General features: G+C 69.7%; 49 protein-coding genes and 1 tRNA gene (2 of these 50 running past the window's edge). 21 read left to right on the top strand and 29 right to left on the bottom strand.

All coding sequences use genetic code 11. The features are described 5' to 3' along the window. Positions 1-2,160, top strand: the end of a protein-coding gene (locus K7854_RS04340; RefSeq protein ID WP_226025000.1) for an nSTAND1 domain-containing NTPase. It extends 2,373 nt beyond the left edge of the window; only the last 2,160 of its 4,533 coding nucleotides appear in the window; the start codon falls outside the window, past its left edge; its stop codon occupies positions 2,158-2,160. Positions 2,161-2,397: 237 nt separating this feature from the next. Here K7854_RS04340 and K7854_RS04335 read toward each other — a convergent pair. The 9 genes from K7854_RS04335 to dnaA form a co-directional block, all read right to left on the bottom strand. Further along, positions 2,398-2,474: transfer RNA gene (locus tag K7854_RS04335), tRNA-Ile, on the bottom strand. Between the two features lie 100 nt (positions 2,475-2,574). After that, positions 2,575-3,300 (bottom strand): DUF3566 domain-containing protein, encoded by a 726-nt coding sequence (locus K7854_RS04330; protein ID WP_226024999.1) that lies wholly within the window; start codon positions 3,298-3,300, stop codon positions 2,575-2,577. A gap of 18 nt (positions 3,301-3,318) precedes the next feature. Further along, positions 3,319-5,913 carry a DNA gyrase subunit A gene (gene gyrA, locus K7854_RS04325; protein ID WP_226024998.1) on the bottom strand — a complete coding sequence of 865 codons (2,595 nt, stop codon included), beginning with the start codon at positions 5,911-5,913 and terminating at the stop codon, positions 3,319-3,321. Between the two features lie 42 nt (positions 5,914-5,955). Continuing rightward, on the bottom strand, positions 5,956-8,016 hold the full coding sequence (gyrB, locus tag K7854_RS04320) for a DNA topoisomerase (ATP-hydrolyzing) subunit B (protein WP_226024997.1): 2,061 nt from the start codon (positions 8,014-8,016) through the stop codon (positions 5,956-5,958). 434 nt (positions 8,017-8,450) lie between these two features. Continuing rightward, positions 8,451-9,023, bottom strand: a complete 573-nt coding sequence (locus tag K7854_RS04315) for a DciA family protein (RefSeq protein ID WP_226024996.1) — start codon at positions 9,021-9,023, stop codon at positions 8,451-8,453. Then, a complete protein-coding gene (recF, locus tag K7854_RS04310; RefSeq protein ID WP_226024995.1) occupies positions 9,020-10,141 on the bottom strand; it encodes a DNA replication/repair protein RecF in 1,122 nt (373 codons plus the stop codon). Before recF ends, K7854_RS04315 begins: the two co-directional genes overlap by 4 nt. 32 nt (positions 10,142-10,173) lie before the next feature. Beyond that, on the bottom strand, positions 10,174-11,049 hold the full coding sequence (gnd, locus tag K7854_RS04305; protein WP_226024994.1) for a phosphogluconate dehydrogenase (NAD(+)-dependent, decarboxylating): 876 nt from the start codon (positions 11,047-11,049) through the stop codon (positions 10,174-10,176). A 219-nt stretch (positions 11,050-11,268) separates the two neighbouring features. Next, the gene (gene dnaN / locus K7854_RS04300; RefSeq protein WP_121748020.1) at positions 11,269-12,399 is read right to left on the bottom strand and encodes a DNA polymerase III subunit beta; all 1,131 of its coding nucleotides are present in this window, start codon (positions 12,397-12,399) and stop codon (positions 11,269-11,271) included. A gap of 923 nt (positions 12,400-13,322) precedes the next feature. Next, entirely contained in the window at positions 13,323-15,299 is a 1,977-nt protein-coding gene (gene dnaA / locus K7854_RS04295) for a chromosomal replication initiator protein DnaA (RefSeq protein ID WP_226024993.1), read from the bottom strand. Between the two features lie 377 nt (positions 15,300-15,676). Between dnaA and rpmH the strand changes: the two genes are divergently transcribed. The 9 genes from rpmH to K7854_RS04250 all read left to right on the top strand — a co-directional run bounded on the left by rpmH (position 15,677) and on the right by K7854_RS04250 (position 22,632). Continuing rightward, the gene (rpmH, locus tag K7854_RS04290) at positions 15,677-15,814 is read left to right on the top strand and encodes a 50S ribosomal protein L34 (protein WP_003975051.1); all 138 of its coding nucleotides are present in this window, start codon (positions 15,677-15,679) and stop codon (positions 15,812-15,814) included. Between the two features lie 21 nt (positions 15,815-15,835). Next, entirely contained in the window at positions 15,836-16,207 is a 372-nt protein-coding gene (rnpA, locus tag K7854_RS04285; RefSeq protein ID WP_226024992.1) for a ribonuclease P protein component, read from the top strand. After that, the gene (gene yidD / locus K7854_RS04280; protein ID WP_226024991.1) at positions 16,204-16,578 is read left to right on the top strand and encodes a membrane protein insertion efficiency factor YidD; all 375 of its coding nucleotides are present in this window, start codon (positions 16,204-16,206) and stop codon (positions 16,576-16,578) included. Before rnpA ends, yidD begins: the two co-directional genes overlap by 4 nt. Before the next feature lie 3 nt (positions 16,579-16,581). Next, positions 16,582-17,889 (top strand): membrane protein insertase YidC, encoded by a 1,308-nt coding sequence (yidC, locus tag K7854_RS04275; protein ID WP_226024990.1) that lies wholly within the window; start codon positions 16,582-16,584, stop codon positions 17,887-17,889. A 15-nt stretch (positions 17,890-17,904) separates the two neighbouring features. Then, a complete protein-coding gene (locus tag K7854_RS04270) occupies positions 17,905-18,417 on the top strand; it encodes a Jag family protein (RefSeq protein ID WP_226024989.1) in 513 nt (170 codons plus the stop codon). Between the two features lie 124 nt (positions 18,418-18,541). Then, the gene (rsmG, locus tag K7854_RS04265; protein ID WP_226024988.1) at positions 18,542-19,261 is read left to right on the top strand and encodes a 16S rRNA (guanine(527)-N(7))-methyltransferase RsmG; all 720 of its coding nucleotides are present in this window, start codon (positions 18,542-18,544) and stop codon (positions 19,259-19,261) included. Positions 19,262-19,540: 279 nt separating this feature from the next. Then, a complete protein-coding gene (locus K7854_RS04260) occupies positions 19,541-20,614 on the top strand; it encodes a ParA family protein (RefSeq protein ID WP_161379662.1) in 1,074 nt (357 codons plus the stop codon). Beyond that, on the top strand, positions 20,611-21,717 hold the full coding sequence (locus K7854_RS04255; RefSeq protein ID WP_226024987.1) for a ParB/RepB/Spo0J family partition protein: 1,107 nt from the start codon (positions 20,611-20,613) through the stop codon (positions 21,715-21,717). The genes K7854_RS04260 and K7854_RS04255 overlap by 4 nt, the downstream gene beginning before the upstream one ends. A 297-nt stretch (positions 21,718-22,014) precedes the next feature. Further along, positions 22,015-22,632: a GNAT family N-acetyltransferase gene (locus K7854_RS04250; protein WP_226024986.1), complete on the top strand. Its 618-nt coding sequence runs from the start codon at positions 22,015-22,017 to the stop codon at positions 22,630-22,632. Between the two features lie 91 nt (positions 22,633-22,723). On the opposite strand, the gene trxA is transcribed toward K7854_RS04250, so the two are convergent. The 7 genes from trxA to K7854_RS04215 all read right to left on the bottom strand — a co-directional run bounded on the left by trxA (position 22,724) and on the right by K7854_RS04215 (position 32,621). Next, a complete protein-coding gene (gene trxA, locus K7854_RS04245) occupies positions 22,724-23,056 on the bottom strand; it encodes a thioredoxin (protein WP_003975042.1) in 333 nt (110 codons plus the stop codon). Between the two features lie 39 nt (positions 23,057-23,095). Next, a complete protein-coding gene (trxB, locus tag K7854_RS04240; RefSeq protein ID WP_226024985.1) occupies positions 23,096-24,064 on the bottom strand; it encodes a thioredoxin-disulfide reductase in 969 nt (322 codons plus the stop codon). 158 nt (positions 24,065-24,222) lie between these two features. Then, the gene (locus tag K7854_RS04235; RefSeq protein ID WP_505016447.1) at positions 24,223-25,092 is read right to left on the bottom strand and encodes an anti-sigma factor family protein; all 870 of its coding nucleotides are present in this window, start codon (positions 25,090-25,092) and stop codon (positions 24,223-24,225) included. Then, complete coding sequence (gene sigM, locus K7854_RS04230; protein ID WP_226024984.1) at positions 25,089-25,814, bottom strand: RNA polymerase sigma factor SigM; 726 nt, start codon at positions 25,812-25,814, stop codon at positions 25,089-25,091. Before sigM ends, K7854_RS04235 begins: the two co-directional genes overlap by 4 nt. 30 nt (positions 25,815-25,844) lie before the next feature. Beyond that, entirely contained in the window at positions 25,845-27,563 is a 1,719-nt protein-coding gene (locus tag K7854_RS04225; RefSeq protein WP_226024983.1) for a protein kinase family protein, read from the bottom strand. Between the two features lie 139 nt (positions 27,564-27,702). Further along, complete coding sequence (gene murJ, locus K7854_RS04220) at positions 27,703-30,171, bottom strand: murein biosynthesis integral membrane protein MurJ (RefSeq protein WP_226024982.1); 2,469 nt, start codon at positions 30,169-30,171, stop codon at positions 27,703-27,705. 44 nt (positions 30,172-30,215) lie between these two features. Next, positions 30,216-32,621 (bottom strand): DUF6049 family protein, encoded by a 2,406-nt coding sequence (locus tag K7854_RS04215; protein ID WP_226024981.1) that lies wholly within the window; start codon positions 32,619-32,621, stop codon positions 30,216-30,218. A 227-nt stretch (positions 32,622-32,848) separates the two neighbouring features. On the opposite strand from K7854_RS04215, the gene K7854_RS04210 reads away from it, so the two are divergent. Beyond that, entirely contained in the window at positions 32,849-34,291 is a 1,443-nt protein-coding gene (locus tag K7854_RS04210; RefSeq protein WP_226024980.1) for a CCA tRNA nucleotidyltransferase, read from the top strand. A gap of 84 nt (positions 34,292-34,375) precedes the next feature. On the opposite strand, the gene K7854_RS04205 is transcribed toward K7854_RS04210, so the two are convergent. The 4 genes from K7854_RS04205 to K7854_RS04190 form a co-directional block, all read right to left on the bottom strand. Then, positions 34,376-34,894, bottom strand: coding sequence for an LppU/SCO3897 family protein (locus tag K7854_RS04205; protein WP_226024979.1), 519 nt, complete (start codon positions 34,892-34,894; stop codon positions 34,376-34,378). Positions 34,895-35,015: 121 nt separating this feature from the next. Next, positions 35,016-36,278: an MFS transporter gene (locus tag K7854_RS04200; protein ID WP_226024978.1), complete on the bottom strand. Its 1,263-nt coding sequence runs from the start codon at positions 36,276-36,278 to the stop codon at positions 35,016-35,018. A gap of 79 nt (positions 36,279-36,357) precedes the next feature. Further along, complete coding sequence (locus tag K7854_RS04195) at positions 36,358-37,440, bottom strand: inositol-3-phosphate synthase (protein WP_226024977.1); 1,083 nt, start codon at positions 37,438-37,440, stop codon at positions 36,358-36,360. A 44-nt stretch (positions 37,441-37,484) separates the two neighbouring features. Then, entirely contained in the window at positions 37,485-38,162 is a 678-nt protein-coding gene (locus K7854_RS04190; protein WP_019324689.1) for a PadR family transcriptional regulator, read from the bottom strand. Between the two features lie 664 nt (positions 38,163-38,826). Here K7854_RS04190 and K7854_RS04185 point away from each other — a divergent pair. Next, complete coding sequence (locus tag K7854_RS04185; protein WP_226024976.1) at positions 38,827-41,211, top strand: transglycosylase domain-containing protein; 2,385 nt, start codon at positions 38,827-38,829, stop codon at positions 41,209-41,211. Between the two features lie 124 nt (positions 41,212-41,335). Continuing rightward, positions 41,336-42,844, top strand: coding sequence for a glycosyltransferase family 87 protein (locus K7854_RS04180; RefSeq protein ID WP_226025083.1), 1,509 nt, complete (start codon positions 41,336-41,338; stop codon positions 42,842-42,844). Between the two features lie 79 nt (positions 42,845-42,923). Here K7854_RS04180 and K7854_RS04175 read toward each other — a convergent pair whose 3' ends face one another. The 3 genes from K7854_RS04175 to K7854_RS04165 form a co-directional block, all read right to left on the bottom strand. After that, the gene (locus K7854_RS04175; protein ID WP_003975028.1) at positions 42,924-43,955 is read right to left on the bottom strand and encodes an alanine racemase; all 1,032 of its coding nucleotides are present in this window, start codon (positions 43,953-43,955) and stop codon (positions 42,924-42,926) included. Between the two features lie 61 nt (positions 43,956-44,016). Then, a complete protein-coding gene (gene femX / locus K7854_RS04170; RefSeq protein WP_226024975.1) occupies positions 44,017-45,138 on the bottom strand; it encodes a peptidoglycan bridge formation glycyltransferase FemX in 1,122 nt (373 codons plus the stop codon). A gap of 138 nt (positions 45,139-45,276) precedes the next feature. Next, positions 45,277-45,582 carry a hypothetical protein gene (locus K7854_RS04165; protein WP_127891980.1) on the bottom strand — a complete coding sequence of 102 codons (306 nt, stop codon included), beginning with the start codon at positions 45,580-45,582 and terminating at the stop codon, positions 45,277-45,279. Positions 45,583-45,857: 275 nt separating this feature from the next. On the opposite strand from K7854_RS04165, the gene rpsF reads away from it, so the two are divergent. The 4 genes from rpsF to rplI all read left to right on the top strand — a co-directional run bounded on the left by rpsF (position 45,858) and on the right by rplI (position 47,566). Beyond that, positions 45,858-46,148, top strand: coding sequence for a 30S ribosomal protein S6 (rpsF, locus tag K7854_RS04160; protein ID WP_019324683.1), 291 nt, complete (start codon positions 45,858-45,860; stop codon positions 46,146-46,148). 79 nt (positions 46,149-46,227) lie between these two features. Further along, the gene (locus K7854_RS04155) at positions 46,228-46,818 is read left to right on the top strand and encodes a single-stranded DNA-binding protein (protein ID WP_226024974.1); all 591 of its coding nucleotides are present in this window, start codon (positions 46,228-46,230) and stop codon (positions 46,816-46,818) included. Between the two features lie 46 nt (positions 46,819-46,864). Continuing rightward, a complete protein-coding gene (rpsR, locus tag K7854_RS04150; RefSeq protein ID WP_003949403.1) occupies positions 46,865-47,101 on the top strand; it encodes a 30S ribosomal protein S18 in 237 nt (78 codons plus the stop codon). A gap of 18 nt (positions 47,102-47,119) precedes the next feature. Beyond that, positions 47,120-47,566 carry a 50S ribosomal protein L9 gene (gene rplI, locus K7854_RS04145; RefSeq protein WP_003975023.1) on the top strand — a complete coding sequence of 149 codons (447 nt, stop codon included), beginning with the start codon at positions 47,120-47,122 and terminating at the stop codon, positions 47,564-47,566. An 81-nt stretch (positions 47,567-47,647) separates the two neighbouring features. Here rplI and K7854_RS04140 read toward each other — a convergent pair whose 3' ends face one another. Further along, on the bottom strand, positions 47,648-48,985 hold the full coding sequence (locus K7854_RS04140; RefSeq protein ID WP_226024973.1) for an MATE family efflux transporter: 1,338 nt from the start codon (positions 48,983-48,985) through the stop codon (positions 47,648-47,650). 459 nt (positions 48,986-49,444) lie between these two features. On the opposite strand from K7854_RS04140, the gene dnaB reads away from it, so the two are divergent. Then, entirely contained in the window at positions 49,445-50,923 is a 1,479-nt protein-coding gene (gene dnaB / locus K7854_RS04135) for a replicative DNA helicase (protein ID WP_226024972.1), read from the top strand. A gap of 90 nt (positions 50,924-51,013) precedes the next feature. Beyond that, the gene (locus K7854_RS04130; RefSeq protein ID WP_226024971.1) at positions 51,014-52,399 is read left to right on the top strand and encodes a serine hydrolase domain-containing protein; all 1,386 of its coding nucleotides are present in this window, start codon (positions 51,014-51,016) and stop codon (positions 52,397-52,399) included. A 79-nt stretch (positions 52,400-52,478) separates the two neighbouring features. On the opposite strand, the gene K7854_RS04125 is transcribed toward K7854_RS04130, so the two are convergent. Together K7854_RS04125 and K7854_RS04120 are read right to left on the bottom strand one after the other, a co-directional pair. Further along, positions 52,479-52,931, bottom strand: a complete 453-nt coding sequence (locus tag K7854_RS04125) for a GNAT family N-acetyltransferase (protein ID WP_226024970.1) — start codon at positions 52,929-52,931, stop codon at positions 52,479-52,481. Between the two features lie 30 nt (positions 52,932-52,961). After that, the gene (locus K7854_RS04120; RefSeq protein ID WP_226024969.1) at positions 52,962-53,426 is read right to left on the bottom strand and encodes a MarR family winged helix-turn-helix transcriptional regulator; all 465 of its coding nucleotides are present in this window, start codon (positions 53,424-53,426) and stop codon (positions 52,962-52,964) included. Positions 53,427-53,577: 151 nt separating this feature from the next. Here K7854_RS04120 and K7854_RS04115 point away from each other — a divergent pair, with 151 nt between their 5' ends. Together K7854_RS04115 and K7854_RS04110 are read left to right on the top strand one after the other, a co-directional pair. Further along, positions 53,578-54,789, top strand: coding sequence for an MFS transporter (locus K7854_RS04115; protein WP_226024968.1), 1,212 nt, complete (start codon positions 53,578-53,580; stop codon positions 54,787-54,789). 116 nt (positions 54,790-54,905) lie between these two features. Continuing rightward, complete coding sequence (locus K7854_RS04110; RefSeq protein ID WP_159324918.1) at positions 54,906-55,325, top strand: GlcG/HbpS family heme-binding protein; 420 nt, start codon at positions 54,906-54,908, stop codon at positions 55,323-55,325. Positions 55,326-55,362: 37 nt separating this feature from the next. Here K7854_RS04110 and K7854_RS04105 read toward each other — a convergent pair whose 3' ends face one another. The 3 genes from K7854_RS04105 to K7854_RS04095 all read right to left on the bottom strand — a co-directional run. Further along, positions 55,363-56,229, bottom strand: a complete 867-nt coding sequence (locus K7854_RS04105) for a GNAT family N-acetyltransferase (protein ID WP_226024967.1) — start codon at positions 56,227-56,229, stop codon at positions 55,363-55,365. 78 nt (positions 56,230-56,307) lie between these two features. After that, complete coding sequence (locus K7854_RS04100; RefSeq protein WP_226024966.1) at positions 56,308-56,790, bottom strand: NUDIX domain-containing protein; 483 nt, start codon at positions 56,788-56,790, stop codon at positions 56,308-56,310. A gap of 69 nt (positions 56,791-56,859) precedes the next feature. Continuing rightward, positions 56,860-57,671, bottom strand: partial view of a LysR family transcriptional regulator gene (locus K7854_RS04095; protein ID WP_226024965.1) — the 3' portion only. Its footprint extends 94 nt past the window's final position; 812 of the gene's 906 nt are visible here — the last part of the coding sequence; its start codon lies beyond the right edge, outside the window; it ends in the stop codon at positions 56,860-56,862.

Raw genomic sequence — 57,671 nt, 5'->3', positions numbered from 1 at the left:
GTGCTCGCCTGGCAGCAGCGCAACGACGCCGTGTTCGAGCAGGTGGTCGCCGAAGCGGACCGGGTCGAGGACACGGACCCGTCCCTGTCGGCCCAGCTCGACCTGGCCGCACACCGCCTGCGCCCGGACGACGAGGACGTCAGGAACCGGCTGATCTCGATCGTGAACGCCCCCCTGGCCACCCCGCTCCTCGGGCACACGGGCGCCGTCTACCTCACCTCGTTCAGCCCCGACGGGCGGACCCTGGCGACGGCCAGCTACGACCGGACCGTCCGGCTCTGGGACGTATCGGACCCCGCGCGGCCCAAGCAGCTGGGAAAGCCCCTCACCGGACACCGCAGCTGGGTGAGCACCGCGGTGTTCAGCCCGGACGGCCGAACGCTGGCCAGTGCCTCGGACGACGGCACGATCCGGCTCTGGGACGTGCGGGACCCCGGCCGCCCACGCCCGCTCGGCGCCCCCCTGGCCGGTCACGGCGGCACCGTCTACCTGCTCGCCTTCAGCCCGGACGGCCACACCCTGGCCTCCGCCCACGACGACCACGCCGTACGCCTGTGGGACGTGGCCGACCCGGGCCGGCCCGAGGCGCTCGACACCCTGACCGGCCCCACCGCGGCGGTGCGCTCGGTGGCGTTCAGCCCCGACGGCCACACCCTCGCCGCCGGCGGCGACGACGACAAGGTCCACCTCTGGGACGTCACCGACCCGGCCGGGGCCAAGCCCGTCGGCACACCGCTGGCCGGCCACAGCGGTCTGGTGCACTCCGTGGCCTTCAGCCCCGACGGCCGCACTGTCGCCAGCGGCAGCGCGGACGACACCGTACGGCTGTGGGACGTGACCGATCCGGCCGGGGCCAAGCCCGTCGGCGCACCGCTCACCGGGCACAGCGGACCGGTGTGGGCGGTGGCGTTCAGCCCCGACGGCGCGATGCTCGCCGCGAGCAGCGCGGACAGTACGGCGACCCTGTGGAACGTCAGCGACCCGGCCTACCCCTCACAGGTCGGCGTGCCCCTCGCCGGCGGCAGCGGGGAGATGTACGCCCTCGGCTTCAGCCCCGACGGCGACACCCTCGCCACCGGCAGCGGCGACAGCAAGGTCCGGCTGTGGTCGCTGCCGACGTCGGACATGATCGGCCGTATCGGGGCCTTCCGCCCGGACGGGCAGGTACTGGCCACCGCGGCCCGCGACGGCCGCGTCCGGCTGTGGAACGTGGCCGACCCCGCCCGGCCCGCGTCGCTGAGCGCCCCCTTCCGGCCGGGGGAGGGGGACATCCGGTCCCTGGTGTTCTCCCCGGACGGCAGGACGCTCGCGGTGCTCGTGGGGGGCCGCGCGCTGCAACTGTGGGACGTCGCGGACCCGGCCCGGCCCAAGGCCCACGGACCGCCCGTGGCACTGCGCACCCGGTACGCGGGCCCCGACACGCTGGCGTTCAGCCCCGACGGCCGCACGCTGGCCACGGCCCACGACGACCGCACCATCCAACTGTGGAACGCCGCCGACCCGTCCCACCCCCGTCGGCTGGGCAAGCCGCTCTCCGGACACACGGGGTACGTCAACACCCTCGCGTTCAGCCCGGACGGCCGCACCCTCGCCAGCGGCGGCGCCGACGACGCCGTACGCCTCTGGGACGTCACCGACCCCGCGCACGCCACTCGTCTCGGGGCGCCCCGTACCGGGCACCTCGGCCCCGTCAACGTCCTCGCCTACAGCCCGGACGGCCGCACGCTGGCCAGCGGCAGCGACGACGGCACGGTCCGGCTCTGGGACACCGGCGGGCCGGGCGGGACGTCGGGGCCGGAGGCCACGCTCGCGGGGCACACCGACTCGGTGGTGTCGCTGACGTTCGGCCGGGACGGCACCACGCTGGCCAGCGGCGCCAACGACAACACGGTGCGGCTGTGGAGCGTCACCGACCCCGCCGAGGCCGCCCCCATCGGCCAGGCGATGAGTCCCAACGCCAAGACGGGCAGCTTCCTGTCCTTCAGCCCCGTCCGCCACATGCTCGGGGTCTCCAGCGGCACGGACACCGTCCGGCTGTGGAGCCTGGGCGTGGACGATGCCATCGACCGCATCTGCTCGGCCACCCGGGGTGTGCTGACCGAGGAGAAGTGGCACGAGTACCTGCCGCGCCTGGACTACGAGCCGCCGTGCGACCGGTGACACCACCAAGCACGTGATCCCTGTCACATCCCCGACTCCCGACCGACCAGTCGGCACCCACCGGACACCCGGCCTTGTTAGCCTTGGCCACAGCCCGACCGCTGGCGCATCCCCCGTCGCCAGCGGTCGGGTCTTTTGCTGCCAACCCCACAAACCCGCGGACACCACAGACCGCGGCACGACGGACGACCCGAACGCCGAAGACCCCCAACCGCTACCGGTTGAGGGTCTTCGTGCTGGTGGGGCTAACAGGATTTGAACCTGTGGCCTCATCCTTATCAGGGATGCGCTCTAACCAACTGAGCTATAGCCCCGCCGCGCTCTGCGGTGTATGTCCCGCGCGCTGACTCCTGAAGATTAGCGCACGAGGTGGGCAGTCCCAAAATCGGTTGTCGCGGGGCCTCGGGGCGAGGATCACTCGTCCTCGGCGAGCGTCAGCTCCACCCCGCCGACGAAGCCGGCGGACAGGTTGTAGATGAACGCGCCGAGGGTGGCCAGGGCCGTCGCGAGGACGACGTCGATCACCGCGATGACCGTCGTGAACAGCAGCACGTTGGGCAGCGACAGGAAGGACTGCAGGTCGAAGCCGTTGGACTCGTTGGAGCCGGTGGCCTCGGCGATGGTGCCGCCGACCGTCGAGAAGACGCCCATGGCGTCCATGACCATCCACAGCACGGCGGACGCGACGATGGTGCAGATGCCGAGCGCGATGGAGAGCAGGAAGCTGACCTTCATCACCGACCACGGGTCGGCCTTCGACACGCGCAGCCGCGCCTTGCGCACCCGGGGCGTGGTGCGGGCGCCGGTGCGCGGGCGGCGCACGGCGGACGCGTTGCCGCCCTGGGTCTGGTAGGCCTGCGGCGGGTGGTAGGGCCCGCCGGGCTGCTGGGGCTGCCGTTCCCCCGGCAGCGGCGAGGCAGCCTGCTGAGTCCGCTGGCCTCGGGTGTCCGTCACAGTTCCCCCCTGGGATCCATGCGTTGTGGACGAGCTCCCCGAGTGCGAGTCGGTCGCTCCGTCGTCGATCTTGCGCAGTTGAGTCGTGTGCGAATCCGTCGCACGCGCGGCGGAGCCACGGCCGCCGCCGCCCGTTTCCGTACCCGTGGGGGTACCGGCCGATCCGGCGCCCGTGGCTCCGCTCACGATGACTCTCTCCTCGTGCTACTCGGCCGAGGGCGCCTCGCCCTCGTCCGTGCCGGTGGTCGCGGCACCCTCGGCGGTCTCGTCGGCGGCCACATCGCCGTCGACCTCCTCCGCCTCGCGTCCCGCCTCGGCGTTGCGTGCGATGCCGACGACGGCATCGCGCTTGCCCAGATTGATCAGTTGAACGCCCATGGTGTCACGGCCGGTCTCCCTGACCCCGTTGACTCGCGTACGAATCACACCGCCCGAGAGTGTGATGGCGAGGATCTCGTCGTGCTCCTCGACCACCAGCGCGCCCACGAGCGACCCGCGGTCCTCGACGATCTTGGCGGCCTTGATGCCGAGACCGCCGCGACCCTGGACGCGGTACTCGTCGACGGAGGTCCGCTTCGCGTAACCGCCGTCGGTGGCAGTGAACACGAACGTACCGGCTCGAACAACATTCATCGAGAGCAGCTCGTCCCCTTCGCGGAAACTCATGCCCTTGACGCCCGAGGTGGCACGCCCCATCGGACGCAGCGTGTCGTCCGACGCGGTGAACCTGATCGACTGTGCCTTCTTGCTGATCAGCAGCAGATCGTCCTCGGCGGAGACGAGTTCGGCACCGATCAGTTCGTCGTCGCTTCCGTCCGCCTGCTCCCGCAGGTTGATGGCGATGACACCGCCCGAGCGCGGCGAGTCGTAGTCCTTCAGCGGCGTCTTCTTCACCAGGCCGGCCTTCGTGGCCAGGACCAGGTACGGCACCGCCTCGTAGTCGCGGATGGCGCGGATCTGGGCGATCGTCTCGTCCGGCTGGAAGGCCAGCAGGTTCGCCACGTGCTGGCCGCGCGCGTCCCGGCCGGCGTCGGGCAGCTCGTAGGCCTTGGCGCGGTAGACGCGGCCCTTGTTGGTGAAGAACAGCAGCCAGTGGTGCGTGGTGGACACGAAGAAGTGGTTGACGATGTCGTCTTCCTTGAGCTTCGTGCCGCGCACGCCCTTGCCGCCGCGCTTCTGCGCCCGGTAGTCGTCGGTCTTGGTGCGCTTGATGTAGCCGCCACGCGTGACCGTGACGACGATGTCCTCCTCGGCGATCAGGTCCTCGATGGACATGTCGCCCTCGTACGGGATCAGCTTGGTCTTGCGGTCGTCGCCGTACTTCTCGACGAGGGCCGTCAGCTCCTCGCTGACGATCCCGCGCTGGCGGACCGGCGAGGCGAGGATCTCGTTGTACTCGTTGATCTTCGCCTGGAGTTCGTCGTGCTCCCGGACGATCTTCTGCCGCTCCAGGGCCGCGAGGCGGCGCAGCTGCATCTCCAGGATGGCGTTGGCCTGGATCTCGTCGATCTCCAGGAGGTCCATCAGGCCCCCGCGCGCGATCTCGACGGTCTCACTGCGCCGGATCAGCGCGATGACCTCGTCGATGGCGTCCAGGGCCTTCAGCAGGCCGCGCAGGATGTGCGCCCGCTCCTCGGCCTTGCGCAGCCTGAAGCGCGTACGGCGGACGATGACCTCGATCTGGTGGTTCACCCAGTGGCGGATGAACGCGTCCAGCGACAGGGTGCGCGGCACGCCGTCGACCAGGGCCAGCATGTTGGCGCCGAAGTTGGTCTGCAGGTCGGTGTGCTTGTACAGGTTGTTCAGCACGACCTTGGCGACCGCGTCCCGCTTGAGCACGATGACCAGGCGCTGGCCGGTGCGGGAGGACGTCTCGTCGCGGACGTCGGCGATGCCGCCGATCTTGCCGTCCTTGACCAGGTCGGCGATCTTCTGCGCGAGGTTGTCCGGGTTGACCTGGTAGGGCAGCTCGGTGACCACCAGGCACTGGCGGTTCTGGATCTCCTCGACCTCGACCACCGCGCGCATGGTGATCGAGCCGCGGCCGGTGCGGTAGGCCTCCTCGATGCCCTTGCGGCCCACCACCAGGGCGCCGGTCGGGAAGTCGGGACCCTTGATGCGCTCGATCAGCGCGTCCAGCAGGTCCTCGTGCGAGGCCTCGTAGTTGTCCAGGTACCACTGGGCGCCGGCCGCGACCTCGCGCAGGTTGTGCGGCGGGATGTTGGTCGCCATGCCGACCGCGATGCCCGCCGAGCCGTTGATCAGCAGGTTCGGGAAGCGGGCGGGCAGGACGGTCGGCTCCTGGGAGCGGCCGTCGTAGTTGTCCGTGAAGTCGACGGTCTCCTCGTCGATGTCGCGGACCATCTCCATCGACAGCGGCGCCATCTTGCACTCGGTGTAGCGCATGGCCGCCGCCGGATCGTTGCCCGGCGAGCCGAAGTTGCCGTTGGAGTCGACGAGCGGCATCCGCATCGACCACGGCTGGGCGAGGCGGACCAGCGCGTCGTAGATGGAGGAGTCGCCGTGCGGGTGGTAGTTGCCCATGACGTCGCCGACGACGCGGGCGCACTTGTAGAAGCCGCGCTCGGGGCGGTAGCCGCCGTCGTACATGGCGTACAGCACGCGGCGGTGCACGGGCTTGAGGCCGTCGCGCACGTCGGGCAGCGCACGCGAGACGATGACGGACATCGCGTAGTCGAGGTACGAGCGCTGCATCTCCGTCTCGAGCCCGACGGGCTCGACACGCATCGCCAGGGCGTCACCCTCGGGCGTGGTCACGGGAGTGTTCTCGTCGGTCATTGCTGGTGAAGGTCCTTCCTGGTGCGGTCAGCTGAGACCGACTCAGATGTCGAGGAAGCGGACGTCCTTGGCGTTGCGCTGGATGAACGCGCGCCGGGCCTCGACGTCCTCGCCCATCAGCACCGAGAACAGGTCGTCGGCCTGCGCGGCGTCGTCGAGCGTGACCTGGCCGAGCACCCGGTGCTCCTGGTCCATGGTCGTGATGCGCAGCTCCTCGGCGTTCATCTCGCCGAGACCCTTGAAGCGCTGCACCGAGTCCTCGCGGATGCGCTTGCCGGCCTGGCGGCCCATCTCGATCAGCGCGTCGCGCTCGCGGTCGGAGTACGCGTACTCGAAGTCGTCCCGGCCCCACTTGATCTTGTACAGCGGCGGGCGGGACAGGTACACGTGCCCGGACTCGACCAGCGGCCGCATGAAGCGGAACAGGAAGGTCAGCAGCAGGGTGTTGATGTGCTGGCCGTCGACGTCGGCGTCCGCCATCAGGATGATCTTGTGATAGCGGAGCTTCTCGATGTCGAAGTCCTCGTGCACACCGGTGCCGAACGCGGAGATCATCGCCTGGATCTCCTGGTTCTGCAGGATCCGGTCGATGCGCGCCTTCTCGACGTTGAGGATCTTGCCGCGGATCGGGAGGATCGCCTGGTACTGCGGGTTGCGGCCGGACTTGGCCGAGCCGCCGGCGGAGTCGCCCTCGACGATGAAGATCTCGCACTTGGTCGGGTCGTTCGACTGGCAGTCGGACAGCTTGCCCGGCAGCGAGGCCGACTCCAGCAGGCCCTTGCGGCGCGTCAGGTCGCGGGCCTTGCGGGCCGCCACGCGCGCGTGGGCCGCCTGGATGCCCTTGCGGATGATGTCCGCGGCCTCGTTGGGGTTGCGGTCGAGCCAGTCCGTCAGGTGCTCGTAGACGACCTTCTGGACGAAGGTCTTCACCTCGGTGTTGCCCAGCTTCGTCTTGGTCTGGCCCTCGAACTGCGGCTCGCTCAGCTTGACCGAGATGATCGCGGTCAGACCCTCGCGGATGTCGTCACCCGTGAGGTTGTCGTCCTTCTCGCGCAGCAGCTTCTTGTCCCGCGCGTACTTGTTGATCAGCGAGGTGAGCGCCGCGCGGAAGCCCTCCTCGTGGGTGCCGCCCTCGTGGGTGTGGATGATGTTGGCGAAGGAGTACACACCCTCGGTGTAGCCGCCGTTCCACTGCATGGCGACCTCGAGGGACAGGCTCTTGTCCTTGTCCTCGGCCTCCAGGTCGATCACGGTCGGGTGCACCAGCTCTCCCTTGCGGGAGTTGAGGTACGTCACGAAGTCGACGATGCCGCCCTCGTAGTGGTACGAGACGCTCTTGTCCTCGTGCTTCTCGTCCTCGCCCGCCTCGTCCGCACCGGCGGTGGCCTTCGCCGACTCGCGCTCGTCGGTGAGGTTGATCCGCAGGCCCTTGTTGAGGAAGGCCATCTCCTGGAAGCGCCGGGAGAGCGTCTCGAAGGAGTAGTCGGTGGTCTCGAAGATGTCGCCGTCGGCCCAGAAGGTGACCGACGTGCCGGTCTCCTCGGTGGCCTCGTGCCGGGCGAGCGACGCCGTGGGGACGCCCAGCTTGTACTCCTGCGTCCAGCGGTAGCCGTCGGTCTTGACCTCGACCGCGACCCGCGTGGAGAGGGCGTTGACGACGGAGACACCCACGCCGTGCAGACCACCGGAGACCGCGTAGCCGCCGCCGCCGAACTTGCCGCCCGCGTGCAGCACGGTCAGCACGACCTCGACGGCGGGCTTGCCCTCGGAGGGGACGATGCCCACCGGGATGCCACGGCCGTTGTCGACGACCCGGACTCCGCCGTCGGCGAGGATCGTCACGTCGATCGTGTCCGCGTGACCGGCCAGCGCCTCGTCGACGGAGTTGTCCACGACCTCCTGCACCAGGTGGTGCAGGCCCCGCTCACCGGTCGAACCGATGTACATACCGGGTCGCTTGCGGACCGCGTCCAGACCCTCGAGGACGGTGATGGCACTGGCGTCGTACGACGCGGAGGCATCGTCGTGCGAGGTGCTCACCGCGTCGTTCACGCCGGTGTCGGTGGACGGGTTGTTCTCGTTGGGGTTGCCGGAATCGGCCACGAAGCGCCCTTTCTGGCACAGCACGAGCCGGGCTCGTCGGCAGGTTGCCGGAGCGGCTGCGGCATGTTGCGTTGGTAAGCCTTGATCAGCGTTGCTCAGCTAGTCCCGGACGGTCCCCACGGTCGGGGCGGGATTCTCTCTCATTCTACCGGTACCACTGACACTGATGGGGGTTTGCCGGTACCTGAGTCCGCATGTGCCGCCCTGAACGAGCCTTGTCCGACTCCCGATATGCGGATGGGGGCCTCAAGAGGCTCACAACGGCACTCAGCGCTTCGAGGCGTCAACCCTTTGCTACTTGGGAGTCAGATCCCGCTCCGACGCCCCGCACGGGGGTACGGCGCGGCACGCCCCGGCCGTTCAGTCCGACCGGCGGCGCCCTTTTTTGTGAGGTACATCACGCACGCCTGACGGGGTGCCAGACCGCCCGCGGATCACCCGTAGGTGTCGCCGGGGCCCTGGCTGCCGGGCGCCCGCAACGGCCCGTACCGCCGGCCCGGACCGGCCGGACCACCGGGTCCGAGGACCTTGATCAGCCGCACCGACCCGTGCCCCAGGTCCTCGTTGAGCCGGGCCACCAGCGTCGGAGCGAGCAGCCGCAGGTTCGTCGCCCACGCCGTCGAGTCGCAGCGCACCACCAGCACCCGCTCGTCCTCGTCGTAGCGCTCCGGCACGCAGTGCTTCGCCACGTCCTCACCGACGATCTGCGGCCAGCGGCCCATCACCCCGCCCACCGCCGCCGGCGTCTCCCAGCCGCGCTCGGTGATCAGCCGGTTGATCGCGGAACCCAGCGCCATGGGGTCGCGGCCGTCGGCCCGCGCCCCGGAGCGCAGGCCCCCGCGCCGCGCCTGCTTCTTCTGCTGGGCCGCGTCCCCACGCGCTCGTGCCGCCTCCCGAGCCGCCCTGAGCGCCACGCGCGCGAGGTCGACGCCGGACGGCTCCCGGCCGCCGCTCCCGCGCTCGCCGGGGGACTGTCCGGGTCCCGGTTCCGGTGCCTCGGCGCTCATCCGCGCTCCACCGTCCCCTCCGCCACCGTGAACCGCGCCCCCGCCAGCACATGCGGTACGTCGTCGTCGACCGCGGCCGTCACCAGCACCTGCTCCCCGGGCGCCACCAGCTCGGCCAGCCGCTCCCGGCGCCGCGCGTCCAGCTCGGCGAAGACGTCGTCCAGCACCAGCACCGGCTCGTTGCCCTCCGCCCGCAACAGGTCGAACGAGGCCAGCCGCAGGGCCAGCGCGTACGACCACGACTCGCCGTGGGAGGCGTACCCCTTGGCGGGCAGGGAGCCGAGCTTGAGCAGCAGGTCGTCCCGGTGCGGGCCGACCAGGGTGACGCCCCGCTCGATCTCCTGCTTGCGCGCCTCGGCGAGCGCCGCCATCAGCTGCTCGTACAGGTCCTCGCGCGTGTGCGCCTCGCCGGGCGCCGACGGCTTGTACTCCAGGGCGAGGGGGCCGCCGCCCGGGGCCAGCTGCTCGTACGCCTTGTCGGCCAGCGGCTGCACGGCCGCGATCAGGTCCAGGCGCTGGGCGAGCAGCTCGGCGCCCGCGCGCGCGAGGTGCTGGTCCCAGACGTCGAGCGTGGACAGGTCCAGCGTGCGGCCGCCGTGCCGGCGGGCCAGCGCGGCCGACTTCAGCAGGGTGTTGCGCTGCTTGAGGACCCGGTCGTAGTCGGAGCGCACCCCGGCCATCCGCGGGGAGCGGGCGGTGATCAGCTCGTCCAGGAACCGGCGCCGCTCGCCGGGGTCGCCCTTGACCAGGGCGAGGTCCTCTGGCGCGAACAGCACGGTGCGCACGATGCCCAGGACGTCACGCGGTCTGACCTGCGAGGACCTGTTGATGCGGGCGCGATTGGCCTTGCCCGGGTTCAGCTCCAGCTCGATCAGCTGCTGCCGCTCGCCCTGCCGGACCTGGGCGCGGATCACGGCACGCTCGGCGCCCATGCGCACCAGAGGGGCGTCGGAGGAGACCCGGTGGCTGCCGAGGGTGGCGAGGTAGCCGACAGCCTCGACCAGGTTCGTCTTGCCCTGCCCGTTCGGGCCGACGAAGGCGGTGACGCCCGGGTCCAGGGGCACCTCGACCCGGGCGTACGAACGGAAGTCGGCCAGCGACAGATGCGTGACGTGCATGGTCGTGCGCCGACCTCCCCAACTGGTGGTGCTTACTTCTTCTCGACCGCGTGGCCGCCGAACTGGTTCCGCAGCGCGGCGATCATCTTCATCTGCGGCGAGTCGTCCTGCCGGGACGCGAACCGCGCGAAGAGGGAGGCCGTGATCGCGGGCAGCGGCACCGCGTTGTCGATCGCCGCCTCCACAGTCCAGCGTCCCTCACCGGAGTCCTGTGCATAACCCCGGAGCCCGTCCAGGTGCTCGTCGTCGTCGAGCGCGTTGACCGCGAGGTCGAGCAGCCAGGAACGGATCACCGTGCCCTCCTGCCAGGACCGGAAGACCTCGCGGACGTTCTCCACGGAGTCGACCTTCTCCAGCAGCTCCCAGCCCTCGGCGTAGGCCTGCATCATCGCGTACTCGATGCCGTTGTGGACCATCTTCGCGAAGTGGCCCGCGCCGACCCTGCCGGCGTGCACGGCGCCGAAGTCGCCCTCGGGCTTGAGGGCGTCGAAGACCGGCTGCACCCGGGCGACGTGCTCGGCGTCGCCGCCGTACATCAGCGCATAGCCGTTCTCCAGGCCCCACACGCCGCCGGAGACGCCGCAGTCGACGAAGCCTATGCCCTTGGCCGCCAGCTCCTCGGCGTGCTTCTCGTCGTCCGTCCAGCGGGAGTTGCCGCCGTCCACCACGACGTCGCCGGGCTCCAGCAGCTCGCCGAGCCGGTCGACGGTGGCCTGGGTGGCCTCGCCGGCCGGGACCATCACCCACACCACGCGCGGGGCGCTGAGCTTGCCCACGAGCTCTTCCAGGCTGTGGACGTCGGCGAGGTCCGGATTGCGGTCGTATCCGACGACGGTGTGGCCCGCGCGGCGGATCCGCTCGCGCATGTTGCCGCCCATCTTGCCGAGGCCGACGAGACCGAGCTCCATCAGTTGCGTTCCTTAGGTGTGCGAGGTGGCAAGGCGGCACCTCCGAACCCGCCGGATGGGTGCCGCGGCACTTTCGTACCCGCGTCGAGCCTAAACCCGCACGCCCGTGCACAGCTGTGGGCATACGCGCTCAGACGTATGCCCCCACCTGCGGGTTCTTCCCCACCCTGTGGACGGCCACCGACGGCGCCACCGGCCGACGGGCGACGGCCTGCGGGCTCAGCCGCTCAGCCGCACCGGCATGATCAGGTACTTGTAGGCCTCGTCCGCCTCGGCGTCCACCGCGGGCTTGCCACTGAGCAGGGCCGGCTTCGTGGACGTCGTGAAGGAGAGCTGGGCGACCGGGGAGTCGATCGCGCTCAGACCGTCCAGCAGGAAGGTCGGGTTGAAGGCGATCGAGATGTCGTCGCCCTCCAGCTGGGCGTCGACCCTTTCCACAGCCTGTGCGTCGTCGCTGGAGCCGGCCTCCAGGATGAGCACGCCCTGCTCGAAGCTGAGCCGCACCGGGGTGTTGCGCTCGGCGACCAGGGCCACGCGCTTGACGGCCTCCACGAAGGGGGCGGTCTCGATCACCGCGACGCTGTTGAACTCCGTCGGGAACAGCGTCTTGTACTTCGGGAGGTCGCCCTCCAGCAGCCGCGTGGTCGTCCGGCGGCCCGCGCCCTCGAAACCGATCAGGCCCTCGCCCGCGCCCGAGCCGGACAGCGCCAGGATCACCTGGTCACCGCTGGTCAGCGCCTTGGCGGTGTCCTGGAGCGTCTTGGCGGGCACCAGGGCGACCGCGGAGACCTCCGGGTTCTCCGGCTTCCACAGGAACTCGCGGACCGCGAAGCGGTAGCGGTCGGTGGAGGCCAGGGTCACCGAGTCGCCCTCGATCTCGATGCGCACACCGGTCAGGACGGGCAGCGTGTCGTCGCGGCCCGCGGCGATGGCCACCTGCTGCACGGCCGAGGCGAAGACCTCGCCGGGGACCGTGCCGGTCGCCTCCGGCATCTGCGGCAGCGCCGGGTACTCCTCCACCGGCAGGGTGTGGAGGGTGAAGCGCGAGGAGCCGCAGACCACCGTCGCCCGTACACCGTCTGTGGAAATCTCCACCGGACGGTTGGGGAGGGCGCGGGAGATGTCCGCGAGCAGCCGGCCCGAGACGAGGACCGTGCCCTCCTCCTCGATCTCCGCCTCCACGGACACCCGCGCCGAGACCTCGTAGTCGAAGCTGGACAGGCTCAGCTGCCCCTCCTCGGCCTTCAGCAGCAGGCCCGCGAGGACCGGCGCCGGCGGACGGGCCGGGAGGCTGCGGGCCGCCCAGGCCACTGCCTCCGCGAGTACGTCGCGTTCCACCCGGATCTTCACTGTTGCCGCCTCCTGCTGTTGCCGGCGCTGCTCGCCCTGCTTCGCCTTCGTCGTCTGACCGGTGTCGTCCGCCGCTGTGAGGGGCAGAACACCGGGGACCAGTCTGACGCACCCCACTGACAGTAGGTGCCCTTCGGGGTCAAGTCGTGACGAGGGGCGGTCGGGCTCGAGAGGGCGAGTTGTGCACAGGACCCGCTTCGAAACGAATTCCGCTCTCTCTCTGGTCGTCAGTAGTAGTAGGGCCTGTGGATACCGTGGATAACCTCGTTTGCCCAGGTCAGACCGGAAATTTTGTCCACGGGGCCTGTGGGCGGAGCCGGTGGACAACCGGGCCCTTCTGTGGAGAACGGAAAGTTCTGCACACACCGTGCACAGGGAGAGGCGACTTCTCCCCAACGCCGTCCCCAGCTTTACCCACGTTTCCCACAGCCCAACCAGGCAGCTTGGTGTGACGCCTTTCACTCGACGCGGTGACAGGGCGCGTCACGTTGCCGAACAGTGGACAGGCATGTGGAGAAGCTGGGGATCGCTGGGGACAACCCCGTCCTGCCTGTGGGTTGTCCGTGGACAACTGGATGCACAGCCTGTGGATCATTTCTTCGTCCACAGCCTGTGGAGATCGTTCGTCCACGAATCCACAGGGAGCTGACCTGCCCTGATGATCCCTCAACAGCCTGGCCTGTGGACAGGATCGGGACAACTTCCCAGTCCCCAAGGTGTGGACGGAAAAAAGTGGCCCAATCTGTGGAGGACGCCCGTAACCAGGCGGGTATTCGAACACCGGCCAGGACAGCTGTGCGGGCCCGTGAGCCCGCGCGAGCCTCCCGTGAGCCCGCGCGAGCCTGCGGAGGGCGGGCCGGGCCATGCGAAAGGCGCCCCCGGGGAGTCCCGGAGGCGCCTCGTGGGCCGGTGCCCGGCGTCCGTCAGCCGTTCTTGATGCGGTTGGTCAGCTCGGTCACCTGGTTGTAGATCGAGCGCCGCTCGGCCATCAGATTGCGGATCTTGCGGTCGGCGTGCATCACCGTGGTGTGGTCCCGCCCGCCGAACAGCGCGCCGATCTTCGGCAGCGAGAGGTCCGTCAGCTCGCGGCACAGGTACATGGCGATCTGGCGGGCCGTCACCAGCGCCCGCCCGCGCGAGGTGCCGCACAGGTCCTCGACGGTGAGGCCGAAGTAGTCCGCGGTCGCGCCCATGATGGCCGTGGAGGTGATCTCGGGGGCCGAGTCCTCGCCCCCGGGGATCAGGTCCTTGAGGACGATCTCGGTGAGGCCCAGGTCCACCGGCTGCCGGTTGAGCGACGCGAACGCCGTCACCCGGATCAGCGCCCCCTCCAGCTCGCGGATGTTGCGCGAGATCCGCGAGGCGATGAACTCCAGTACCTCCGGCGGGGCGTTGAGCTGCTCCTGGACCGCCTTCTTGCGCAGGATCGCGATGCGCGTCTCCAGCTCCGGCGGCTGGACGTCGGTGATCAGGCCCCACTCGAAACGGTTCCGCAGCCGGTCCTCCAGCGTCACCAGCTGCTTGGGCGGCCGGTCGCTGGAGAGCACGATCTGCTTGTTGGCGTTGTGCAGGGTGTTGAAGGTGTGGAAGAACTCCTCCTGCGTCGACTCCTTGTCCGCGAGGAACTGGATGTCGTCGACGAGCAGGATGTCCATCTCGCGGTAGCGCTTGCGGAAGCTGTCGCCCTTGCCGTCGCGGATGGAGTTGATGAACTCGTTGGTGAACTCCTCCGAGCTGACGTAGCGCACGCGCGTGCCCGGGTAGAGGCTGCGCGCGTAGTGCCCGATGGCGTGCAGCAGGTGGGTCTTGCCGAGTCCCGACTCCCCGTAGATGAAGAGGGGGTTGTAGGCCTTGGCGGGCGCTTCGGCGACGGCGACGGCCGCCGCGTGGGCGAAGCGGTTGGAGGCGCCGATGACGAAGGTGTCGAAGAGGTACTTCGGGTTCAGGCGCGCGGTCGGCTCGCCTGGACCGGTCGCCGGCGCGGGCTGCGCGGCCAGCGGTCCGGGCGCCCCGGTGGCCGGACCGGGGCCGACGGGACCGCCGCGGTGGACGTGCCCGGAGCCGGCCGGGGGCTCGGGCAGCTCACGGCGCGGGCCGCGCTGCTCGTAGTCGCCGCGCTGCTGGTCGTAGTCCCCGCGCGGGGAGTCGTAGTCGCCCCGGGACTGCTCGTACTCGCCGCGGGGCTTGTCGTAGTCGCTCCTGGACTGCTCGTAGTCGCCGCGCTGGCTGTCGTACGCGGGGCGCTCCGGGGGCTGCGGCCGGTAGTCCTGCTGGTACGGGGTGTGCGATTCGTGCGAGTACGGCGGAGGCGGCGGCTCCTGGCCGTACTCCTGGGACGGGGAAGCGTAGGGGTCCCGTTCCGGGAAGCCGAGGCGCTGCTGCTGCCAGCCGTAGTCGTCCTGCTGCGTGGCGCGGGGCCAGGAGCCGGGCTCGGGGCGCTGGTACTCCTGCGGGTAGGCGGGCCGGGCGGTGGGGAGCTGGTCGGCGCGGTTGCGGCCGTACCCCTCGTACTCGTCGCGGTACTCCTCGCGGCCGCCCGGTCCCGGGGCGGGCAGCTCGGGCTCCTCGTAGCGGGGCTGGGGGCGGGAGGGCGCCGCCTGGGGAGCGGGGCCGGCCGGTTCGCCCGCGGTGTCGTCGACGGTGATCGCGATGCGGATCGGGCGCCCGCACTCGCGGCTCAGGGTCTCGCTGACGATCGGCGCGAGGCGGCCCTCCAGTACGCCCTTCGCAAATTCGTTCGGTACGGCGAGCAGGGCGGTGTCCGCGACCAGCGCGAGCGGCTGGCAGCGGCGGATCCAGTGCTCGTCCTTCGACTCGACGCCCTGCCCGCGGCCCTCTCCGAGAAGTTGCTCCAGTACGCGTGGCCACACTGCGGCAAGATCGGCAGGTACGTCAGCCACAGGGCACGCTCTCTCATGAGTCCCTCGAAGGTGTGATTCGGGGACGGGTCGGGGTGAAACTCGGGCGGGGCAGGGATAAGGGAACGAATCGGAGTCCAGTCACGGTAGTCAGCGCGACGGGTAGGGTTCAAGTTGTTGTCCCCAGCCTGTGGACAAGTGTCTCCCGGCTGCCGCTGGTTTGACCGAATGGCGCAGTCGCACGTACCGTAACCAAGTCGAGTTGTCGATGGCTGCTGCCGCCTGCCTCCGATGGGCACAGGTCACGTCCAAGGTGATCGAAAAGCGGTGCACTCGGGCGTAACGCGAGCTACTCGTGGGCGCACGGTGACAGCCAGGACGGCACCCCGCCAACACCCGATTCTTTCTGGAGCCCCCGAGTGAGCAAGCGCACCTTCCAGCCGAACAACCGTCGCCGCGCGAAGACCCACGGCTTCCGGCTGCGTATGCGTACCCGTGCCGGCCGCGCGATTCTCGCGACCCGCCGCAGCAAGGGTCGCGCCCGTCTGTCCGCCTGATCCCGGTCAGGTCATGACATCGTGCTGCCCACCGAGAACCGGCTGAGGCGGCGCGAGGACTTCGCGACCGCGGTACGACGAGGCCGCCGGGCCGGCCGTCCGGCCCTCGTCGTCCACCTTCGAAGCGGTGCCACGGACCCGCACGCGCCTGGGGAGAGCGCTCCCCGGACACGTGCGGGTTTCGTCGTGAGCAAAGCCGTGGGCGGTGCGGTCGTGCGCAACAAGGTGAAGCGGAGGCTTCGCCATCTGATGCGCGACCGGATCGACCTGTTGCCCCCCGGTAGCCTGGTAGTCGTACGAGCGCTGCCCGGTGCGGGTGACGCCGACCATGCACAGCTGGCCCAAGACCTGGACGCCGCCCTGGCGCGGCTACTGGGAGGGGGCGCGCGATGAAGTACCCGCTGCTGGCTCTGATCAAGCTCTACCAGTGGACGATCAGTCCGCTGCTGGGGCCGGTCTGCAAGTACTACCCGTCGTGTTCCCACTACGGCTTCACGGCCATCGACCGGCACGGAGCCGTCAAGGGCACGGCACTCACCGCCTGGCGCATCCTGCGGTGCAATCCGTGGTCGCCGGGCGGCGTGGACCATGTTCCGCCGCGCAAGCGCCCGCGGTGGCACGAAATGCTGCGTGCCGCCTGGCGGGCACGCAAGGGCGGGACCTCCGCCGCCGAACCGGCCACCGAAGGTCGGCCCGCTCACCCGAGCGTGTCCGAGACTTCGAGCCCGGCCGCAGAGACCTCGCCCCATGCCCAAGGAGCATGATTAGTGGACACGATTGCCAGCCTCTTCAGCTTTATCACCTGGCCCGTCTCCTGGGTCATCGTCCAGTTCCACACGGTGTACGGGGCGATCTTCGGACCTGACACCGGATGGGCCTGGGGCCTGTCCATCGTGTCCCTGGTGATCCTCATCCGTATCTGCCTGATCCCGCTCTTCGTGAAGCAGATCAAGGCGACGCGCGGGATGCAGACGCTCCAGCCGGAGATGAAGAAGATCCAGGAGCGCTACAAGAACGACAAGCAGCGTCAGTCCGAAGAGATGATGAAGCTGTACAAGGAGACGGGCACCAACCCGCTCTCCTCGTGCCTTCCCATCCTGGCGCAGTCCCCGTTCTTCTTCGCCCTGTACCACGTGCTCAACGGCATCGCCTCCGGCGACACCATCGGCGCGGTCAACCAGGACCTGCTCGAGAGCGCGCAGAAGGCACACATCTTCGGGGCCCCGCTGGCCTCCAAGTTCTTCAGCAGCGAGAGCGACGTCGCCGCCCTCAGTGCCTCCCTGACCGACGTCCGCGTCGTCACCGCGATCATGATCGTGCTGATGTCGGCCTCGCAGTTCTTCACCCAGCGCCAGCTGATGACGAAGAACGTCGACACCACGGTGAAGACGCCGTTCATGCAGCAGCAGAAGATGCTGATGTACGTCTTCCCCGTCATGTTCGCCGTCTTCGGTGTCAACTTCCCCGTCGGTGTCCTCGTCTACTGGCTGACCACGAACGTGTGGACCATGGGCCAGCAGATGTACGTCATCCGCAACAACCCGACGCCGGGCTCCAAGGCGCAGGCCGCCTACCTGGAGCGGCTGCACAAGAGCGTCACCGAGCACGGCAGGACCCGCGGCCGGGGCCAGAAGGCCATCGTGAAGGCCATCGTCGCCAAGGGCCGGGACCGCAACGAGGCCGAGCGCAAGTTCATCAACGGTCTGAACAAGGCGGGCATGGCCGCTCAGGCCGACGGCAACGTGGTGAAGAGCGACGCCGCCGTGGCCGCCCAGAGCGCGGACGGCTCCACCGTGACCACCACGGCTCAGCCCAAGCGCCAGCAGCCCAAGCGGCAGAGCAAGTCCCAGCGCCAGGCCAGGACCGCCGCCGAGCCCGAGTCGAAGACGTCGCTGACCAAGTCGGACGAGCCGCAGGACGCCAAGCCGGACGGCAAGCAGGACGCCAAGCAGCAGGCCAAGCCTGCTGGCGGCGCCAAGAAGCCGGCTCAGAAATCCGGCGCCGGTGGCCGCAGCAAGGCCCAGTCCGGACAGCGCAAGGGCCCGCAGCGGCCCAAGTCCCCGTCGAAGAAGTAAGAAGGAGTCCATCCCGTGACGGAAGGCACCACCTCCGCCGCTGCCGAGGGTGCAGACACCCTGACCCGCCTTGAGCAGGAGGGCGACATCGCGGCGGACTACCTGGAGGGTCTGCTCGACATCGCCGACCTCGACGGCGACATCGACATGGACGTCGAGGCCGACCGCGCCTCCGTCTCGATCATCAGCGACAGCAGCAGCCGTGATCTGCAGAAGCTGGTCGGCCGGGACGGTGAGGTGCTGGAGGCTCTGCAGGAGCTCACGCGCCTGGCCGTGCACCGGGAGACCGGCGACCGCAGCCGGCTGATGCTCGACATCGCGGGTTACCGGGCGGGCAAGCGCGCCGAGCTGTCCGAGCTGGGCGCCAAGGCCGCGGCCGAGGTCAAGAGCAGTGGCGAGGCCGTGCGGCTGAAGCCGATGACGCCCTTCGAGCGCAAGGTCGTGCACGACGCGGTCAAGGCCGCGGGACTGCGCAGCGAGTCCGAGGGCGAGGAGCCGGAGCGCTTCGTCGTCGTGCTTCCCGCCTGATCGGTTCTCTCGTTCTCCGGCCCCGTCTGTTGCGCAGGCGGGGCCGAATTTTGTCAGCCTGATAGTTCTGGTGGTTCTGGCACCGGCGCCCGGCGCGCCGGTGCCGTACGGAAGGACGGTCCCCGTGTCGGAGGCAGCGGAGCTCCCCCCTGTACCCGAGCAGGCACGTGACGTGTTCGGTGATCGCTACGCGGACGCGGTCCGCTACGCGGAACTGCTCGCCGAGGCGGGGGTGAAGCGCGGCCTGATCGGTCCGCGTGAAGTGCCCCGGCTCTGGGAGCGGCACCTGCTGAACTGCGCGGTGCTCTCCGAGGTCGTGTCCGAGGGAGTGACGGTGTGCGACGTCGGCTCGGGAGCCGGCCTGCCCGGGATCCCGCTGGCGCTGGTACGGGAAGACCTGAAGATCACCCTTCTTGAGCCGCTGCTGCGCCGCACCAACTTCCTGACGGAGGTCGTGGAACTGCTGGGCCTGGACCATGTCACCGTTGTGCGGGGCCGGGCCGAGGAGGTCATGGGCAAGCTGCCGCCGGTGCATGTGGTGACGGCCCGCGCCGTCGCTCCGCTGGACCGCCTCGCCACCTGGGGTATTCCGCTGCTGCGCCCCTACGGCGAGATGCTCGCTCTCAAGGGCGACACGGCCGAGGAGGAGCTGAAGGCGGCGACCGCGGCGCTGAGCAAACTCGGTGCGGAGGAGACGTCCATCCTTCATGTCGGGGAGGGTGTCGTGGACCCCATGTCCACCGTGGTGCGGGTCGAGGTCGGTGAGAGCCCCGGTGGTGTGCGCTTCGCAGCCAAGCGGGCCAAGGCTGCCCGGACCGGGCGGACACGTCGGCGTCGCGGATAGCACTGCCGGTCCGCCGTACTCTGTCGGTCCGCCGTACTCCACACAAGCTGCCCTGCTCGCGCATGCCGGAGTGTCGCGGCAGTTCGGCATGGGGCGCGCTGCATCGTGTTTCACGTGAAACGTCGCTCACTGCTGCACGGCATCATCAGCCGCGGCCGCGCCGCGGCCGACCCCCGCGATCGAAAGCCTCTCGGGTCGCTCGGAGAGGGTACGGAGTTGTCCACAGAGGTGGATTTCTCCACAGAAGACCAGGCCTCACTGGTTCATGACCCCGAAGGCATGGGAGGCTCTGTTCATTGCGAGCCTGAAGTCGAGGAGAGTGAATCCTTGCGGTCCGACGCCAATATCGCGGGACCGATGACCGATCCGGTCCCCGGTCCCCGTACCGAGTCGATGGGAGCGGATGTTTCACGTGAAACACCGCCTCCGATGGACGACACTCCGATCGGTCGCGCTGCCCAACTCGCGGTGGAGGCTCTGGGCCGCGCCGGCGAGGGGCTGCCGCGACCCGAGCAGACCCGGGTCATGGTCGTGGCCAACCAGAAGGGCGGCGTGGGCAAGACGACGACGACCGTCAACCTTGCCGCGTCGCTCGCCCTGCACGGCGCGAGAGTCCTGGTCGTCGACCTCGACCCGCAGGGCAACGCCTCCACCGCGCTGGGCATCGACCACCACGCCGACGTGCCCTCCATTTACGACGTGCTGGTCGAGAGCCGACCGCTCTCGGAAGTGGTCCAGCCGGTCCCGGATGTCGAGGGGCTGTTCTGTGCGCCCGCCACGATCGATCTCGCCGGTGCGGAGATCGAACTGGTCTCGCTGGTCGCACGGGAGAGCCGTCTCCAGCGGGCGATCACGGCATATGAGCAGCCGCTGGACTACATCCTCATCGACTGCCCGCCCTCCCTGGGACTGCTGACCGTCAACGCGCTCGTCGCGGGCCAGGAGGTGCTGATCCCCATCCAGTGCGAGTACTACGCGCTGGAAGGGCTGGGGCAGCTCCTGCGCAACGTCGACCTGGTGCGCGGGCATCTCAACCCCACGCTGCATGTGTCGACGATTCTTCTCACCATGTACGACGGACGGACGCGGCTCGCATCGCAGGTCGCGGACGAGGTGCGCAGCCACTTCGGGGAGGAGGTGCTGCGGACGAGCATTCCCCGCTCGGTCCGTATCTCCGAGGCCCCGAGCTACGGGCAGACGGTACTGACCTACGATCCAGGATCAAGTGGAGCCCTCTCCTATCTGGAGGCGGCCCGTGAGATCGCGCTGAAGGGCGTGGGTGTCAACTACGACGCGACCCACGCTCATCTCGGCGCCCAGAATGATCCGAGCATGGTGGAGGGGATCCAGTGAGTGAGCGACGGAGGGGGTTGGGTCGTGGTCTGGGCGCACTGATCCCCAACGCCCCGACCGAGAAGTCGGTCGCCTCGGCGGCTCTGGGAACCGCGGCTCCCGCGGCCCCCGGGGCGATGCCGCTGCTGCCGAACGAGCGCGGGGTGGCCGCGGCGAAGGTGGCCACGCTGGCGCATGTTTCACGTGAAACGGAAGAGCCGCCCGCACCACAGGGCGTGGAGGGGCTCCGGCCGCCCCTGGGTGCGCACTTCGCCGAGGTCCCCCTCGACGCCATCACGCCGAATCCGAAGCAGCCGCGCAAGGACTTCGACGACGACGCACTGGCCGAGCTGGTCACCTCCATCAGGGAGGTCGGTCTCCTCCAGCCGGTCGTCGTGCGGCCGACGGAGCCCGGGCGCTATGAGCTGATCATGGGCGAGCGCCGCTTCCGTGCCTGCCGGGAGCTGCAGCTGGACGCCATCCCGGCGATCGTGCGGGCGACGGAGGACGAGAAGCTCCTCCTGGACGCACTCCTGGAGAACCTGCACCGCGCTCAGCTGAACCCGCTGGAGGAGGCGTTCGCCTACGACCAGCTGCTGAAGGACTTCAACTGCACGCATGACCAGCTGGCGGACCGCATTGGCCGTTCCCGCCCCCAGGTGTCCAACACCCTGCGTCTGCTGAAGCTGTCTCCCAAGGTGCAGAACCGAGTGGCCGCAGGCGTGCTCTCCGCGGGGCATGCGCGGGCCTTGCTGTCCGTCGACGACCCGGAGGAGCAGGACCGGCTGGCGCATCGCATCGTGGCCGAGGGGCTCTCGGTGCGGTCGGTCGAGGAGATCGTGACCCTGATGGGCTCCCGGCCGCAGAAGCCGCAGCGAGCCAAGGGCCCGAGGGCCGGCTCGCTGGTGTCCCCGGCGCTCTCGGAGCTGGCGACGCGGCTCTCAGACCGGTTCGAGACGCGCGTGAAGGTCGACCTGGGACAGAAGAAAGGCAAGATCACCGTCGAGTTCGCCTCCATGGACGACCTTGAGCGGATCCTCGGGAGCCTCGCACCCGGCGAGGGCCCTGTCCTGCAGAAGGGCCTCCTGGAGGACGAGGACGGAGACGGAGACGTCGAGTCCTGACGGCTGCCCCAAGGGCGGGTCGTTTCCGGTGCGTACCGGAACACGGCCCGCCCTTTGCTTTGCGTCGGTGTCGGGGCCACCGCATCGTGGATACGATGCGATCGAGATGGCGTCGTCACCTGGCAGTACCTCTGGGAGGAAGGCAGGGGCCATGCGAACGATGAGCCGCACCGAACTGGTGAGCGCGGGCTTGGGGCTGGGCGCGGTCGGTGGCTTCATCGGCAGCCTGCTCAGGGAACGGAGCGCTCTGACAGCCGCCCGCGACGCGGCAGGGGATGGAAGCGAGGAACAGCCTTCATGGGGCGCCGGCTCGTACCGCTCACGCTGGACAACCTTCAGGATCTTCCCCAGCGCTGTCGCTCGTGCGTCTTCTGGGAGCTGGACCCCGTCAGTGGCGAGGCCGCGGTAAAGGCAGGCACTCCCGCCCTGGAGAAGGAGTCCTGGATCTCCGCCGTTCTGCTGGACTGGGGGTCGTGCGGCCGGGTGGTCTACGTCGACGACGTGCCGGCGGGCTTCGTCCTCTACGCGCCGCCCGCGTATGTCCCGCGCTCGGCGGCTTTCCCCACCAGCCCGGTCTCCTCCGATGCGGTCCAGCTGATGACCGCGTTCGTGGTGCCGGGATACCAGGGGCAGGGGCTGGGCCGGGTGATGGTCCAGACGGTCGCCAAGGATCTGCTGCGCCGCGGCTTCAAGGCGATCGAGGCGTTCGGGGACACCCGCTGGAAGGAACCCGCCTGTGTCCTGCCGGCCGATCATCTGCTGGCAGTGGGGTTCAAGACGGTCCGGCCGCATGCCCGGCATCCGCGACTGCGGCTGGATCTGAGGTCCACGCTGTCCTGGAAGGAAGACGTGGAGATGGCGCTGGACCGCCTGCTCGGTGCCGTTCAGAAGGAACCGGCGTTGCGTCCGCTGTAGCGGCGGCACCGGAGAGGGCAGTCAGCCGAATGGGCCGACCCGTTGGGGTCGGCCCATTCGTGTTTCACGTGAAACGTCAGTCAGACGATCGTCAGTCGGCGATGAAGTCCTCGAGGTCGCGGACGATCGCGGCCTTCGGCTTCGCACCGACGATGGTCTTGGCGACCTCGCCACCCTGGTAGACGTTCAGGGTCGGGATGGACATGACGCCGTACTTGGCGGCCGTACCCGGGTTCTCGTCGATGTTCAGCTTGACGATCTCGATCTTGTCGCCGTACTCGGCGGCGATCGCTTCGAGGGACGGCGCGATCTGGCGGCACGGACCGCACCAGGCGGCCCAGAAGTCCACCAGGACGGGCTTGTCGTTCTTGAGGACGTCCTGCTCGAAGGAGTCGTCGGTCACATGCTTCAGGGTGCCGGCCACGGCGGGCTCCTTAAGTGGTTGTTGCGAGGGATGGGGTGGTCAGACGGCGGTCTTCTCGGGCTCCGCCTTGTCCTCGTCGCTCAGGGCGGCGAGGAAGCGCTCGGCGTCCAGAGCGGCGGAGCAGCCGGTGCCGGCGGCGGTGATCGCCTGTCGGTACGTGTGGTCGACCACGTCACCGGCTCCGAAGACACCCGTCAGGTTGGTGCGGGTCGAGGGCGCCTCGACCTTCAGGTAGCCCTCCGGGTCCAGGTCGAGCTGACCCTTGAAGAGCTCGGTGCGCGGGTCGTGGCCGATCGCGATGAACAGGCCGGTCACCGGGAGATCGGAGAGTTCGCCGGTCTTGACGTTGCGCAGCTTCAGGCCCGTCAGCTTCTGCTCGCCCTGAACCTCGGCGACCTCGCTGTCCCAGACGAACGTGATCTTGGGGTCGGCGAAGGCACGCTCCTGCATCGCCTTGGAGGCGCGCAGGGTGTCCCGGCGGTGGACGATCGTCACGGACTTCGCGAAGCGGGAGAGGAACGTGGCCTCCTCCATCGCGGTGTCACCGCCGCCGATCACGGCGATGTCCTGGTCCTTGAAGAAGAAGCCGTCGCAGGTCGCGCACCAGGAGACGCCACGGCCGGACAGAGCGTCCTCGTTCGGCAGCCCGAGCTTGCGGTGCTGGGAGCCGGTGGTGACGATGACGGCCTTGGCCCGGTGGACCGTCCCCGCGGTGTCGGTGACGGTCTTGATCTCGCCGCTGAGGTCGACGGCCACGACATCGTCCGGGATCAGCTCGGCACCGAAGCGCTCCGCCTGGGCGCGCATGTTGTCCATGAGCTCGGGGCCCATGATGCCGTCCTGGAAGCCGGGGAAGTTCTCCACCTCGGTGGTGTTCATCAGCGCTCCGCCCGCGGTGACGGCACCCTCGAACACCAGCGGCTTCAGCGACGCTCGCGCGGTGTAGAGCGCCGCCGTGTAGCCGGCGGGCCCGGAGCCGATGATGATCACGTTTCGGACGTCGCTCACGGCTTCATTCCTCGTCTCTGGACTGCGTCTTCAGGGCCGGGTGGAGCTGCACTCGGACTCTCACCCCACCTAACGGATCCTACGGGGCGCGCATTCCCGCTGTGTCCGGGCACACGGGCGTCAGGGCCGGACCGCACGGCGAGGAGCAGGATCGGCCGCTACGAACGCGCGTAGGAGTGCACCAGAAGGACCTTGGCCTTGCCGACCCCCGGCTGATCCACACACGCCGACTCGACGATGTAGGCGGTGACCCGGGCGTCATGGGTGGCGTCGGGCAGGACCACCAGCAGTGCTTCCTTGCCTTGATAGATGCCCGGCTCCGTGGCGATCGCCGCCTCGTCGCGGCCGATCCCCTGCCGGATGCACTCAGGCACGGTCGGCTGCTTGAAGACGTGATTCTCGGCGGTCTCGCCACCGTTCTCGGACTCCATGCCGAAGCTGCGCGGTGTGCGGGACCCGCTCTGGGCGCCCCCGTCCGCGACGAGGTTGGTGACCTTGTCCTGGAGCCTGCCCTCGGAGAAGGTGTCCGCGAGTGCGGTCTGCTGCTCGCGGGCGGTGTGGTCGGAGGGGCCCTCTCCGGTGAGCGAGGCCACGACGACCGAGCCGAGGCCGATGGCGGCAGCGGCGGCCACGGCACCGAGTACGGCGATCCTGCGTCGTCCGCCTCGACGGCGGTCCTTGCGGCCGGGACCGGTGGAGGAGGGACGAGCGTGCCCGGCGGGCCGGTCGACCGGTGCCGATGTTTCACGTGAAACACGCGCGCCGTCGGCGGCGCCCGGCGGTGGCTCGGCGGCCAGGGCGGCGTCGATACGGGCGGCCACATCATCAGGCATGGGGGCCGGGGCAGGCACGGTGGCGAGCAGGCCCCGGACCTCCTCCAGCGATGCGTAGACGTCCGCGCAGAGCGCGCAGCCGTCCAGGTGGCGGCGTACTTCAGTGGTCCGTGCGGTCGGGAGGAGGCCTTCGGCGAGGTCGGCGATCTCCGCGACGTCCGGGTGCCCGGCCATGTCCGTCGTCGACGACGTCACGCTCGTCCACCTCCGCCCTTCACTGCGGTCGAATCGCTCGGGCCTGCTTCCGACGGCTTTGTCTCCGACGGTCCCGCTGCGGGTGGGACGGACGCCCCCTGCGTCCGGTTCCGTTCCGCGTCGGGCTTCCTGTCCTCGCCGCTGCCGTCCGGTCGCAGGTGGGTGATCAGCGGCAGGAGCCTGGCTCTGCCCCGGGCGCACCGGCTCTTGATCGTTCCGGCCGGTACGTCGAGGATCCGGGCGGCCTCCGCGACGGGGTATCCCTGCATGTCGACGAGGACGAGAGCGGCCCGCTGGTCGGGCGGCAGGGTGCTCAGGGCCTCCAGCAGCTGGCGGTGCAGATCGTTGCGCTCGGCGGGGGCGGAGGCCGACTCGTGCGGCTCCAGGAGCTGCTCCAGGCGCTCGGTGTCGTCGACGGGCGCGGTCTTCCGGGATGCGGCCTTGCGGGCACGGTCCAGACAGGCGTTCACCGTGATCCGGTGCAGCCAGGTCGTGACGGCTGCCTGACCGCGGAAGGTGTGGGCGGCCCGGTAGGCGGAGACGAGCGCGTCCTGGACGGCGTCGGCGGCCTCCTCGCGGTCCCCCAGGGTCCGCAGTGCCACCGCCCAGAGCCGGTCGCGGTGACGCCGCACCAGCTCACCGAAGGCATCGGGGTCACCCTCGACATGGCGGGCGAGGAGGTCCTGGTCGCCGATGGCGCCGTATGCGGTGTCATCTGCCATCGGCCTCCTCCCCCTTTCCGCGAAGGTCCCTCAGCCCTTGAACGTCACGTCGGTGATCGCCTGCTTGTAGCCGGCGCCGCTGTAGCCGTCGGACGGAGCGTTCGGCACGTCGGTCATCCACAGCAGGACGTACCGCGTCTTGACGGGCTTCGACGCCTTGGCCGTGAGCGAGGTGCCGGTCGTGGTGGCGCTCGCGATCTCCTTCATGCCGTCGACTCCTGTCGAGGGCGACAGCGCGTCGGCGGCATAGAGGTGCACGGTCGTGTGGTCTCCGGTGTACCGGAGTCCGATCGAGGCCGTCGAGACGTCCTGGGCCGAACCGAGGTCGTAGACGATGCCGACGCCGGGCTTGTACGGCGCGAGTTCCGGGCCCTCGTTGTACCGCTTCGTGCGCCAGAAGGTGGAGGCGTCGCCGTCGTACGTGTTGGCCACGTCCTGCGGTGCCTGGGCCTCGCCGCTGGCGACGTACTCCTGGGCGCCCTGGACATCGATCGGCTTGGCCGGCTTCGTCTGCTCGTCGTTCTTGTCGTCGCCGTCCACCGTCTGGGTCTGGTTCGGGTCGTCGGCCTTGCCGCCCCGTTCCATGAGGGCGTCCGCGAGCTGCCAGCTGCCGAGACCGAGTGCGGCGATCAGCAGGGCCGACACGCCCCACTTCAGTGCCTTGCCGGTACGGCTCTGCAGCGGGGGCGGCGGCGCCGGCACGGGCTGGGTGACACCGGGGTGCGGTGCCGGGCGGCCGTATGCGCCCTGCTGGTAGGCCGTGCGCTGGTACTGGGGCGGTGCGGTGTACGCCGGCTCCGGCGGGCGGATGCGGGGCATCTCACCGATCGCCTTCACCAGTTCCTCCGGCGTGGTGCACGGGGCCTCGTGCCGGGAGGCGGTGGCGCCGTCGTTGGCGAGCGCCCGCATCGCCAGTTCCGACAGGCCGCGGTGCACGCCGGCCCGCACCTGGTCCGGCGGGATCAGCCCGACGTCCTTGGGCAGACCCGCCAGCCCGTGCGCGTCGCTCTCGTACGGCCAGCGCTGGGTGAGCGTGGCGTACAGGAGGGCGCCGATGGCCTCGGTGTCGGTGCGCTGCGGGGTGTCGGAACTGATGCCGCGCAGCGCGGCGTTGACGGCGAGGCCGCGGATCCGCCACTGACCCGTCGACGTACGCAGCACCGCGTTGGGGCTCAGGCGCAGATGGGCGAGGCCTTCGCGGTGGGCGGCCGCCATGGCCGACGCGACCTGACTGACCATCTGGTAGGCGTCGTACACCTCCAGCGGTCCGGAGGCGAGGAGCGCGGTCAGCTCGGTGGCGTCGGGGAGCCACTCGTGCACGACGTAGACGAGGTCGTTGTCCTCGACGGCGTCCAGCACCTGGACGAAGCGCGGGTCGCCGAGCAGGGCGGACGAGCGTGCCGCCGCCAGCACGGAGCGGGCGCGTGCGTGGTCCGCCGGGAGCAGGTGGACTCCGACGGCACGGCGCAGCTTCTCGTCGACGGCCCGCCAACTGCTGAAGCCGTCCAGACGGGTGACGCACTCCTCGAGGCGGTAGCGTCTGGCGAGCTTGTGCCCGCTGTGCAGTTCGGGAGGCGAGGCCTTGCCGGAGTCCTCGCTCGTGGGGTTCCCCTGTGCCTCGTCGCTGTCCGTGTCCCGCTCCCGGTTGTTGGCCACCCCGTCGGCCGTGGACTGGTCCGCCTGTGCGGTCAGCGGCTCATCGCCGCTGTTGTCTGCCACGTCGACGGCAGCTGTGCTCCGTTCCGCCACCGTCGTTCCTGCCTCCCCATTCCGTGCGCGTCGGCCGACTCCCGATCCGCGCGTCCGACGCCGAACCCAATTGTGCCCACAGTCCGCCGCTATGCACGACACACGGCGGCGGACGATGGTTGTGCGCCTACCCCGCCTCTCAGCGTCCCAGGCGTCCGCGCACCATGCCGACCAGAGAGTTGACTTCCTCGATGCGCATGCGGCGGGCGGCGACGAAGAAGACACCGAACAGCAGCACCCCGCCGGCCAGCAGCGCGGCGAACGACCCCACGACGCCCTGGCCGAGCGCGCGGCTGATCGCGTAGCAGGCGGCGCCGCTGAGCAGGGCCGCCGGTACGGAGGCGATGCACAGCCGGGCGTAGGTGCGCAGCACCCGGGCACCGTCCAGGTCACCGCCCAGCCGCTTGCGCAGCCTGCGCCAGGCGACGCCCACGCCGATCACATAGGCCAGGCCGTAGGCGGCCGCCATGCCGACGACCGCCCAGCGGGACGGCAGCAGCAGGTAACACAGGCCCGAGGCGGCGGCGTTGACGACGGCCACGATGACGGTGTTGTAGAAGGGCGTCCGGGTGTCCTCGTAGGCGTAGAAGGCGCGCAGGACGACGTACTGCACCGAGTACGGGATGAGGCCGAGGCCGAAGGCCATCAGCATGTAGCCCATGTTGGTGGCCGCGCCCGTGCCCGAGGAGCCGAAGATCAGGGTGCACATCGGGATGCCGAGCGCGACGAAGCCGAAGGACACCGGCACGATGGCGACGGCGGTGGTGCGCAGGCCCTGGGAGATGTCGTCGCGGACCGCTCCCCCGTCCTCCTCGGACGCCGAGCGGGAGATGCGGGGCAGCAGGGCGGCCATCAGGGAGACCGTGATGATGGCCTGCGGCAGACCCCAGATGAGCTGGGCGTTGGCGTAGGCGCTGTAACCGGTGCCGGCGAGGTCGGTGTCCGTGACCGACGCGGTGGCGAGCTGGATGACGACGAGGGCGCCCGCCTGGTTGGCGAGGACGAACAGGATCGTCCACTTGGCGAGCATCGCGGCCTTGCCGAGACCGTGGCCCCGCCAGTCGAACCGCAGCCGGAGCCTGAACCCGGTCTCCCGCAGGTAGGGGATCATCGCCAGCGCCTGGACCACGAGTCCGAGCAGGATGCCGATGCCGAGGAGCTGCTTGCCCTCCTCCGGGATGGTCGCGACGGTCATCCCGGAGTCCGCCGCGGTGCCGTAGACCCAGAGGAACATGCCGAGGGTGACGATGATGACGATGTTGTTCAGGACCGGGGTCCACATCATCGCGCCGAAGCGTCCCCGGGCGTTGAGGACCTGCCCCATCACGACGTGGACGCCCATGAAGAAGATGGACGGCAGGAAGTACCGGGTGAAGGTGATGGCCGTCTCGTTGGCCGCCGGGTCCGAGGCGACCGGGTTCGACAGCGCGCGCACCAGCAGCGGGGCCGCCAGCATGCCCAGCACGGTCAGGACGCCGAGGGCCACCATGACCAGGGTCAGGAGCCGGTTCGCGTAGGCCTCGCCGCCGTCGTCGTCGTCCTTCATGGCGCGGACGAGCTGGGGAACGAAGACCGAGTTGAGACCGCCGCCGACGGTGAGGATGTAGATCATCGTCGGGAGCTGGTAGGCGATCTGGAAGGACTCGCCCAGCAGGGCGAGGCCGAGCGCGGAAACGATCATCGCGGACCGGATGAACCCGGTCAGCCGCGACACCATCGTGCCCGCCGCCATCACGGCGCTCGACTTCAGCAGGCCCCCCGCGCGGCCGCCCTTCCTGGGCGCGGCCGAAGCGGCCGCGGGGGCGGGCTCGGGCTCCTGGAGAGGGGCCTCGGCCGCCTCGGGCGTGGGTGCCACCGCGTACTGGCCGGGTGCGGGCGCCGCGTGCTGTCCGGGGGCCGGGGCGTTCCCGTACTGGCCGGGCGCCGGAGCGTGACCGCCGTACTGGCCGGGCGCCGGGGCCGGGCCGCCGTACTGGCCGTGTGCCGCGGCGTTCCCGTACGGGTCGGGCCCCTGGTGGCCGCCGTACTGCTCCGGAGCCGGTGTCGTGCCGTACTGCCCGGGCCCCGCGGCACCGCCGTAAGGTCCCGGCGCCGGGGCCGGGGCGGGAACGGCCGCCTGGTCGTCGTACGAGGGGTGGCCGCCGCCCTGCTGCTGGTCGCGGAAGAGGTGCGCGAAGGCGTCCGGCTCGTGCCGCTGCTCTCCGGCCTGGCCGACCAGGTCGTCGACGCCCACGAACTGGGTGGTCCGGGGGTCGTCGCCGTACGGCAGGTACTGCGTCGGGCCCTCCGGCTCGGGGGCCGGGGGCGGGGCCCAGACGCGGGGGTCGGGGGCGTAGGGCGACTGGGCGGGCTGGGAGTACAGCGGCTGCTGCGGGTAGGCGCCCGGGGGCGGAGGGGGGTGCGCGGCGCGGTCGTAGAGCGCCTCGGAGACCGGGTCCTGGGCGGAGAGGTCCTGCGCCCGGTAGGGATCCTGGTCGTAGGCGTCCTGGAGGTACATGTCCGCGGGCTGCTGCGGCGGCGTCTGCCCGGGGTCCGGCGGCGGCGGGCCCTGGGGGTGACCCGAGCCGTCCACGGCCTGACCGCGGTCACCGTCGTACGGCGCGTTCATGGTTACCCCACCTCATCGTCCCGGGCCGACCGGCCACGACATCCTCAACGGTCCACTCTCTCACCCGTGCCGGACGGGTCGGTGCTTTCCGCTGCGGTGTCCGGTGTCGGGTCACTCGGCTGCTCCGGGTCGTCTGCCCGGGCCGGTGCCGCGGACTCCTCCGTGAGACGTCCTTCGGTGCCCTCAGGGTTCTCCGGGCCGTCCTCGGTGTTCTCCGCGGCCTCCGGCTCCCCGGAGTCGCCCTCCGCACCCTGCTCGGCGGCGCGCGCGGCGGCCCGCTTGCGCTGCGTGTACATCCGGAATCCGGCGAGGACGAGCAGCAGGACGCCGCCACCGATGACCAGCATCACGGTGGCGGTGATCTCGGTGACCTTCACGTCGAAGGTCACGGGCTCGCCGTAGGGCCGCCCGTCCTGCGTGTACAGCTGGGCGATCACCGTCGCCCGGCCGTTGGCGTTGGCCGACGTGGTGAACTTCACCGACTGGCTGTGGCCGCCGGAGACCGAGATCGGCTGCTCCTGGTAGCGCTCGCCGTCGATCTCCAGGCGCGTCGGGTTGGTCGAGGTGAGCCGCAGGACCAGGGGGCCGACGTCCTGCACGAGGTTGTTCTGCACCGTGACCGGGATCGTGGCGCTGCGGCCGGAGAGCTTCGTCTCCGACTTGTCGATCAGTCTGACCCGGCCGGCCAGCCCGTCGAGGTACGACTTCACTCCGTCGCGGAACGACGCCGCCTCGGCGGCCCGGCCGCGCCACGACACGGACATCTCCCGGTTCAGGGCGCGCCCGAAGGGGGTCACCACCCGGGACGGGTCCGAGAGCACGACCTTGAAGCTGTCCAGCGCGTCCTGCGTCTGCGCGCTCTCCACGAAGGCCGACCGCGGCAGCTCCTTCTTGCGCAGCGCCGACGGGTAGGAGGAGGTCCCCGGAACCTTGGTGGCGGCGTCCGGGTCCGGCTTGGCCGAGGCGGCCGCCGCCAGCTTCTGGGACTGGGACCAGGTGCCGCCCTGGAGGGCCCGCAGCGCCTCGGCCATCGCGCGTGCCTGGCTTCCGGAGGGCGTGCGCTGGGGCGCGATGACGACGCTACGCTGCTTGTCGGTCTGGAGACCCAGGCCGAGGCTCTGGGCGAGGAAGCGCTGCACGGCGAGCGTGGACGCCGACGCGTTCGTCAGGTCGCCCTCGAACGCCGTGGACAGCCGGGCGTCCGCCACAACGGCCGTGGTGCCGCCGCCGATGGGACGGGCGGCCGAGGGCGTGTAGGGCAGGCCGTTGGTCTCCTGCAGGCTGTCGCTGCGCGCGATCACCTTGTCGGCGCCCGCGGAGGTGGCGACCTTGACGATCGACCGGTCGACGGCGCCGTCCACGGGCCAGGCGAAGTCGGTGTTCGGCTTCATGTGGAGGATCGGCTCGACCGTGTTGTCGACGACGTCTGTGGCGTCCTTGAGCTGACTCAGCGAGCCGGTGACGTCCGTGCCGTTGTGGGCCAGGGACGCCAGGTCGGGGTCGGCGAAGGGGAGGGCGACGACCTCCTCGTCGGCCACCGCGTCCTGCAGGTCGGCCAGCCACTGCTTGGCGACCGCCTGATGGGTGCCGGCGGTGGTCTTGTCCCCGTCCCGGACGCGGTAGCTGCCCGTCATCGCGTCGACGGAGGCCAGCAGGTCCGGATCGACGACCCAGGTGACGTCGAGATCCTTGCCCAGCGTCACCATCTGGTTCAGGCGGCCGCCGGGGGAGATCTCCTTCGCCAGGTCGTTGTTGAGGAAGACCGGGGTCTGCTCCTCGTTCGGCCCCGTTTCGGCGGCCATGTGCGTCGTCGAGACGAGGGGCCACAGCGCCGTGGTCTTCGTCCTGGTGCCGGCCTCGTCGGGCTGCCACGGCAGGAAGGTCCGCTGGATGCCGAGGACCTGCTCCCAGGGCTGTGCGGAGGTCTCACCGGAGAGCGAGACGGCGAATTCGTAGACGCCGTCGTTGCCGAGGTTCAGGTCGTCGACCGGTACGGAGATGTTGAAGTGCTCGGCGACACCGGGGGTGAGCTTGGAGAACTTCTCGGTGTACTTGTCGTCGATCTCCGGGGCGATGGAGCCCTGGAGGTCGTCGCTGTTCTTGGCGATCGCGTCGACCGACGAGCGGGTGTCGACCTGTGGTCCCACGCGCAGGCCCACATGGGCGTCGGTGACGGTCCGCTTGCCCTTGTTGGTCACGGTGCCCGACACGGTCACCGTGTCCCCGTCCGTGGGCGCGGAGGGGGTGAGGGAGTCGACGGCGACGGCCACCGAACCGGAGTCGGAGTCGGCCAGGGCGGCACTCGCCTCCTCGGCGTGCGCCGAGCCGGCGGCGGGCAGCTGGACCAGACCGGCCAGCAGCGGCGCCCCGGCGAGCAGTGCCGTGGTGCGCCGCAGCCACCGGCGGGCAGGTGAGGCACTGGTCCCCTGGAAGTCTGCCGCCTCGGCCACGCGCTCGCCCGTCCCTCGTCGTGATCAGTGGTCGTCGGAATGTGCGTCCACGCATGGTAACGATGTGCGGGGAGGGGAAGTGCCGCGGCGTACGCCACAAGATCCGCAGCCTGACGCCGGGCTTACCGCTATGTGCCCCTATAAAGGGAGCGGTGCGGAAGTGGGGTGTTCGGTGCGCGATCAATCGGGGCGCCCGTCTCCCCCTGGGCCACGTACCCTTTTCTGTTGTGCCGAACGCCAACGAAGTCAGTCCCCATGTCCTGAGCCAGGAGCAGCCCCGCGCGGTGAGTGAGCCGCTGCGGATCGCCCCGGCCGCCGACGATCTCGCCCGCCGTTTCCAGGAGGCCGGGTTCTCGCTCGCCCTGGTCGGCGGATCGGTCCGGGACGCCTTGCTCGGGCGGCTCGGCAACGACCTGGACTTCACGACCGACGCCCGTCCTCAGGACGTACTGAAGATCATGCGTCCCTGGGCGGACGCGGTCTGGGAGGTCGGGATCGCCTTCGGCACGGTCGGGGGGCAGAAGGACGGCTGGCAGATCGAGGTGACCACCTACCGGTCGGAGGCCTACGACCGCACCTCGCGCAAGCCGGAGGTGTCCTACGGCGACTCCATCGAGCAGGACCTGGTCCGGCGTGACTTCACGGTGAACGCGATGGCCGTCGCGCTCCCGGACCAGGTGTTCATCGACCCGCACGGCGGGCTCGACGACCTCGCGGCCGGTGTGCTGCGCACTCCCGGGACTCCGGAGGACTCGTTCTCGGACGACCCGCTCCGGATGATGCGGGCCGCGCGCTTCGCCGCGCAGCTCGACTTCGAGGTGGCGCCGGAGGTCGTCGAGGCGATGCGCGACATGGCCGGACGCATCGACATCGTCTCGGCCGAGCGGGTGCGGGACGAGCTGAACAAGCTCATCCTCTCCTCGCACCCGCGCAAGGGGCTGAGTCTGCTGGTGGAGACCGGGCTCGCCGAGCGGGTCCTGCCCGAGCTGCCGGCCCTGCGGCTGGAGCGTGACGAGCACCACCGGCACAAGGACGTCTACGACCACACGCTCATCGTCCTGGAGCAGGCGATGGACCTGGAGAGCGAGGGGCCCGACCTGACCCTTCGCCTCGCGGCCCTGCTGCACGACATCGGCAAGCCGCGCACCCGCCGCTTCGAGAAGGACGGCAGGGTCTCGTTCCACCACCACGAGGTGGTCGGGGCCAAGATGACGAAGAAACGCATGCTCGCGCTCAAGTACTCAAACGAGCTGGTCAAGGACGTCTCACGCCTGGTCGAGCTGCACCTGCGCTTCCACGGCTACGGCACGGGCGAGTGGACGGACTCCGCGGTCCGCCGTTACGTCCGGGACGCGGGGCCGCTGCTGGACCGCCTCCACAAGCTGACGCGGTCGGACTGCACGACGCGCAACAAGCGCAAGGCGGCGGCCCTCTCCCGGGCCTACGACGGGCTTGAGGAACGGATCGCGCAGCTTCAGGAGCAGGAGGAGCTGGACGCGATCCGCCCGGACCTGGACGGCAACGAGATCATGGAGATCCTCGGTATCCGTCCCGGGCCGGCCGTGGGGCAGGCGTACAAGCACCTGCTGGAGCTTCGCCTGGAGAACGGGCCGATGGAGCACGACGCGGCGGTGGCGGCGCTCAAGGAGTGGTGGGCCAGTCAGGAGTAGGTCACCGAAGCCGAAGGTGACGGACAGGCGAAGGGGCGATGTTTCACGTGAAACATCGCCCCTTCGCCGTGTGGGACTGCGTCCTTACTTGTCCTTCAGGCAGAGCAGGAAGTCGCTGCCGCTGCCACTCTCGGTGTACGAGTACTGGAAGTCCTTGGCCGCTTCCTTGCACTTGCTCTCAGCGGTGAGAGCGGAGAAGGAGCCCTCGATCTTGGCCAGCACCACGTACTGGGCCTTCGAGTCACCGCAGTCGACGACCTCGAGGTCCGGGTCGGAGTCGTTGGTGCTGCCGCGGTGCATGCAGTCGCCCACCGCAGCCGTGTCGGCGTCGTCCCGGCTGGCGATGTAACCGCCCACCGCGACACCCACGACGACCACCGCGATGACGATGTTCTTGATCGTCTTGAAGCTCAGCTTGCGGCGGGCGGGCTGCGGCGGCACCGGGGCGTACGGCGCACCCTGCTGCGGGAACCCGGGCTGGCCGGCCTGCTGCGGGAAGCCCGGCTGGCCCTGGGCGTAGGGGTTCTGCCCCTGAGGCTGCTGCGGAGCCTGCGGCTGGTTCTGCGCGAACGGGTTGCCCTGAGGCGGCGGCTGGGTGGTCACTGGGGGTCCCCCTGGAATAGGTGCGTGTCGCGGACATGCCGCGAGATAAGACGCACGTAAGCTACCGGGTCCCACTGACAACTCTGTAGTCCGGTGAGGCTCTGTGTCACTGATGTGACACTTACCGGCTCTCAAACCGGGCCATAGCTGCCGCAACCACTCCGTAGATTGCGGAGACCGTCACGACCAGCGGTACCGACCGGCCGTCGGGCGGCAGCATGAGCGCGGCCACCCCGGCCGCGCCGACGAAGGCCACGTTGAACAGCACGTCGTAGACCGAGAAGATCCGGCCCCGGAAGGTGTCGTCGACCGAGGACTGCACCACCGTGTCGGTCGCGATCTTCGCCCCCTGGGTCGTCAGGCCCAGCACGAACGCGGCGGCGAGCAGCGGCCCCGTGGCGAACGGCAGGCCCAGCGCCGGCACCAGCACGGTGGCGACCGCCGCGCAGACGGCCATCCAGCGACCCGGCCCCAGCCGTCCCGCCGCCCAGGGGGTGACCACCGCCGCCGCGAAGAACCCCGCCCCGGAGACCCCGAGCGCGAGCCCCAGCAGCGCGAGTCCCTGCTCCGTGTCCGAGGTCAGGGAGTACCGGCACAGCATCAGCAGCATGACCAGCAGGGCGCCGTAGCAGAAGCGCATCAGCGTCATGCCGGCGAGCGCCCAGGCGGCTTCCCGGCGGGCGGGTGCGGCGAGATGGCGTACGCCCGCCACCAGGTCGCGTGCGGTGCCGGTGAGGGCCGAGGCCAAGCGCGGCGGGACGCGGGCCGGGTCCGGGCCGAGCAGTTCCACGGCGATCCGCAGCGACGCCAGCGCGCCGCACAGATAGAGCGCGGCGCCGAGCAGCACCACGGCGGCGTCGGAGTCCGAGACCACGAGGCGTACGACGAAGGCGAGGCCGCCGCCCGCGGTGGCGGCCAGGGTGCCGGCGGTCGGGGAGAGCGAGTTGGCGATCACCAGGCGTTCGGCGTCGACCACCCGGGGCAGCGCGGCGGACAGGCCCGCCAGGACGAAGCGGTTGACGGCCGTGACGCAGAGGGCCGAGACGTAGAAGAGCCAGTCGGGGACGGAGGCGATCATCAGGACCGCGGTCACCGAGGCCAGTACGGCGCGCAGCAGGTTGCCGTACAGGAAGACCTGGCGGCGGCGCCAGCGGTCCAGCAGGACACCGGCGAACGGACCCACCAGGGAGTACGGAAGCAGCAGCACCGCCATCGCGGAGGCGATCGCGGCGGGCGAGGTCTGCTTCTCGGGGGAGAAGACGACGTACGTGGCGAGCGCGACCTGGTAGACGCCGTCGGCGCCCTGGGAGAGCAGGCGGACGGCGAGCAGGTGCCGAAACCCCTTCAGACGCAGCAGGATGCGCAGGTCACGGACGACGGCCATGGGGCACAGCCTCACATACGGGAAGGGTCCCCGGGTCATGCGACCCGGGGACCCTCGGCAGAGCGGGGTCAGCGACTGCTCAGCGCTCGACCTCGCCCGCGATGAACTTCTCGACGTTGGCGCGGGCCTCGTCGTCGAAGTACTGGACCGGCGGGGACTTCATGAAGTAGCTCGACGCCGACAGGATCGGGCCGCCGATGCCGCGGTCCTTGGCGATCTTCGCGGCGCGCAGCGCGTCGATGATGACACCGGCCGAGTTCGGGGAGTCCCAGACCTCGAGCTTGTACTCCAGGTTCAGCGGGACGTCACCGAAGGCGCGGCCCTCGAGGCGGACGTAGGCCCACTTGCGGTCGTCCAGCCAGGCGACGTAGTCGGACGGGCCGATGTGGACGTTGTCCGCACCCAGGTCGCGGTCGGGGATCTGGGAGGTGACGGCCTGCGTCTTGGAGATCTTCTTGGACTCCAGGCGCTCGCGCTCGAGCATGTTCTTGAAGTCCATGTTGCCGCCGACGTTCAGCTGCATCGTGCGGTCCAGGACGACGCCCCGGTCCTCGAACAGCTTCGCCATGACGCGGTGCGTGATGGTGGCGCCGACCTGCGACTTGATGTCGTCGCCGACGATCGGGACGCCCGCCTCGGTGAACTTGTCCGCCCACTCCTTGGTGCCGGCGATGAAGACCGGGAGGGCGTTGACGAAGGCGACCTTGGCGTCGATGGCGCACTGGGCGTAGTACTTCGCCGCGTCCTCGGAACCGACGGGCAGGTAGCAGACGAGCACGTCGACCTGCTTGTCCTTGAGGACCTGGACGATGTCGACCGGCGTCTCGGCGGACTCCTCGATGGTCTGGCGGTAGTACTTGCCGAGACCGTCGTGGGTGTGGCCGCGCTGGACCTGGACGCCGGTGTTCGGCACGTCGCAGATCTTGATGGTGTTGTTCTCGGAGGCGCCGATGGCGTCCGCGAGGTCCAGGCCGACCTTCTTGGCGTCCACGTCGAAGGCGGCGACGAACTCGATGTCACGGACGTGGTAGTCGCCGAACTGGACGTGCATCAGGCCGGGGACCTTGGACGCCGGGTCGGCGTCCTTGTAGTACTCGACGCCCTGCACCAGCGATGCGGCGCAGTTGCCCACACCGACGATGGCTACGCGAACCGAACCCATTCCGGTTGCTCCCTGTGTGTACGAGTGAGGCCCTGACTGGGCGCTCACGTGGCGGTGTCGCCGGGCGTATCCGGCCGGGGGTCGTCCCCCGGCCGGGGCAGGCCGCCCGTCGCTCCAGATGTCGTGTCCTGTTGAGCGGTCCCCTCGGCGGCGGAACCCCTCAGGTCCCGCCCCGCCCGCTCGCTCTCGATGAGCTCGTTCAGCCAGCGCACTTCGCGCTCCACGGACTCCATTCCGTGGCGCTGCAGCTCAAGCGTGTAGTCGTCGAGTCGCTCCCGGGTGCGGGCCAGGGAGGCCCGCATCTTCTCCAGGCGCTCCTCCAGCCGGCTGCGCCGGCCCTCGAGCACGCGCATGCGTACGTCCCGCGACGTCTGGCCGAAGAACGCGAAGCGAGCGGCGAAGGTCTCGTCCTCGTACGCGTCCGGGCCCGTCTGGGAGAGGAGCTGCTCGAAATGTTCCTTGCCGTCGGCCGTCAACCGGTAGACGATCTTGGCCCGGCGTCCCGTGAGGGAAGCGGCGGCCTCGCCGACGTTCCCCGGCTCCTCGATCAACCAGCCGTTGGCGACCAGCGTCTTGAGGCAGGGATAGAGCGTCCCGTAGCTGAACGCCCGGAACACACCCAGTGACGTGTTGAGCCGTTTACGCAGCTCGTAGCCGTGCATCGGGGACTCGCGGAGCAGGCCGAGTACGGCGAACTCGAGGATGCCGGATCTCCGGCTCATCGTCGCCTCCTCTCGCCCTTATGCCGCGCTGATGTATCGACTCGATACATCAGCACGATAGAACGAGCTTCTGCGTGCGACAAGGGGGGAACTGGTGAACGGGATCACATCAGGGTTTCATCGCGAGCAAGTTGCCTGATTTGAGGTGAACTTCGGGCCGCGGGTGTTTTGACGGTGCGTAGTGTGTGCGCCATGCAGACCACCGGGAACCGAGTGACGTCTGGGGGCGTCCCTGTCCTCGGTGCAGTACGGGTGAATGCGGAAGGGGCCGCATCCGTACTTCGGGGGGACCGGAAACCAGCCGCCTTTACCAGGCGCGCAAAGGTGCGCCTGCCCGAGGAGTAGTCGTTCGATGAGCGAGCACCGTCGCAAACCGCCGCAGCCGCAGGGAGGCGGACGTGCCGCGGCCCGACGCGGTCAGTCCGGCTCGTCCTCCGGCCGCCGTGCGGCACCGCGAGGCGCCACAGGGTCTCCGTCCGGCTCGTACGGTCCGGACGACGAGCAGCGTGCATACGGGAGCCGTGCCGAGGCCCGGCGCGCGGCACAGCGGAGCGGGGGTGGTCGCCGCAGAGCGGCCGAACCGGGCCGTGGTGGCCGGCGCGCAGCCCCCGGCGGCTCGTCCGGGCCCGGACGAGGACGTGCCGCGGCGCCCGGCAAGAAGCGGATGATCGACTACCCGCGCCGGGGCAAGGACGGGTGGCACCGCTGGGTGCCGTCCTGGAGACTCGTCTCCGGCCTGTGCATCGCCTTCTTCGGCTGTCTGGTCGGCGCCGCGGGCCTCGCCTACGCGATGGTGAGCGTGCCCGTCATCGACGAGAGCGCGACGGCGCAGAACAACGTCTACTACTGGGCCGACAACACCCAGATGGTGGCCACGGGAGGCGACCGCAACCGGCAGAGCGTCAATCTCTCGCAGATCCCCAAGGCGATGCGCAACGCCGTCATCTCGCAGGAGAACAAGACGTTCTACTCCGACAGCGGCATCGACCCCAAGGGCATCGCCCGGGCCGTGTTCAACATGGCCAAGGGCGGTGAGACACAGGGTGGCTCCACCATCACCCAGCAGTACGTGAAGAACGCGATGCTCAACGACCAGTCTCAGACGATCTCCCGCAAGGTCAAGGAGATCTTCGTCTCGATCAAGGTCGGCACCGACGTCTCCAAGGACGACATCCTCGAGGGGTACCTGAACTCCGCCTACTACGGCCGCGGCGCCTACGGCATCCAGGCGGCCGCCCGGGCGTACTTCAACGTCGACGCCGTCGACCTCAACCCCGGTCAGTGCGCCTTCCTGTCGGCGGTGCTCAAGGGCGCCACCTACTACGACCCGGCGGGCTCCATCGCGATCGACCCGGCGGCCACGCCCAAGGCCAACAAGAAGCGTGCCCTCTCCCAGATGCAGGACACCCTCGACAAGATGGTGGAGTACGGGCATCTGAGCCAGGCGGAGCGGGCCAAGTACACCGAACTCCCCACCACGCAGAACCCGCAGTCCAACGCGAAGCTGGGCGGCCAGATCGGCTACCTCGTCCGGCTTGCCCAGGCCTCCGTGGTCAGGAGCGGGGCGGTGACGGAGCAGCAGCTGGAGAAGGGCGGCTACTCGATCTACACGACCTTCGACAAGAAGAAGGTCGAGGAGATGGAGAAGGCGGTCCAGAAGGTCTACAAGGAGAACATCGACCCGAAGAAGCGCCCCGAGACGGACACCCACGTCCAGTTCGGCGGAGCGTCGGTCGACACCCAGACCGGGGCCATCAGGGCCATCTACGGCGGTGAGGACGCCACCAAGCACTTCACCAACAACGCCGACGTGACCGGTGCCCAGGTCGGTTCGACGTTCAAGCCCTTCGTGCTCGCGGCGGCGATGAAGTGGGGTGTGCGCGACCCGGACCTCGGTGAGGTGCAGCCGCAGGACGCGCGTACCGTCGTCTCCCCGAAGAGCCTCTACAGCGGCAAGAACAACCTCAAGATCAATAATTACGACGGGTCCGTCTGGGAGAACGAGAAGGGCGAGCAGTGGCGTCAGGAGAATGACGGTCAGGACTCGGTCGGTGAGCCGCCGGACTACAAGATCGACCTCCGTGAGGCGATGCGGGAGTCGGTGAACTCCGCCTTCGTCCAGCTCGGCATGGACGTCGGCCTGGACAAGGTGAAGGAGTCCGCCGTCGACGCGGGGCTCCTGGAGGACAGCCTGGCGGGCTCCGGCTACCCGTCCTTCTCCATCGGTGTCTCGGATCCGAGCGCGATCCGCATGGCGGGCGCGTACGCCACCTTCGCGGACAGCGGCAAGCAGCGCGAGCCGTACTCCGTCACGAAGGTGACGAACAAGGACGGCACGATCTACACCCACAAGGTGGAGGAGAAGCAGGCTTTCACCGCGAAGGTCGCGGACAACGTCACGGACGTCCTGAAGACCGTCGTCGACGAAGGAACGGGTAAGAACGCCCGGCTGCCCGGCCGCGAGGTGGCCGGCAAGACCGGTACCACCGACGGCAACAAGTCCGCCTGGTTCGTCGGCTACACCCCGCAGCTGTCGACGGCGATCAGCATGTACCGCTACCCGGACGACGAGTCCATCAAGGACCGTACGTTCCTGGAGATGTACGGAACGGGTGGCGAGAAGAAGATCCACGGTGCCTCCTTCCCGTCCACGATCTGGCAGGACTACATGTCGGACGCGGTCAAGGGCATGAAGGCGGAGAAGTTCCCGGAGCCGGAGCCCATCGGCGAGGTCGTCAACGACGCCCCGTCGCCGACCCCGACGCCCTCTCCCTCGCCCTCCGCTTCCGAGACCGAAGAGGTCACCCCGTCGCCGTCTCCGTCGCCCAGCGACACGGGGACCAGCCCCTCGCCTTCCGTCACTGAGACGTGCAATCCCTGGGACTGGACCTGCGACGACGGGAGCAATGCCGGCAACGGCTCCGGCGGCAACGGCCCAGGCGGCTCGGAGGGCAGCGAATCGCCTTCACCATCGGCCACCGCGACGGAGGGAGAGGGCGACAACAACGGAAACAGCCGTGGGAACTCCATCTTGGGGTCGAACGGCTAGCCGGAACGGAGTCGCCGAGAATGGGTGTTTCACGTGAAACACCCGCATGTTTCACGTGAAACAGGGGCCGCCGCAGCCATGAGGGTGCGGCGGCCCCGGCGTGTTCTCAGGCGCGTACGGCAGGATGTGCCCCATGCCCAGTGCAGAATCGACGCCAGCGAGCGTGCACGAGCCGGACCCGGTGCGGCCGACCAGGGAAGACCCGGTCGCCGCAGCCGGCAGCGAGCTGATCGGCGGCCCGCTGGGCCGACGTGCCCTGCTCGGCACGTCCTGGTGGACCCCCGTGCGGGTGATCGCGCTCGTGGCGATCGGCATGTTCGCCCTAGGACTGGTCCAGAAGGCACCCTGCTACAACGGCGCGTGGTTCTTCGGAGCCAGCTCCCAGTACACGCACGCGTGCTACTCGGACATCCCGCACCTCTACCAGGGCCGCGGGTTCGCCGACGGGCTCGTGCCGTACTTCGACAGGCTCCCCGGGGACATGGAGTACCTGGAGTACCCCGTGCTGACCGGCCTGTTCATGGAGGTCGCGTCCTGGCTCACGCCGGGCAGCGGCACCATCCAGGACCAGGAGCAGTGGTACTGGATGGTCAACGCCGGGATGCTCATGGTCTGTGCGGCCGTCATCGCCGTCTGCGTGACCCGCACCCACACCCGGCGCCCCTGGGACGGTCTGCTGGTCGCCCTGGCCCCCGCCTTCGCACTGACCGCCACCGTCAACTGGGACCTGCTGGCGGTCGCCCTGACGGCCGCCGCCGTCCTCATGTGGTCCCGGGAGCGTCCGCTGGCCTTCGGCGTGCTGCTGGGCCTCGCCACGGCCGCCAAGCTCTACCCGTTCCTGATCCTCGGCCCCCTGCTCGTCCTGTGCTGGCGTGCGGGCAAGTGGCGAGCGTTCGGAACGGCGCTGGGCGGCGCGGCAGGCGCCTGGCTCGTGGTGAACCTGCCGGTGATGCTCTACGCGTTCGACGGCTGGTCGAAGTTCTACACGTTCAGTCAGGAGCGCGGCGTGGACTTCGGCTCGTTCTGGCTGATCCTGGGGCAGAACTCCGAGGACCCGCTCACTACCGAGACCGTCAACACCCTCGCCACGCTTCTCATGCTGCTGTGCTGCGGCGCCGTGGCGGCACTCGCGCTGACCGCGCCCCGGCGTCCGCGGTTCGCGCAGCTCGCCTTCCTGATCGTCGCGGCGTTCATCCTCACCAACAAGGTCTACTCACCGCAGTACGTGCTCTGGCTGGTGCCGCTGGCCGCGCTGGCCCGGCCGAAGTGGCGGGACTTCCTGATCTGGCAGGCGTGCGAGGTGGCGTACTTCCTCGGCATCTGGATGTACCTCGCCTACACGACCAGCGGCGACGCCCACAAGGGGCTGCCGACGGACGGCTACCACTGGGCCATCGGCCTGCACCTGCTGGGAACGCTGTTCCTCTGCGCCATGGTGGTGCGCGACATCCTGATGCCGGACCGGGACCCCGTCCGGCGGACGGGCGACGACGACCCGTCGGGCGGAGTGCTGGACGGTGCTGAGGACGTCTTCGTCCTGGGACCCGCGGCTCGGACCGAGCAGCCCGCTGCCCACTTCGAAGGGCCTCAGGTGCACTGGGGCAAGGGCCGTCAACCGAACGGTTCGCTCTGAGTGAACGCGTGAAAGGCCGTACACGAGGATCACGAAGACCTCGTGTACGGCCTTCTCACGGTGCGGGTACGCCCGCTCGCTAGCGATCGAGGATGCGGTCGAACTGCGTGGTGGTGTGCCGCAGATGGGCCACCAGCTCGTCACCCACCTGGGGCTCCGACGCGTCCGAGGGAACGAACAGGATCGACACCTGCATGTGCGGCGGCTCCGCGAACCAGCGCTGCTTGCCGCTCCAGACGAACGGCGAGAGGTTCCGGTTCACCGTGGCGAGGCCGGCCCGGGCGACACCCTTGGCGCGCGGCATGACGCCGTGCAGCGCCTTCGGGGCCTCCAGCCCCACTCCGTGGGACGTACCGCCCGCCACGACCACCAGGAAACCGTCCGAGGCCGCCTTCTGCTGCCGGTAGCCGAACCGCTCGCCCTTGGCGACGCGCGTGACGTCCAGGACCGCGCCGCGGTACTCGGTGGCCTCGTGGTCCCCCAGCCACAGCCGGGTGCCGATCCGGGCACGGAAGCGGGTCTGCGGGAACTGCTGCTGGAGCCGGGCCAGCTCGTCGGCCTTGAGGTGGCTGACGAACATGGTGTGCAGCGGCAGCCGGGCCGCGCGCAGCCGGTCCATCCAGCCGATGACCTCCTCGACGGCGTCCGAGCCGTCGGTGCGGTCCAGCGGCAGGTGGATGGCGAAGCCCTCCAGCCGGACGTTCTCTATGGCGGCGTGCAGCTGCGGCAGGTCCTGCTCGCTGATGCCGTGCCGCTTCATCGAGGACATCACCTCGATGACCACGCGCGCGCCCACCAGGCCGTACACGCCGTCGATGGAGGACACCGAGCGCACGACCCGGTCGGGCAGCGGCACGGGTTCCTCGCCGCGCCGGTACGGCGTCAGGACCAGCAGGTCGCCGCCGAAGAAGTCCTTGATGCGGGCGGCCTCGTAGGTGGTGCCGACGGCCAGCACGTCCGAGCCCAGCCGGGTCGCCTCCTCCGCCAGCCGCTCGTGACCGAACCCGTAGCCGTTGCCCTTGCAGACCGGGACCAGCCCGGGGAACTGCTCCTGCACGTGCTTGTGGTGCGCCCGCCAGCGCGCGGTGTCGACGTAGAGCGTGAGCGCCATGGCCGGACCTGGAACCTTTCTCGTGGCTGTCAGGGATGCGGATCGGGGATGGGCGGTGCGGTCAGCGGCGCGACATGTAGATGTCGAGCGCCTTGTGGAGCAGCTTGTTCAGCGGGAAGTCCCACTCGCCGAGGTACTCGGCCGCCTGACCGCCCGTACCCACCTTGAACTGGATCAGGCCGAAGAGGTGGTCGGTCTCGTCCAGCGAGTCGGAGATGCCGCGCAGGTCGTAGACGGTGGCGCCCAGCGCGTAGGAGTCGCGGAGCATGGCCCACTGCATGGCGTTCGACGGCCTCACCTCGCGGCCGATGTTGTCGGAGGCGCCGTAGGAGTACCAGACGTGACCGCCGACGACCAGCATGGTCGCCGCCGACAGGTTCACCCCGTTGTGCCGGGCGAAGTACAGCCGCATGCGGTTGGGGTCCTCGTTGTTGAGGGCCGCCCACATGCGCTGGAAGTACGAGAGCGGGCGCGGCCGGAAGTGGTCGCGCACGGCCGTGATCTCGTACAGGCGCTGCCACTCCTCCAGGTCGTGGTAGCCGCCCTGGACCACCTCGACACCGGCCTTCTCGGCCTTCTTGATGTTGCGGCGCCACAGCTGGTTGAAGTTCTTGTGGACCTCTTCCAGGGAGCGGTTGGCGAGCGGCACCTGGAAGACGTAGCGGGGCTGCACGTCACCGAAGCCGGCGCCGCCGTCCTCGCCCTGCTGCCAGCCCATGCGGCGCAGCTTGTCGGCCACCTCGAAGGCACGCGGCTCGATGTGGTCCGCCTCTATGTCCCGCAGGCGCTTGACGTCCGGGTCCTGGATGCCCTTCTTGATGGACGTGGCGTCCCAGCGCCGGATGATCACCGGCGGACCCATCTTCACGGAGAAGGCGCCCTGCTGCTTGAGGTGCGCCAGCATCGGCTCCATCCAGTCCTGGAGGTTCGGCGCGAACCAGTTGATGACCGGACCCTCGGGGAGGTAGGCGAGGTAACGCTTGATCTTGGGCAGCTGCCGGTAGAGGACGAGGCCCACACCGACCAGCTCGCCGGTCCGGTCGTCGAACCAGCCGAGGTTCTCCGAGCGCCATTCCGCCTTGACGTCCGCCCATGCCGGGACCTGCATGTGACTCGCCGCCGGCAGGCTCTGGATGTAGGCCAGATGCTGCTCGCGACTGATGGTCCTCAGGGTCAGGCTCATTCGGGGCGCTCCTCGGGCTGGTGTGTCCCCATGGGTACAGGGGCTCCGGCTCTCGCGCGAAGCCTACTGCGCCCTGTGAGCGCCCCGTCCGGCGTACGGCCGGAAGGGCATGACCGGCGGGCGTCCCGCCGACGTGGATCAGCCGACGAGCCCGCCGTGGTAGATGCCGAAGAACAGACCGAGTGCGGAGGCGCCGAGTCCCAGGACCAGGCCGAAGCGCTCCCGTGTCGTCTCGGACACGTACTGGCCGTATCCGCCGGTCAGGACACCGAGCAGCCCCGCCCAGGAGGTCAGGACGTGCAGCCCGCGGAAGCTCGCGGTGGCCAGGGCGAGCACTCCCAGCACCACGGTCACGGCCAGGAGCGCGTCCTGGAGCGGGTGTCGTTTGCCGTCGGTGGCCAGCAGGCCGGTCCGGGGCTTGGCGGGTCGCATGATCTGTGCCATGGAGAACCTCCTGCCGAAGGCAGTGTGTTTTAGCCCTCACATCCCTGAGTACCGATTGTGTCCCCTCGGGGCCGGATTTCAACCGCAAGGGGACGGCCGGGTACGCTGTACCTTCCGCACCGGTGTCTGTTGCCGGCCACGGCCGGGCCGCCTCCTCGGAGGAGGCCCGATTGTCAGTGGGTCCTGGTTTACTCGTTGATGCCGGTGCGAACGCATCGCAACCCTCCTGCCACGGAACGACCGTGGCCGCTGAGTCCAAAGGAGGTGGGTTCCACATGCGTCACTACGAGGTGATGGTCATCCTCGACCCCGATCTCGAGGAGCGCTCTGTCTCCCCGCTGATCGAGAACTTCCTCTCTGTCGTCCGTGACGGCGGCGGAAAGGTCGAGAAGGTCGACACCTGGGGCCGTCGTCGTCTCTCGTACGAGATCAAGAAGAAGCCCGAGGGCATCTACTCGGTCATCGACCTGCAGGCCGAGCCTGCGGTCGTCAAGGAGCTCGACCGCCAGATGAACCTGAACGAGTCGGTCCTCCGGACCAAGGTCCTCCGTCCCGAGACCCACTGAGCCTCCCGCTCAGCTGATCCCGGGATTCGAGTAGCAGCAACCAAGCAGCCAGAGCAGCAAACCCGCCGAGAGGTTCCCCATGGCAGGCGAGACCGTCATCACGGTCGTCGGCAATCTTGTCGACGACCCCGAGCTGCGCTTCACCCCGTCCGGTGCGGCCGTCGCGAAGTTCCGCGTCGCGTCGACCCCCCGCACCTTCGACCGCCAGACGAACGAGTGGAAGGACGGCGAGAGCCTCTTCCTCACCTGCTCGGTCTGGCGTCAGGCTGCGGAGAACGTCGCCGAGTCGCTCCAGCGAGGCATGCGCGTCATCGTGCAGGGCCGGCTGAAGCAGCGGTCCTACGAGGACCGTGAGGGCGTCAAGCGCACGGTCTACGAGCTGGACGTCGACGAGGTCGGCGCCAGCCTGCGCAACGCCACGGCCAAGGTCACCAAGACCTCGGGCCGCGGTGGCCAGGGCGGCTACGGCGGCGGTGGCGGTGGCGGCCAGGGTGGCGGCGGCTGGGGCGGCGGCCCCGGTGGCGGCCAGCAGGGCGGCGGCGCTCCCGCCGACGACCCCTGGGCGACCGGCGCTCCCGCCGGTGGCCAGCAGGGCGGTGGCGGCCAGGGCGGCGGCTGGGGCGGTGGCTCCGGCGGCGGTGGCGGCTACTCGGACGAGCCTCCCTTCTAAGGGACCGGACTCCACCCACACTTCTTGATCACACAGGAGAAACATCATGGCTAAGCCGCCTGTGCGCAAGCCGAAGAAGAAGGTCTGCGCATTCTGCAAGGACAAGGTCACGTACGTGGACTACAAGGACACGAACATGCTGCGGAAGTTCATTTCCGACCGCGGCAAGATCCGTGCCCGCCGCGTGACCGGCAACTGCACCCAGCACCAGCGTGACGTCGCCACGGCCGTGAAGAACAGCCGTGAGATGGCGCTGCTGCCCTACACCTCCACCGCGCGATAAGGGAAGGGTGACCGAAACATGAAGATCATCCTCACCCACGAGGTCTCCGGCCTCGGTGCCGCGGGCGACGTCGTCGACGTCAAGGACGGTTACGCTCGCAACTACCTGATCCCGCGGAAGTTCGCGATCCGCTGGACCAAGGGTGGCGAGAAGGACGTCGAGCAGATCCGTCGTGCTCGCAAGATCCACGAGATCCAGACCATCGAGCAGGCCAACCAGGTGAAGGCCCAGCTCGAGGGTGTGAAGGTCCGCCTGGCCGTCCGCTCCGGCGACGCCGGTCGTCTCTTCGGCTCCGTCACCCCGGCCGACGTCGCTTCGGCGATCAAGGCCGCCGGTGGCCCCGAGGTCGACAAGCGCCGCATCGAGCTGGGCTCGCCGATCAAGACCCTGGGCGCCCACGAGACGTCCGTGCGTCTGCACCCCGAGGTTGACGCCAAGGTCAGCATCGAGGTTGTCGCTGCCTGAGCACTGCTCTCGCTGAAGCGATGAGAGGGGCCGCATCTCCCGTCGGGGGGATGCGGCCCCTCTTCGTTTCACGTGAAACGTTCAGCGCGTCGCTCCTGTGACGATCCAACGACCCGATCGGGTGCGCAGCCACAGCGTCACCAGGCGCATCGCCATCATCAGTGTCATGGCGGCCCACAGGGCGGTGAGCCCACCGCCCAGTGTGGGGACGAGCAGTGCCGCGGGAGTGAAGACCGCCAGGGTCAACAGCATGGCCCAGGCCAGGTAGGGGCCGTCGCCCGCACCCATGAGGACACCGTCCAGGACGTAGACCACGCCGCAGATCGGCTGTGCGAGGGCCACGATCACCAACGCGGGCAGGGCAGCGTCCTTGACCGTGGAGTCGCCGGTGAACAGGGGCAGGAACACCGGACGGGACAGCACCACGAGCAGACCCAGTACGACTCCCACAGCGATGCCCCACTCCACCATCCGGCGGCAGGCATCACGTGCTCCCTGGGCGTCGTCCGCGCCGAGATAGCGACCGATGATGGCCTGCCCGGCGATGGCGATGGCGTCGAGGGCGAAGGCGAGCAGGCTCCACAGGGACAGGACGATCTGATGCGCGGCGATGTCGGCGTCGCCGAGCCGGGCCGCCACCGCCGTCGCGATCATGAGAATCGCCCGCAAGGAGAGCGTGCGCACGAGCAGCGGCATCCCGGCCTGAGCGGAAGCCCTGATCCCTGCCAGGTCCGGGCGCAGGGAGGCGCCGTGTCGTCGTGCTCCGCGGACGACCACCCACAGATAGACCGCGGCCATGCCGCACTGGGCGATGACGGTGCCCCAGGCGGAGCCCGCGATGCCGAGACCGGCGCCGTAGACGAGCACGACGTTGAGGACGGCGTTGGCGATGAAGCCGGCCACGGCCACGTAGAGGGGAGTGCGGGTGTTCTGCAGTCCTCTCAGTACACCGGTCGAGGCGAGCACGACGAGCATGGCGGGGATGCCGAGGGCGGAGATGCGCAGATAGGTGGTGGCATAGGGAGCCGCGGTCTCGGAGGCGCCGAAGAGTTCTACGAGGGAGGGGGCGGTGGGCAGGACCACCGCTATGACGGCGGCGCCGAGCAACAGGGCGAGCCAGATGCCGTCCATCCCCTGGCGGATCGCTGCCTGCAGGTCGCCCGCGCCGACGCGACGGGAGACGGCCGCGGTGGTGGCGTAGGCGAGGAAGACGAAGACGCTGACGGCTGTGGTGAGCAGGGCCGAGGCGATGCCGAGTCCGGCGAGCTGTGCGGTGCCGAGATGGCCGACGATGGCACTGTCGGCCATGACGAAAAGGGGCTCGGCGACGAGTGCGCCGAAGGCCGGGACTGCCAGCGCGACGATCTCTCGGTCGTGCCGGCGCCGGACGGTCCGGGTGCGCACGGGGGCCTGTGTCATGAGCACCAATCTAATCGTCCACAGGTAAGAGATGCAAAGCTTTGACGACCCTTACTTGCGCTCTCACCCCGTGTGCTTCTGGGCACGGCTCGAAAGGATCTTGGTCCGACTGGGCAAGTTTTTCTTCTGCACAGGCGGTGGATGGTAAAGCTGCAGTTCAGAAGGGTTTCTGGGGCCGGGTTGCGGGCTTGTTCACAGGGCTGTCCACCGGGTCGTGCACAGGTTTGGCGGAGTTCTCCACAGCATCTGGCCCGTCGTCCACATGGCCTGTGGATAACCAGATTGGCTGACGGTGCCCGCAGGCCTACGGTTGTCCGGCGCCCGCTCCGTCCGTCGGTTGGTGAACCGTCACAAAACCGACGCGCCAGAACCGGAGTTGGGCGTCTTATTTGTCAGTGCCGTGCCGTAGAAATGAGGGGCACGGCGAGGTCCGCTCGGCGGACGGGAGGAGGTGGCTCGGTGAGCATTTCCGAGCCCTTGGACGACCCGTGGGCCGACAGCGGTCCCAGTGATCGTCTGCCTGCCTCCCGCCGTCGCGGCGAGGGCGGCCGCAGCCGGGACGAGCAGCACGAGCGGGGCGCGGACAACAACGGGTGGGACGGCGGGGGTGCCGCCTTCGAGCGGGTGCCGCCGCAGGACCTGGACGCCGAGCAGTCCGTCCTCGGCGGCATGCTGCTGTCCAAGGACGCCATCGCCGACGTCGTCGAGATCCTCAAGGGCCACGACTTCTACAAGCCGGCTCATGAGACCGTCTACCAGGCCATCCTCGACGTCTACGCCAAGGGCGAGCCGGCCGACCCCATCACGATCGCCGCCGAACTCACCAAGCGCGGTGAGATCAACAAGGTCGGCGGCGCCTCCTATCTGCACACCCTCGTCCAGACCGTGCCGACGGCCGCGAACGCCGCGTACTACGCGGAGATCGTGCACGAGCGGGCGGTCCTGCGCCGCCTGGTGGAGGCCGGCACCCGGATCACCCAGATGGGATACGCGGCCGACGACGACGTCGACGAGATCGTCAACCGCGCCCAGGCCGAGATCTACGCCGTCACCGAGCAGCGCACCAGCGAGGACTACCTGCCGCTCGGCGACATCATGGAGGGCGCGCTCGACGAGATCGAGGCGATCGGATCGCGCAGCGGTGAGATGACCGGTGTGCCGACGGGCTTCACGGACTTCGACTCGCTGACCAACGGTCTGCACCCGGGACAGATGATCGTCATCGCCGCCCGTCCCGCGATGGGCAAGTCGACCCTCGCGCTGGACTTCGCGCGGGCCGCGTCCATCAAGAACAACCTGCCGAGCGTCATCTTCTCGCTCGAAATGGGGCGCAACGAGATCGCGATGCGCCTGCTGTCCGCCGAGGCCCGCGTCGCGCTGCACCACATGCGGTCGGGCACGATGACGGACGACGACTGGACCCGGCTCGCGCGCCGGATGCCCGACGTGTCGGCCGCGCCGCTCTACATCGACGACTCCCCGAACCTGTCGATGATGGAGATCCGTGCCAAGTGCCGTCGTCTCAAACAGCGCAACGACCTCAAGCTGGTCGTCATCGACTACCTCCAGCTGATGCAGTCCGGCGGCTCCAAGCGGGCCGAGAGCCGGCAGCAGGAGGTCTCCGACATGTCCCGCAACCTCAAGCTCCTGGCGAAGGAGCTGGAGATCCCGGTCATCGCGCTCTCCCAGCTGAACCGCGGCCCCGAGCAGCGCACCGACAAGAAGCCCATGGTCTCCGACCTGCGAGAGTCCGGTTCGATCGAGCAGGACGCGGACATGGTCATCCTGCTGCACCGTGAGGACGCCTACGAGAAGGAGTCACCGCGCGCGGGCGAGGCGGACCTGATCGTGGCCAAGCACCGCAACGGCCCGACGGCGACCATCACGGTCGCCTTCCAGGGCCACTACTCCCGCTTCGTGGACATGGCACAGACCTGACAGCCGGTCGGACGGGTTTCCCCCGTGACTGGACACGGCGCCGGGGGAAATCGGTTCGACGCGCGGTGCGCGGGGCGGTGGACTGGGCGCATGACGACACCTCAGGAAGAGCTGCTCCCCAGCACCCGCCGGGCGCTGACGCACCGGATCGCCGTGGCCCAGGCCGAAGGGCGTACGCCGTCGCTCGTCGCGGCGGTGGTCCGGGGCGGACGGACCGTGTGGCACGGTGCCCGGACCTCGGTCGACGGGCACGGTCCGGACGAGAACGTGCAGTACCGGATCGGCTCCATCACCAAGACCTTCACCGCCGTCCTGGTCCTCCGGCTGCGCGACGAGGGCCTGCTCGACCTCGGGGACCCGCTGGAGAAGCATCTGCCGGGCACCGGGGCGGGGGAGGCCACGATCGCCGAACTGCTCGCCCACTCGGGCGGGCTGGCCGCCGAGTCACCGGCGCCCTGGTGGGAGCGGACGCCGGGCTCGCTGCGGCCCGAGCTGTCCGATGTGCTGGGCGAGCAGCCGCTCCTGCACCCGGTGGGCCGCCGCCATCACTACTCCAACCCCGGCTACACACTGCTCGGCGCCCTGGTCGAGAAGGTGCGGGACGCTCCGTGGGAAGAGGTGCTGCAGCGGGAGGTGCTGGACCCGCTGGGACTGGACCGTACGGCCACCCGGCCCAGCGCACCGCACGCCGGTGGCTGGGCGGTGCACCCATGGGCCGATGTGATGCTGGCGGAGCCCGCCGAGGACCTGGGGCGGATGGCCCCGGCCGGACAGCTCTGGTCCACCACCGGAGACCTGGCGCGGTTCGCCGTCTTTCTGACGCAGGGGGACGACAAGGTGCTCGGGGCGGAGACCGTGCGGGAGATGCGGGCGCCCGCCGCACCGGCCGAGGCGGCGGACGTCGTGGACGGTGCGGCCTACGGACTGGGCCTGCAGATCCAGAGCCAGGGCGGGCGGCTGCTCGTGGGGCACTCCGGCTCCCTGCCGGGATTCCTGGCCAACCTCACCATCGGCGTGGAGGACGACGTGGCCGCGGTCGTCCTGACCAACTGCACCTCCGGGCCGCTGCTCGCCGGGGTCGGGGCCGACCTCGTGCGCATCGTCGCCGAGGCGGAGCCCCGGATCCCCGAACCGTGGCGGCCGCTGCGCGAGGTCGATGCCTCCGTTCTCGAGTTGGCGGGGCAGTGGTACTGGGGCACCCACGCCTTCGCCCTGCGGCTGATGCCCGACGGAGGGGTCTCCTTGGGGCCGCTGTCGGGCCAGGGGCGCCGTTCGCGTTTCCGGGCGAACGGTGACGGCAGCTGGACGGGGCTCGAGGGGTACTACGCGGGGGAGCTGCTGCGAGCGGTGCGGCGCGCGGACGGCAGCGTGAGCCACCTGGACCTCGGGTCCTTCGTCTTCACGCGCCGGCCGTACGAGGAGGGCGACGCTGTTCCGGGCGGAGTGGACCCGCAGGGGTGGCGGGGGATCGGCTAGGAGTCGTCCGTACGGAAGCGGCCCTGTTTCACGTGAAACAGGGCCGCGCTGTCGGGGTCGTGCGAGGAGCGCCGCGTCCTCAGAGCGGGAGTTTGAAGCCCGTGTGCGAGGCGGTGAAGCCGAGCCGCTCGTAGAAGCGGTGAGCGTCGGTACGGGTCTTGTCGGAGGTGAGCTGCACCAGATCGCAGTCCTGGCGCCGGGACTCCTCGATCGCCCACTCGATCATCCGGGTGCCCAGGCCGCTGCCGCGTTGGTCGCCGTGGATGCGTACGCCTTCGATGATCGAGCGGGTGGCGCCGCGCCGGGACAACCCGGGGACGATCGTCAGCTGGAGCGTGCCGACGACGCGGCCTTCGCGGACGGCCACCACCAGATGCTGGTTCGGATCGGTCCTGAGCCGTTCGAAGGCGGCCAGGTACGGGCCCAGGTCGTCCGGTGATTCACGCTGTGCGCCCAGCGGGTCGTCGGCCAGCATCGCGACGATCGCCGGGATGTCCTCGGCGATGGCGGGACGTATGTCTAGATCTCCCATAGCCGCACTCTAGAACCGGTTGGGACGTGCCTAGGCGGGGACCGGAGCCTTCAGGGTCTCCACCGCCCGGACCAGCGGGGCCAGATCGGGGTTCGTGGCCGCCTCGTCGAGGGCCTCGCGCAGGGCTGCGTCATTGGTGGGCCGTGCCTCGTTCAGCAGCTGCAGGCCCGCTGCGGTGACGTTGGTGTAGATGCCGCGCCGGTCGGTGGGGCACAGGTAGCGCTCGAGCAGGCCACGGTCCTCGAGCCGGGTGACCAGCCGGGTGGTCGCGCTCTGACTGAGGACGACGGCATCGGCGACCTGCTTCATCTGCAGATGCCCTCCGTCGCCGTCGTGCTGCCGGCTGAGCACGTCGAGCAGGGAGTACTCACGGACGCTCAGATCGTGCCCGGTCTGCAGAGCGCGCTCGATGTGTGCCTCGATCCTCCCGTGCAGCAGGGAGAGAGCGCACCAGCCCTGGGAGAGAGCGGTGAGCGCGGGGTCCGTCGCTGTCATGTGGTTCCTCCGTCCAGGAGCGGCTGAGACCAGGGTAGACCAGTAGCGCAATTGTCGGCGTTTGCATATTGCCCGCGTGTGCAACTATTGTGGCCGAACGCAAAGCGCTCCTGCAATCAATCTGGCAATCGCTCTGGAAGGTGTCCCCTCCATGCCTCTCGCGCTTCTGGCCCTCGCGATCGGGGCCTTCGGGATCGGAACGACCGAGTTCGTGATCATGGGCTTGCTGCCCGAGGTCGCGAGCGACTACGGGGTCTCCATCCCCACCGCCGGCTATTTGGTGACCGGGTACGCGCTCGGCGTGATGGTCGGCGCCCCGCTGATGACCGTGCTCGGCACCAAGGTCCCGCGCAAGCGGATGCTGATGCTGCTGATGGGCCTGTTCATCGTCGGCAACCTGCTCTCCGCCCTCGCCCCCGCCTTCTCCGTCATGCTCATCGGCCGGGTGGTCGCCTCGCTCGCCCACGGCGCCTTCTTCGGTATCGGATCGGTCGTGGCGGCCGGTCTGGTCGCCCCGCACAAGAAGGCCGGGGCCATCGCGATGATGTTCACCGGCCTGACCGTCGCCAATGTCGTCGGTGTCCCGCTGGGCACGCTGATCGGCCAGTCCGCGGGCTGGCGGGTCACCTTCGCCGTCGTCGCCGCGCTCGGAGTCGTCGGCCTGGCCGGAGTCGCCAAGCTGGTCCCCGACGTGCCCAGGGCCGAGGGCGTGCGGCTGCGCCACGAAATGGCCGCGTTCAAGAACGTGCAGGTCCTGCTCGCGATGGCCATGACCGTCCTCGGCTTCGGCGGTGTCTTCGCCGCCATCACCTACATCGCGCCGATGATGACCCATGTCGCGGGCTTCTCCGACGGCTCGGTCACCTGGCTGCTGGTCCTGTTCGGCCTCGGCATGGTGGGCGGCAACCTCGTCGGCGGCCGGTTCGCCGACCGCGCCCTGATGCCCCTGCTGTACATCTCCCTGGGCGCGCTGTCCGTCGTGCTCGCCCTCTTCACCCTCACCGCGCACGACAAGTTCGCGTCCGCCGCGACCGTCGTCCTGATCGGAGCTCTGGGCTTCGCCACCGTCCCCCCGCTGCAGAAGCGCGTCCTGGACCACGCCCACGGCGCCCCGACGCTGGCCTCCGCGGTGAACATCGGCGCCTTCAACCTGGGCAACGCGCTCTCCGCCTGGCTCGGCGGCGTCGTCATCGCCGCGGGCTTCGGATACACCGCTCCCAACTGGGTCGGCGCCGTCCTCGCCGCCGCCGCTCTGCTCCTCGCGGTCCTCTCGGCCGCCCTGGAACGGCGCGGGAGTGCTCCCGGCACGGTCGTCGCGGGTTCCGCGCCCGCCGAGCGCCGGGCCACCGCCGTCCACCACTGAACGAGCCACCCCGGACCCCGGACGCGAGGACAGAGCCGTCCCGCGCTCCGTGGTCACCACTGCCTCGACGACCACTGAGGCACCGCACCACTCGGCACAACCAAGGAGAAAGACTCATGAGCACCACCGCTGTCGCCCCGCTGACGATCCAGGACGCCGAGGAACTCGTCACCGCGGCCCACCGCGCCGCCGAGGCGGCCGGCGTCACCGTCAGTGTCACGGTCCTCGACGCGGGAGGCCACCTGCTCGCCTTCCGGCGCGACGACCGCGCCGTGCTGATCTCCGGTGAGACCAGCACGCGCAAGGCCTACACCGCGCTCCAGCTGAACGCTCCCACCGCCGACCTGGTCGACGCCGTGCAGCCGGGAGGGCTCTTCCACACCCTGCCCACCGCCCTCGACCGGCCGCTGCTGTTCATCGCGGGCGGCGTGCCCGTGCACCGGGAGGGCCGGCTGATCGGCGCGATCGGGGTGGGCGGCGGCGCGCCCGAGCAGGACCACGGCTTCGCCTCGGCCGCCGTACGGGTGCTCGCCTGACCGGTGCCCGACACGGACGGTGGCGGTCGTCCGGGGGTCAGCCCGCCGCCACCGTCAGCGGCGCGAACCGGCGGGTCCAGTCCCCGGGCAGCTCGGTGATCCCATGGGTCATGACCGCATTGGGGGCGATCCGGGAGAGGCCGCGCTCCTCCACCCAGGCCAGCAGTTCCTCGTGCCGCACGTCGATGTCCGTGCGCAGGGGCCGGTCGGTGCCGGCGGCGAGGGAGCCGATCAGCGCCTTGGCCGTCTCGGTGTCGCGGGCGATCAGCGGGCCCACCACGTGGGTGTCCATGTTGGGCCAGGCCGCGGCGTACCCGGTGATCCGGCCGCCCTCCTCGGCGACACGCAGCTGGTCGGCGAAGGCGGGCAGCCGCGTGACGATGTGGGTGCGATCCGCGCCGAACACCTCCTCGTCGAGCCGGAGGATCACGGGCAGGTCCTCGGCGGTGGCGGCCCGGGTGGCGGCCTTCGGTTCCGGCCCGCCCGGGACGAAACGGCCGCGCACCATCTCCGCCCCGCCCGTCACCTTGAAGCCGAGCTCCTCGTAGAGCGGCCGGCCGTACGGCGTCGCGTGCAGGGTCAGCGGAACGGTGCCGAGGCCCGAGACGATGTGGCGCATCAGACGGCGTCCGACGCCCTGGCGGGCGTGCCGCTCGGCGACCAGCACCATGCCGATGCCGGCGAGCGCGGGGCGCTCCTGCGGTCCGTACTCGGTGACGGTGCAGGCGGCGACCAGACCGCCGCCGGGGTCGTCGATGCCGTACCCCTTTCCGGCCGTGAGGAGGAATCCCCACTTGTGCTCCTCGCGCGGCCACCCCCGGTCCTCGGACAGGTCGGCGCAGGCGGTGAGATCGCGGAGCGTCAGACGGCGGATCGGAGCAGAGGCGAGGAAAGGTGTCGGCACGCAGGTCAGGCTGTCCGACGGTGGCCGTCCGCGTCCACCTCTTTCCGGTGGAACCTGCGGCCTTTCGGCCATGCCGGTTCAGCCGAGGTCGGGAGCCTGCAGGGCCCGCACACCCTCGATGTTGCCGTCCAGGTAGTGCCGCAGCGACAGCGGTACGAGGTGCACGGAGGCGATCCCGACCCGGGAGAACGGCACCCTGACGATCTCGTACTCACCGGCGGGCTCCTCGACCTCGGGGCCGTGCCGCAGGGACGGGTCCATGGATTCCAGGTGGCAGACGAAGAAGTGCTGCACCTTCACGCCGGTCGCGCCGCCGTCCTCGCCGATGTGCTCGACGGTGTCCACGAAGCAGGGCACCACATCGCTGATCTTGGCGCCGAGTTCCTCGTACACCTCGCGGTGCAGGGCGTCCACGACGGTGCTGTCGTCCGGCTCGACCCCGCCGCCGGGAGTGACCCAGTAGGGATCGACGCCGGGCTTGGTCCGCTTGATCAGGATCAGGTGGTCGCCGTCCAGCAGGACGGCGCGAGCGGTGCGCTTGACCACGGGTCGGACGGTCATGGGAGAAATGTGGCCCGGCTGGTTCCACGTGAAACATCGTGACGCGCGCCCGGTTCGGGGCCCGTCGGCTCAGTTCCAGTCGGCGGCCGCGCGCAGCAACCACTCGTGGGCCCGGGCGATGTGCGGCATCGCCAATGTGCCGGTGCGCACCACCAGAAAGTACGTCCGCAACGGCGGCACGGGCGGATCGTGCAGGGCGACGACCTCTCCCCGCTCCAGTGCCTCGGCGCACAGATAGCGGGGCAGGACGGCGAGCCCGGCACCCGCTGCCGCACAGGTGAGGACCGCACGCAGGTCAGGGACGACGACAGTGGCAGGCGCGGACGGACGGGCGTCGAAGACGGAGGCCCAGTAGCGGGCGACGAAGGGCAGTGACTCGTGCACCTCGACCACGGGGACGTGCTGGAGAGCGGGCGCATCGGTGTCACGTAGCTTCTCGACGCCCGCACGCTCCGCCCAGTACGGCGCGGCGACCAGGACGTGCACCTCGTCGCAGAGCGGAGTCGCCGTGAGGAGCGGGCCGCGGGGACGGGCCGTGGCGATGGCCAGATCGTGATGCCCGGCGGCCAGCCCCTCCAGGGTCTCCTCGGCATGCGCGTACGAGGCGCGCAGGGCGAAGGCCCGGCCGTCCTCGCCGGTGAGTTCGGTGAGCGCGGGCAGGGCCCGTTCGGCGGTGAACTCGGGCGGTCCGGCCAGATGCAGGGTCCGCAGGGAGGAGTCGTCCGTCAGTCCGGTCTCGGCGATCTCCACCAGGGCGTCGAGGTGCGGTGCGGTCTTGTGGGCGAGTTCGTCGCCGATGGTCGTCGGGGTCACGCCACGGGCCTGGCGCAGGAACAGCGGGCGGCCGAGCTGACGCTCCAGCGTGCGGATCTGCGAGGTGA

The sequence above is a fragment of the Streptomyces hyderabadensis genome, from assembly GCF_020404845.1.
GTDB lineage: Bacteria > Actinomycetota > Actinomycetes > Streptomycetales > Streptomycetaceae > Streptomyces > Streptomyces hyderabadensis.
Note: the sequence above shows the minus strand (reverse complement) of the source record. Positions and strands in the feature narration are given on the sequence as shown.

Bases quoted from the DNA above. Each gene is read 5' to 3' on its own strand.
- gyrA (WP_226024998.1), bottom strand. From the start codon at position 5,913: ATGACCGACGAGAACACTCCCGTGACCACGCCCGAGGGTGACGCCCTG.
- K7854_RS04315 (WP_226024996.1), bottom strand. From the start codon at position 9,023: ATGAGCGCCGAGGCACCGGAACCGGGACCCGGACAGTCCCCCGGCGAG.
- recF (WP_226024995.1), bottom strand. From the start codon at position 10,141: ATGCACGTCACGCATCTGTCGCTGGCCGACTTCCGTTCGTACGCCCGG.
- gnd (WP_226024994.1), bottom strand. From the start codon at position 11,049: ATGGAGCTCGGTCTCGTCGGCCTCGGCAAGATGGGCGGCAACATGCGC.
- yidD (WP_226024991.1), top strand. From the start codon at position 16,204: ATGAAGTACCCGCTGCTGGCTCTGATCAAGCTCTACCAGTGGACGATC.
- K7854_RS04260 (WP_161379662.1), top strand. From the start codon at position 19,541: ATGGGAGGCTCTGTTCATTGCGAGCCTGAAGTCGAGGAGAGTGAATCC.
- K7854_RS04250 (WP_226024986.1), top strand. From the start codon at position 22,015: ATGGGGCGCCGGCTCGTACCGCTCACGCTGGACAACCTTCAGGATCTT.
- sigM (WP_226024984.1), bottom strand. From the start codon at position 25,814: ATGGCAGATGACACCGCATACGGCGCCATCGGCGACCAGGACCTCCTC.
- murJ (WP_226024982.1), bottom strand. From the start codon at position 30,171: ATGAACGCGCCGTACGACGGTGACCGCGGTCAGGCCGTGGACGGCTCG.
- K7854_RS04200 (WP_226024978.1), bottom strand. From the start codon at position 36,278: ATGGCCGTCGTCCGTGACCTGCGCATCCTGCTGCGTCTGAAGGGGTTT.
- K7854_RS04195 (WP_226024977.1), bottom strand. From the start codon at position 37,440: ATGGGTTCGGTTCGCGTAGCCATCGTCGGTGTGGGCAACTGCGCCGCA.
- K7854_RS04190 (WP_019324689.1), bottom strand. From the start codon at position 38,162: ATGAGCCGGAGATCCGGCATCCTCGAGTTCGCCGTACTCGGCCTGCTC.
- K7854_RS04185 (WP_226024976.1), top strand. From the start codon at position 38,827: ATGATCGACTACCCGCGCCGGGGCAAGGACGGGTGGCACCGCTGGGTG.
- K7854_RS04180 (WP_226025083.1), top strand. From the start codon at position 41,336: ATGTGCCCCATGCCCAGTGCAGAATCGACGCCAGCGAGCGTGCACGAG.
- K7854_RS04175 (WP_003975028.1), bottom strand. From the start codon at position 43,955: ATGGCGCTCACGCTCTACGTCGACACCGCGCGCTGGCGGGCGCACCAC.
- femX (WP_226024975.1), bottom strand. From the start codon at position 45,138: ATGAGCCTGACCCTGAGGACCATCAGTCGCGAGCAGCATCTGGCCTAC.
- K7854_RS04165 (WP_127891980.1), bottom strand. From the start codon at position 45,582: ATGGCACAGATCATGCGACCCGCCAAGCCCCGGACCGGCCTGCTGGCC.
- rpsF (WP_019324683.1), top strand. From the start codon at position 45,858: ATGCGTCACTACGAGGTGATGGTCATCCTCGACCCCGATCTCGAGGAG.
- K7854_RS04155 (WP_226024974.1), top strand. From the start codon at position 46,228: ATGGCAGGCGAGACCGTCATCACGGTCGTCGGCAATCTTGTCGACGAC.
- rpsR (WP_003949403.1), top strand. From the start codon at position 46,865: ATGGCTAAGCCGCCTGTGCGCAAGCCGAAGAAGAAGGTCTGCGCATTC.
- rplI (WP_003975023.1), top strand. From the start codon at position 47,120: ATGAAGATCATCCTCACCCACGAGGTCTCCGGCCTCGGTGCCGCGGGC.
- K7854_RS04140 (WP_226024973.1), bottom strand. From the start codon at position 48,985: ATGACACAGGCCCCCGTGCGCACCCGGACCGTCCGGCGCCGGCACGAC.
- K7854_RS04130 (WP_226024971.1), top strand. From the start codon at position 51,014: ATGACGACACCTCAGGAAGAGCTGCTCCCCAGCACCCGCCGGGCGCTG.
- K7854_RS04125 (WP_226024970.1), bottom strand. From the start codon at position 52,931: ATGGGAGATCTAGACATACGTCCCGCCATCGCCGAGGACATCCCGGCG.
- K7854_RS04120 (WP_226024969.1), bottom strand. From the start codon at position 53,426: ATGACAGCGACGGACCCCGCGCTCACCGCTCTCTCCCAGGGCTGGTGC.
- K7854_RS04115 (WP_226024968.1), top strand. From the start codon at position 53,578: ATGCCTCTCGCGCTTCTGGCCCTCGCGATCGGGGCCTTCGGGATCGGA.
- K7854_RS04110 (WP_159324918.1), top strand. From the start codon at position 54,906: ATGAGCACCACCGCTGTCGCCCCGCTGACGATCCAGGACGCCGAGGAA.
- K7854_RS04100 (WP_226024966.1), bottom strand. From the start codon at position 56,790: ATGACCGTCCGACCCGTGGTCAAGCGCACCGCTCGCGCCGTCCTGCTG.